Source organism: Pseudomonas sp. MF6396, assembly GCF_002018915.1.
Classification (GTDB): domain Bacteria; phylum Pseudomonadota; class Gammaproteobacteria; order Pseudomonadales; family Pseudomonadaceae; genus Aquipseudomonas; species Aquipseudomonas palmensis.
Map to the genome: position 1 here is coordinate 1 of NZ_MVOK01000030.1, position 57,671 is coordinate 57,671.

Consider the following 57,671-nt stretch of genomic DNA (forward strand, 5'->3'; position numbering starts at 1 on the left):
GGCAAGGGCTAGGTGAGGAGTTGGGGGATGTCTGGGTATGCGCGAACAGCGGGCGACGTGGGAGGCTAGTCGGGGGCAAGCGTTCGGTTGGTGGGGCCGGTCGGGGAGCAAGCGCTGAGACTGGCGCGCCACCGGCCCCCTTCGCCCGCCAAGGATTCCCATGCTGCAGATCCGCCCGATGACCGCCGCCGATTTCGACCGCTTCTGGCCCACCTTCCAGGCCGTGATCGCGGCGCGGGAGACCTACGCCTACGACCCGAACCTGAGCCTGGAGCAGGCCCGGCACCTGTGGCTGGAGGTGCCGCTGCACACGCTGGTGGTCGAGGACGAGGGCCAGTTGCTGGGCGCGTACTACCTCAAGGCCAATGCCGCAGGCCCCGGCAGCCATGTGAGCAACTGCGGCTACATGGTCGCCGAGGCCGCCCGCGGGCGCGGCGTGGCGCGGCTGATGTGCGAGCACTCCCAGCGCCTGGCACGCAACGAGGGCTTCCTGGCCATGCAGTTCAACTCGGTGGTGGCCAGCAACGAGGTAGCCGTGGCGCTGTGGCACGTGCTGGGCTTCGAGACCGTCGGGCGCCTGCCCAGGGCCTACCAGCATGCCCGCCTGGGCCTGGTCGACTGCCTGGTGATGTACAAGTGGCTGGGTGAAATGACTGCGCCCGAACAGCCAAGGCTGATCGGGCGCAAGAACATCGAGGCGGTGGTGTCGCGCAAGCGCGGGCGCTAGCCCTTAGAACGCAAGGCCGACCTTGATGCCGAACTCGTCACGCTTGAGCTTGATGTTGTCGGCCACTTCCGAGTCTTCGTCCAGCTTGTACTCGGTGCGGGTGTAGTACAGGCCGGCCATCACCGGCATCGAGCCCTTCTGGTTCATCAGCAGGCTGACTTCGGCATAGGGGTTGGTACGGTCCTTGAGGTCGACGGTGTCGTTGCCCACGTCTTCGACATGCAGCTTGGCCTTGCTGTCCAGCGAACGGCGTGCACCGGCTTCCAGGCGCAGGGTCATGTCGTCGAACTGGTGGTTGTAGCCCAGCGCGGCCTTGGCGAAGGGGGTGCGACCGGTCAGCTTCATGTCGTAGCCGTTGGATTCCAGCTCGTAGCGCGACCAGTTGTAGCCGCCGCCCACGATCAGGTCGACCGAGTTGCGCGCATCGATCGCGGCGCGCCAGCCCAGGTCCACGTCGGCCTGGCCTTCCTTGAGCTTGGTGTCGTTGTGGTCGCCGTACTTGAGGTCGACACCGGCCTGGTAGATGAAGCCGGATTCAGCGGTGAGCTTGTTGCCGAAGTTGAAGAACAGGCCGCCTTCACCCATGCGGTCGGTATCGGACTCGCTGCCGCCTTCGAGCTTGAACTTGTTGTAGGCGCCGAGAACACCAAAGGTTGCAATCGGGTCGGTGGGGGCTACGGCCAGCGCACTCAGGGGGGCGGCCAGTACCGCCAGGGCCGAGGTCTTGAGCAGCAGGTTGCCGAATCGCTTGGACATCACTTTCAGTCTCCATTTATGTGAAAGGCACTCGGGGTCGAATGCGACCTTTCGAACCCCGGGCGTTTCAAAAAGTTCAGACGAAGGCTCTGGGGTGCGGGTTGTGTCACAGAAACCGTGTCGGGCGTTCACAAAACCCTGTGGTAGCTGGCATTGCCAGCGAAGGCAACGCCGCAGATATACAGCCGATTGAATGTTTGCAGCAGCGCGCAGTCCGATTCTTCAAGCCCCAGCCATCAGGAGTACCGCATGACTGCACGCAAACTGTTCACCACCCTTGCCCTGCTCGGCAGTGTCGCACTGGTCCAGCTCCCGGCCCAGGCCGCCGAGCCCAGCGTGGTCGCCCCCGAGTCCCCGACTCGCGAGCTGAAGGTGCACGACAAGGCCCCCGACCTCTACAAGCGCGACGACATGGCCCTGCGCGGCTGGAAGGAAAAGGGCCTGAGCCAGCCCGACGAAGACAGCCAGTGGGTCAAGATCCAGGACAACTACGTGCTGATCGAAATCACCAACGGCACCATCAAGAAGATCGTGCCCGCCAAGGGCTAACCCAGCACCGGCAGGCTGTAGCGCTCGGCGAAGTACTGGCGCAGGAACTCGACCGCCACGCGTACTTTCGCCGAGCTGGCCAGGGGCGAGGTGTATACCGCCCAGATGTCCGCCGCCTGGTGATAGTCCTCCAGCACCGGCACCAGCCGGCCATCGGCCAGGCTGTCGTGCACATCCCAGTACGAACGCAGCAGTATCCCCCGCCCGTCCAGGCACCATTGGTGCGCCACCTCGCCGTGGTTGGTCGACAGCCCGCCGGTCACCCGCACGCTCTGCTCGCCCTGCGGCCCCTGTAGTTGCCAGACGCCGAACGGGTGGTCACGCTCCTTGATCACCAAACAGTCATGGCTGCTCAACTCGGCCAGTTGGCGCGGCGTGCCGCGCCGTTGCAGGTAGCCCGGTGCGGCGCACAGCACGCGCCGGTTGTGGGCCAGCGGCTTGGCGATCAGGTGCGGGGCAATCACGTTGCCCACGCGGATATCCAGGTCTACCCCCTCCTCGATCAGGTCCACCAGGCGGTCGTGCACGTCCAGGCGAATATCCAGCTGCGGGTAGCGCTCGGCCAGCTCCGACAGCGCCGGCGCCACGAAGCGCCGGCCCAGGCCCAGGCTGCTGGCGATACGCAACTGGCCCACCGGCACGCGGTGCTGGGTGCTGATGTCGTCGCCCATGCGCTGCACCGTCTCGAAAATCTGCAAGGCCCACTGGTAGACCCGCTCGCCCTCCTCGCTCAGCGACACCCGCCGCGTGGTGCGGTGCAGCAGGCGCACGCCCATCTGCTGCTCGAGCAGGCGCACACGCTTGCTGATGAACGCGGCCGACATGCCCAGTTGCTCGGCCACCGCGGCAAAGCTGGCGCGCTTGGCCACCTGGACAAAAATGTTGAGGTCTTCGAGGTTGGGCAGACTATTCACGATATGTGCACAAAGAATTCATGTTGGGCGAGATTATCTCTGACCCAATGGCTTATAGCATGCGCTCACCTGTTCCCAAACAACAACGAGTGAGCCGCCATGACCAAGACCTTCAAGATTGCCGCCATTCCCGGCGACGGTATCGGAAACGAAGTGCTGCCCGAGGGCATCCGCGTGGTCGAAGCCGCCGCGCGCAAGCATGGCCTGGACATCCAGTTCGAATTCTTCGAGTGGGCCAGCTGCGACTATTACCTGGCCCACGGCAAGATGATGCCCGATGACTGGTTCGAGCAGCTCAAGGGCTTCGATGCGCTGTACTTCGGTGCGGTCGGCTGGCCCGACAAGGTGCCGGACCACATCTCGCTGTGGGGCTCGCTGCTCAAGTTCCGCCGCGACTTCGACCAGTACGTGAACATCCGTCCGGTGCGCCTGTTCCCCGGCGTACCCTGCCCGCTGGCCGGTCGCGAGCCGGGCGACATCGACTTCGTGGTGATCCGCGAGAATACCGAGGGCGAATACTCCTCGCTGGGCGGTCGCATGTTCGAAGGCACCGAAAACGAGTTCGTGCTGCAGGAGTCGGTGTTCACCCGCCGCGGCGTCGACCGCATTCTCAAGTATGCCTTCGACGTGGCGCAGACCCGTGAGCGCAAGCACGTGACCTCGGCCACCAAGTCCAACGGCATGGCCGTGAGCATGCCGTACTGGGACGAGCGCACCGCCGCGATGGCCGCCAACTACCCCGAGATCAGCTGGGACAAGCAGCACATCGACATCCTCTGCGCACGCTTCGTGCTGCAGCCGGACCGCTTCGACGTGGTGGTGGCTTCCAACCTGTTCGGCGACATCCTCTCCGACCTGGGCCCGGCCTGCGCCGGCACCATCGGCATCGCACCGTCGGCCAACCTCAACCCCGAGCGCAGGTTCCCGTCGCTGTTCGAACCGGTCCACGGCTCGGCGCCGGATATCTTCGGCCAGAACATCGCCAACCCGATCGCGATGATCTGGTCCGGGGCGCTGATGCTGGAGTTCCTCGGCAATGACGGCGCCGACCCGCGCTACCGCGCCGCCCACGACGACATCCTTGGCGCCATCGAGCGCGTGATCGCCGCCGGCGACACCACCCGCGACATGGGCGGGCAGAAGTCCACCCAACAGGTCGGCCAGGCCATCACTGCGCTGATCGAAGGGTGAACCAACGGGCCGGTTGTCTGAATTGCCAGACAATCCGGCCCGTCACCTCTTGCGAGCCCACAAGATTCTAGGCAGAATCTGTTAACCAAAAGATAGACGTTAACTTATAGTTAACAGAAGGAGGACGCTTTACCGCACTACCCCCCGGATTGCCTGCCGGGTACAGATAAGAACGCCAACGTCCAGGAGACGATGATGTCGCACAAGAATAAAAAACAGATAGATGTGTTCCTGATTACCGTGAGCCTGATTGCCGTGCTGCTCACCGTGATCGGCCTCGCCGTGTTTCCCTCCCAGGCCGAACAGGCCGCCAACCAGTTGTTCGAGATTGCCACCCGTACCTTCGGCACCAGTGTCCAGGTGCTGGTATTCGGCAGTTCGCTGGCCGTGCTTTACCTGGCGTTCAGCAAGTACGGCAACATCCGCTTCGGCAGCGGCAAGCCCGAGTATTCCACCCCCACCTGGGTGTTCATGTTCATCTGTGCCGGCATGGGGTCCTCGACCCTGTACTGGGGCGTGATGGAATGGGCCTACTACTACCAGACCCCTGGTCTGAACATTGCCGCGCAATCGAGCCAGGCGCTGGAATACAGCGTCAGCTACTCGTTCTTCCACTGGGGCATCAGCGCCTGGTCGATCTATGCCCTGGCCTCGCTGGCCATGGCCTATCACTTCCACGTGCGCAAGAAGAGCGGCCTGAACCTGGCCTCGATCGTCGAGGCGGTGACCGGCTTCAAGGCCACCGGCCCGATCGGTCGCACCGTGGACCTGATCTTCCTGCTGACCATGATGGGCGCGCTGACCGTGTCGCTGGCGCTCACCGCCTCGACCCTGACCCGCGGCCTGCATGACCTGGCCGGCACCCCCGACACCTTCACCGTGCAACTGATGGTGATCGGTGCAGTGGCCATCCTGTTCTCGCTCAGTTCCTACATCGGCATCGATGGCGGCCTGCAGCGCCTGAGCAAGATGGTGTGCATCGGCGCGCTGGTGTTCGCCGGCGTGGTGCTGCTGGTGGGCCCGACCCAGTTCACCATCAACAACACCGCCAACTCCATCGGCCTGATGGTGCAGAACTATGTGCGCATGAGCCTGTTCACCGACCCGGCCGGCGACGGCGCGTTCACCCGCAACTGGACGGTGTTCTACTGGCTGTGGTGGGTGTCCTATGCCCCGGGCGTGGCCATGTTCGTGACCCGTGTGTCCCGTGGGCGCCAGCTCAAGGAAGTGGTGTTCGCCCTGCTCGCCGGTGGCAGCGTGGGCTGCTGGTTCTTCTTTGGCGCGCTGGAAAGCTACAGCATGCACCAGTTCATCAACGGCGCCATCGACGTACCGAAGATCCTCAGCGAGCAAGGCGGCGAATCGGCGGTCAGTGCCCTGCTGACAGCACTGCCGATGGGCAAGGTGTTCCTGGGCGTGTACCTGTTCATCATGGCGGTGTTCTGCGCCTCGCACATGGACGCTGCCGCCTATGCCGTGGCGGCCACCAGTACCCGCAACCTGCGCGAAGGCGACGACCCCACCCCCACCCACCGTCTGTTCTGGTGCGTGGTGCTGACCCTGGTACCGCTGGCCATGCTGTTCGCCAAGGCCTCGCTGTCGACCATGAAGACCGCCGTGGTGCTGACCGCGATCCCGTTCATGGTGATCCTGCTGATCAAGATCTACGGCTTCTTCAAGTGGATGCTGCAGGACTACGGCCACGTGCCGGCCCACCGCATCGAGGAAGAGGCCGCGCGCCTGGCCGGCGAGCAGCCCGAACAGCCTGAACCCGTTGAACAACCCGCAGCGGCCCCGGTAACCGCGACGGCCCGCTGAGTCGCTGACCCCGACCCACCTGCACGGATGCAGGCCTGACGGTCCTTTTTTTTGCCTGTTCTGTTAACCAATAGATACACGTAAACCAATAAGTAAAAGCCAATTGAACAACGGTGCGCCGGCCTGGCTGGACGCCCCCGTGAGGAGATAGCAATGAACGACTTCAAACGCCTGCCCGCCGATTTCTGCGCCAGCGCAGACGAGGCCTTCACCATTCCGGCCAAGTTCTACACCCAGCCTGCGGTGTTCGAGCACGAGAAAGAGAACATCTTCGCGCGCAGCTGGATCTGCGTGGGTCATCGCAGCGAAGTGGCCGAGAACAACGCCTACATCACCCGCGAGATCATCGGCGAGAGCATCATCGTGGTGCGTGGTCGCGACAGCGTGCTGCGCGCCTTCTACAACGTGTGCCCGCACCGTGGCCACCAGCTGCTCAGCGGCAGCGGCAAGGCCAAGAACGTGATCACCTGCCCGTACCACGCCTGGACCTTCAAGCTCGACGGCGAACTGGCCCACGCCCGCAACTGCGAGAACGTGGTCAACTTCGACAAGCAGAACTCCACCCTGGTGCAGCTGCGCGTGGAAGAGTACGCAGGCTTCATCTTCATCAACATGGACATGGACGCCGGCAGCGTCGAAGACCAGCTGCCCGGCCTGCAGGCACGCATGCGCCAGGCCTGCGCGGTGATCGACGACCTGCACCTGGCAGCACGTTTCGTCAGCGATACCCCGGCCAACTGGAAGTCCATCGTCGACAACTACCTGGAGTGCTACCACTGCGCCCCGGCGCACCCGGGCTTCTCCGACTCGGTGGACGTCGGCCAGTACAGCCACACCACCTACGGCAACTGGACCCTGCAATATGGCCTGGCCAAGCCGTCGGAGCAGTCGTTCAAGTTCGACGAAAGCGTCAAGGACCCCTCCTTCGCCGGCTTCTGGGCATGGCCGTGCACCATGTTCAACGTGCCGCCAGGCGCGAACTTCATGACCGTGATCTACGAGTTCCCGGTCGACGCCGAAACCACCCTGCAGCACTACGACGTGTACTTCCTGAACAAGGACATCACCGAAGAGCAGCAGAAACTCATCGACTGGTACCGCGAGGTGTTCCGCCCCGAGGACCTGCGCCTGGTCGAGAGCGTGCAGAAGGGCCTCAAGTCCCGCGGCTACCGTGGCCAGGGCCGGATCATGGCCGACCGTGAGCGCAGCGGCATGAGCGAGCACGGCATCGCCCACTTCCACAACCTGATCGCCGTCGCCCACCTCAACGACTGACAACGCCCGCCCCCGGTACGCCGGGGGCGGCATGGAGTGCCTTGCGTGAAACTCAACGATCCCACACTGCTGCGCCAACAGGCGTACATCAACGGCCACTGGTGCGATGCCGACGACGGTCGTCAGGTCGAGGTCTGCGACCCGGCCAACGGCGAGCGCCTGGGCAGCGTGCCGCTGATGGGCGGCGCCGAGACGGTACGCGCCATCGAAGCCGCCGAGGCCGCGCTGCAAGGCTGGCGCGAGCGCACTGCCAAGGACCGCGCGCAGGTGCTGCGCCGCTGGTTCGAACTGCTGCTGCAACACGAAGACGACCTGGCCCGGCTGATGACCTTCGAGCAGGGCAAGCCGCTGCACGAGGCACTGGGCGAGATCCGCTACGCGGCCTCGTTCATCGAATGGTTTGCCGAGGAAGGCAAGCGCGTCTACGGCGATGTCATCCCCAGCCCTTCCAACGACAAGCGCCTGCTGGTGATCAAGCAGGGCATCGGCGTGTGCACCGCCATCACCCCGTGGAACTTCCCGGCGGCGATGATCACGCGCAAGGTGGCCCCGGCCCTGGCCGCCGGCTGCACCATCGTGGTCAAGCCGGCCAACGAAACCCCCTTCTGCGCCCTGGCGCTGGTGGAGCTGGCCGAACGTGCAGGCATCCCGGCCGGGGTGTTCAGCGTGGTCACCGGTGATGCGGTGGCCATTGGCGCCCAGTTCACCGGGCACCCGGCCGTGCGCAAGCTGAGCTTTACCGGCTCCACCCCGATCGGCCGGCTGCTGATGGGCCAGTGTGCCCAGAGCATCAAGAAGGTCTCGCTGGAACTGGGCGGCAACGCGCCGTTCATCGTGTTCGACGATGCCGACATCGACGCCGCCGTCGAAGGCGCGCTGGCAGCCAAGTACCGCAACGCCGGCCAGACCTGCGTATGCGTCAACCGTTTCTACGTGCATGACAGCGTGTATGCGCAGTTCACCGAACGCTTCGTGGAGCGCGTGCGCGCCCTGGGCGTGGGCCACGGCACCAGCGCCGCGAGCCAGGTCGGCCCGCTGATCAGCGACAAGGCCGTGGCCAAGGTGCGCAGCCTGATCGACGACGCCGTGGCCAAGGGCGCCGACCTGCTGCTGGGCGGCGAAGCCCATGCGCTGGGCGGCAACTTCTTCGCACCCACGGTGCTGGCCAACATTGCGCCGGGCACCCAGCTGCTGCAGGACGAGATCTTCGGCCCGGTGGCGGCCATCGTGCGCTTTCGCAGCGACGAAGAGGTGATTGCCCAGGCCAACGACACCCTGTACGGCCTGGCGGCGTACTTCTACAGCCGCGACATCGCCCGGGTGTTCAAGGTGGCCGAGGCACTGGAGTACGGCATGGTCGGTATCAATACCGGGCTGATCTCCAATGAAGTGGCGCCGTTTGGCGGCGTCAAGCAGTCGGGCCTGGGCCGCGAAGGCTCGCGCTACGGCATCGAAGACTATCTGCAAATCAAGTACCTGTGCCTGGCCGTGTGAGCCAGTGGCAGTCGAGGTCAATCATGGCCAACAAATACGAGATGTTCAGTGTGCAGGTAACCGCCGTCGAGCAGGCGACGCCGCTGATCAAGCGCTTCACCCTGGCCCGTGAGGACGGCGCGCCGATGCCGGCATTTACCGGTGGCAGCCACGTGATCGTGCAGATGCAGGGCGCCGACGGGCGCCAGTTCAGCAACGCCTACTCGCTGATGAGCGACCCGCGCGACACCCGCAGCTACCAGATCGGCGTGCGCCTTGAAGAGCAGTCCAAGGGTGGCTCGGCGTTCATGCACCAGCAGGTCGAGGTGGGCAGCGTGCTGACCATCTCCAGCCCCAACAACCTGTTCGCGCTGGACCCGAGCGCGGGCCGGCACGTACTGATCGCCGGCGGCATCGGCATCACGCCATTTCTGGCGCAGTTGCATGAACTGGAGGCCGGCAGCACCGCCTACGAGCTGCACTATGCCTTTCGCAGCCCCGAGCATGGCGCGTTCCAGGCCGAACTGAGCAGCGGGCCGCATGCGGCCAACACGCAGTTCTACATCGACAGCCTGGAGCGCAAGCTGGACCTGGCCACGCTGTTTGCGGGCCTGGATGACGCGGCGCATGTGTATGTGTGCGGGCCCAAGCCGCTGATCGATGCGGTGATCGCCACCGCAGCATCGCTGGGCATTGCCGAGCAGCGCGTGCACTGGGAGCAGTTTGCCGCGGCGCCGGTGACCGGTGCGGCGTTTACCGTGGTGCTGGCGCGCTCGGGGCAGGAGTTGCAGGTGGAGGAAGGCATGACCATCTTGCAGGCCATCGAGAAATCCAAGGCGGCCAAGGTGGAATGCCTGTGCCGCGAGGGTGTGTGCGGCACCTGCGAGACCATGATTCTGGAGGGTGAGGCCGAGCATTTCGACCAGTACCTGAGCGATGAAGAGAAGGCTTCGCAGCAGAGCATGATGCTGTGCGTGTCGCGGGCGCGCACGGCCCGGCTGGTGCTGGACCTGTAGATCGAATCGCGGGTCAAGCCCGCTCCCACAGGTGCAGCGCAGTTCCTGAAAACACTGCAATCCCTGTGGGAGCGGGCTTGACCCGCGAATGGCCTGCGCAGCAGGCCCAAGGTCTCAAGCCGGGCGCAGCACCAGCACCGCCAGTGGCGGCAGGTTCACCGCCAGCGACAGCGGCTGCCCATGGCTGGGCAACGCCTCGCTGTTCACCGCCCCGAGGTTGCCGTAGTTGGACCCGGCATACACCTGGGCATCGCTGTTGAGCACCTCCACCCACTGTTCGCCAAACGGCACCCCGATGCGATAACCCTCCCTCGGCACCGGCGTGAAGTTGGCCACCACCAGCAACGGCTCGCCCTCGGCGCTCCAGCGCAGCCACGCATACACGCTGTTGCGCGCATCGTCGCCGATCAGCCACTGGAACCCTTGCGGCACGCAGTCCTGCTGATGCAGCGCCTTCTCGTCGCGGTACAGCCGGTTCAGGTCGGCCACCAGCGACTGCACACCCTTGTGCTCGGGGTACTGCAACAGGTACCAGTCCAGTTCCGCGTCATGGTTCCACTCGCGCCACTGGCCGAATTCGCAGCCCATGAACAGCAGCTTCTTGCCCGGATGGCACCACATGAAGGCCAGGTACGCGCGCAGGTTGGCGAACTTCTGCCAGCGGTCGCCCGGCATCTTGTCGATCAGCGAGTGCTTGCCGTGAACTACCTCGTCATGGGAAATCGGCAGGATGAAATGCTCGGAATACGCGTAGATCAGGCCGAAGCTCATCTCGTTGTGATGATGCGCACGGTGGATCGGGTCGTTCTGGATGTAATGCAGGGTGTCGTGCATCCAGCCCATGTTCCACTTGTAGTTGAAACCCAGGCCGCCCTGCTGGGTCGGCTGGCTGACACCCGGCCAGGCGGTGGATTCCTCGGCGATCACCAGCGCCCCCGGCGCCTCCTGGGCCACCACGTCGTTGAGGTGGCGCAGAAAATCGATGGCCTCCAGGTTCTCGCGCCCGCCGTGGCGGTTGGGCACCCATTCGCCGGCCTTGCGCGAGTAGTCGCGGTACAGCATCGAGGCCACCGCATCCACCCGCAGCCCGTCGATGTGAAAATGCTTGAGCCAGTGCAATGCCGAAGCCAGCATGAAGCCGTGCACCTCGTTGCGCCCCAGGTTGTAGATCAGCGTGTCCCAGTCCTGGTGGAAGCCCTCCAGCGGGTTGGCGTACTCATACAGTGCGGTGCCATCGAACTGCGCCAGCCCATGTTCGTCGGTGGGAAAATGCGCCGGCACCCAGTCGAGGATCACGCCGATGTGGGCCTGGTGGCAGGCGTCGATGAACGCGGCGAAATCCTCGGCCGTGCCATAGCGCGCGGTGGGCGCGAACATCGACAACGGCTGGTAGCCCCACGAGCCGCCAAACGGATGCTCCATGATCGGCATCAGCTCGATATGGGTGAAGCCCAGTTCCTGGATGTAGGGCACCAGCCGCTCGGCCAGTTCGCGCCAGTTGTAGTAGCGGGCCAATTCACCGCTTTCATCCAGCTCGCATTGCCAGGAACCGGCGTGCAGTTCGTAGATCGACAGCGGCGCGTTGGTGGCCTGGTGCGCTGCACGCACGCGCATCCAGCCCTGGTCCTGCCACACATGGCCCAGCGCGGCGGCCACCTTCGAGGCGGTGCTGGGCGGCAGCTCGGTGGCCAGTGCCAGCGGGTCGGCCTTGAGCGGCAGGATGCCGTCGGGCCCGAGCAGTTCGTACTTGTACGTCTCGCCGGCCTGCAGGCGCGGGATGAACAGCTCCCACACACCGCTGGGCACGCGCTTGCGCATCGGGTGGCGGCGCCCGTCCCAGTTGTTGAAGTGACCGACCACCGACACCCGCCGCGCATTCGGCGCCCACACCGCAAAGCGCACCCCGTCGATGCCGTCCACCTGTGCGGGCTGCGCGCCGAACACTTTGGCCAGGTCGCGATGATTGCCCTCGGCGAACAGGTACAGGTCCATCTCGCCCAGCAGCAGCTGGGTAAAGCTGTAGGGGTCTTCGGTGACCTGCTCGCCCCCTGCCCAGTTGATGTGCAGGTCGTACGCCTGCGGTTGCTGCAACCGCCCGCTGAACAGCCCGGGCACACTGCCCTGCTCCAGCTCCAGCAGCACCTGCCCGCTGTCGCGGGCCACCGCCCGGGCACTCAGGGCATCGGGCAGGTAGGCGCGTATCCACTGCCCGCCCGCGCCATCCGGGTGCGGCCCGAGCACCGCGAACGGGTCGCCGTGCCTGGCATTGACCAGGTCATCGATATCCCTTGTGCCCAACCCAGCCTGTTCCCGCTTGTGCGCGCTCATTCATTCTCCCCACGTACTGACAAGCCCATGGAGGCCATGCAAGGGCACGGCCAACCAGCTCGGGCGATTCTCGGCTTCATACATAATTTCGTAGGCAGCCTTTTCCAGGCTGAACAGGTCCAGCGCCGCGCGTGCCCCGCCGGGCTGTTCCCAGGCGTGCGGCAGGTCGGCGGTGGCCAGATCGTAGGCCTGAACAAAGGCATGCCGGGCCTGGTGCAGGTAGCGCCGCGCCACGCGCTGACGGGCCTGGCGGGCCGGCGGCGAGACGTCCACCCCCGACGCGCTGCGCAACACCATCGCAGCAGCATAGTCGAACGAACGCAGCACGCCGCTGACGTCCTTGTACGGGCTGTGCTTGCCGCGTCGCTCCTCCAGCGGGCGCGCCGGCTCGCCTTCGAAGTCGATCAGATAGGCATCGCCCTGCACCACCAGCACCTGGCCCAGGTGCAGGTCGCCGTGTACCCGTATCAGCACGCCACCGACCGCCTGCATGGCCAGTTCGCTGACCTGTTCGAGCAGGCCCTTGCGCTGCTTGCCCAGGTCGTCGACCAGCGCCTGGCTGTCGGCATCCAGCTCATCGCGGTGCTGCTCCAGCAGGTCGAACGCCTGGTTGAGCTGGGCGCTGACCTGCTTGCCCCAGGCCTTGCCATCGCGCGCGCTACTCACCCGCGGCTTGAACGCCGGGTCCTGGGTGGGCGCGGCCAGCACCTTGTGCATCTGGCCCAGGCGCTGGCCCAGCTGCGCGGCAAAGGCCTGCAGCTCCTGCAAGGCATCGGCATGGGCCTGCGGGGCCTGGGTGCCGGGTTCCATTTCGTCGCGAATCGCGCGTTCCAGGGTGTTCTGGGTCCAGTCCCAGGCGTCGCCCTGGTTGCTCAGGTAGCCCTGGGCGATCATCAGCAGGTGCGGCTGCCCGGTGGCGTCCACCCGGCTCAGCCAGCCCAGCAACGGTGATATGTTCGGGTAGCCGGCGGCAGTGAGGTAGGCGCTCATCTCGAGCTCGGGGTGGATGCCACCATTGACCCGGCGGATCAGCTTGAGCACCAGGCTGCCCCCTACCACCACCGAGCTGTTGGACTGCTCGGCCGACAGGTAGCGCACCGCCGGCTCGTCGCCCAGCTCCAGGGCGGCCAGCTGTTCGGTGGCCTGGAACTGCAACTCGCCGTCGCTGCAGCTCAGGCGCGTGCCATCGGCAAAGCCGGCCAGCACCGCGCGAATGAAGCTTTCGAGCACGAAACCATCGGTGATCAGACCCACCTGGCGCCCCCGGCGTACCCGTGACAGGGCCAGTTGCTGGGGCAATGCGCTGGTCAGCTGGTCTTCGCCGATCAGGCCGAACGGCAACTGATAGCGGCTGGTCTGCCCGCCGCTGTCGACCTCGATTTCACTGAGCAGCACGGGGCTGGTGGCCGCACCGAAGCGCACGCCATAGGCGATGCGCACCTTTTCCAGCGCGGCGCCCTTGCCCGCGAACCAGCGGCGCTTGGGCAGGTACTGCGGCAGGATGGCGTCTTGCAGGGTGTCGCGCGACGGCGATTCGAGCAGCTCTTCCATGCGTTTCTTGAGCACCACGGTGGTGAACTCCGGTAGCGGCTGCGCGGGCTGCACATGCCAGCTGGGCATCTGGTCCCTGGGCGCGAGCAGGAACCAGTAGAAGCCATAGGGCGGCAAGGTCAGCAGAAACGGCAGTTGGCCGATCGGCGGGAACGCGCTGCCGCCGAGCATCTCCACCGGCACCTGGTCGACATAGGCCGAGAGGTCCAGCTCTGCCGCCTGGGCGGCGCGGGACACGTTGGCCACGCACAGAATGGTTTCGCCCTTGCCGTCGCTGCCGGTGAATTCGCGGACATACGCCAGGATGCGGCGGTTGCTGGGCGAGAGCATGGTCAGGCTGCCGCGGCCAAAGGCCTTTTGCTGCTTGCGCACCGCCAGCAGGCGACGGTTGAAGTTGAGCAGCGAATGCGGGTCGCTGGCCTGGGCCTCGACGTTCACCGACTGGTAGCCGTACAGCGGGTCCATGATCGGCGGCAGCACCAGGCGTGCCGGGTCGGCGCGGGAGAAGCCGCCGTTGCGGTCGATGGACCATTGCATCGGCGTGCGCACGCCGTCGCGGTCGCCCAGGTAGATGTTGTCGCCCATGCCGATCTCGTCACCGTAATACAGGGTCGGGGTGCCCGGCATCGACAGCAGCAGGCTGGTCAGCAGCTCGACCCGGCGCCGGTCGCGTTGCAGCAACGGTGCCAGGCGCCGGCGGATGCCCAGGTTGATGCGCGCGCGACGATCCTGGGCGTAGTAGTTCCACAGGTAGTCGCGCTCGCGGTCGGTGACCATCTCCAGGGTCAGCTCGTCGTGGTTGCGCAGGAAGATCGCCCATTGGCAGTTGGCCGGGATCTCCGGGGTCTGGCGCAGGATGTCGGTGACCGGAAAGCGGTCTTCCTGGGCCAGCGCCATGTACATGCGCGGCATCAGCGGAAAGTGAAAGGCCATGTGGCACTCGTCGCCCTGCCCTTCGCCGAAGTACAGCTGGGTGTCCTCGGGCCACTGGTTGGCCTCGGCCAGCAGCATGCGGTCGGGGTAGTTGGCGTCGATTTCGGCGCGGATCTTCTTCAGCACCTGGTGGGTTTCGGGCAGGTTCTCGTTGTTGGTGCCATCGCGCTCGATCAGGTACGGGATGGCATCCAGGCGCAAGCCATCCACGCCCAGGTCGAGCCAGTAGCGCATCACCCCGATCACCGCCTTGAGCACCTGCGGGTTGTCGAAGTTGAGGTCGGGCTGGTGCGAATAGAAGCGGTGCCAGAAGTACTGGCCGGCAACCGGGTCCCAGGTCCAGTTGGAGTGCTCGGTGTCGAGGAAGATGATGCGCGTGCCGTCGTACCTGGTATCGGTGTCGGACCACACATAAAAGTCCCGCGCCCTGGAGCCGGGCTTGGCGCGCCGGGCCTTCTGGAACCACGGGTGCTGGTCGGAGGTGTGGTTGATGACAAGCTCGGTGATCACCCGCAGGTTGCGCTTGTGCGCCTCGGCGATGAAGCGGCGCACGTCTGCCAGGGTGCCGTAGTCGCTGTGCACGGCCTTGTAGGCGGCGATGTCGTAGCCGTCGTCGCGCCGTGGCGAGGGGTAGAACGGCAGAAGCCACAGAGTGTTGACCCCAAGCTCGGCGATGTAGTCGAGCTTGGCGATCAGGCCGGGAAAATCACCGATGCCGTCGCCGTTGGAGTCGAAGAACGACTTGACGTGCACCTGGTAGATGATCGCGTCCTTGTACCACAGCGGGTCGTTGATGAACGTGGCTGGGCGGGCTTTCTTCGCCATGTACGACTCCTTCTGGTTGGCGGGGGGCTAGCGGGCCGGGGTGATGCGCCAGATGCCGAACGGCTGGTGCCAGGGTTCGATGCGCATCCACTGGGTCTTGCCGTACCAGCTCCAGCGATGGCCGCTCATCAGGTCTTCGCCGAAGGTTTCGGCGTCGTCCTCCAGGCCCAGCTCCCACAGCGGCAACTCGAAGTGCGCCTCCTGGGCGTTGTGCGGGTCGAGGCTGACGGCCACCAGGATCAGGCTGCCGCTGGCCGGATCGCCCTTGGCGAAGTACAGGATGTTGTCGTTCCAGGCGTTGTAGAAGCGGATGCCCAGGTGGGTCTGCAGGGCCGGGTGCTGGCGGCGGATGCGGTTGAGCTGGGCGATCTCGGCAATGATGTTGCCGGGCTGGGTGTAGTCGCGCGGGCGGATCTCGTACTTCTCCGAGTCCAGGTATTCCTCCTTGCCCGGTATCGCCGCCGCCTCGCACAGCTCGAACCCCGAATACATGCCCCACAGGCCCGAGCCCATGGTGGCCAGCGCTGCGCGAATCAGAAAGCCCGGGCGGCCGGAGTCGTGCAGGAAGAACGGGTTGATGTCCGGCGTGTTGACGAAGAAGTTGGGGCGGTAGCAGTACGACCACGGCGGCTGGTTGAGTTCGCTGAAGTACTGTTGCAGCTCGGCCTTGGTGTTGCGCCAGGTGAAGTAGGTATAGCTCTGCGAATAGCCGACCTTGCCCAGGCGCGCCATCATCGCCGGCTTGGTGAAGGCCTCGGCGAGGAAGATCACCTGCGGGTGCTGGCTGCGCACGTTGGCGATCAGCCACTCCCAGAACGGCAGCGGCTTGGTGTGCGGGTTGTCCACGCGAAACTGGGTCACGCCCTCCTGCACCCAGCCCAGCACCACGTCGCGCAGGGCCAGCCACAGGGCGGGCACCGCGTCGGCGGCATAGAAGTCGACGTTGACGATGTCCTGGTATTTTTTCGGTGGGTTCTCGGCATAGCGGATGGTGCCGTCGGGGCGCCAACTGAACCAGCCCGGGTGCTCGGTGAGCCAGGGGTGGTCCTGAGAGCACTGGATGGCGAAGTCCAGGGCGATTTCCAAACCATGCTCGGCGGCGGCGGCCACCAGCCGGCGGAAGTCTTCGCGGCTGCCCAGCTGCGGGTGAATGGCCTCGTGCCCGCCGTCGGCGCTGCCGATGGCGTAGGGGCTGCCGGGGTCGTCGAGGCCGGCCTGCAAGGCATTGTTGCGGCCCTTGCGGTGCTGGGTGCCGATGGGGTGGATGGGCGGGAAGTAGAGCACGTCAAAGCCCATGTCGCGGATCATCGGCAGGCGCTGATGCACGTCGTTGAAGGTGCCGTGGCGGGCCGGGTCGTCGGTGACCGAACGCGGGAACAGCTCGTACCAGCTGGCAAAGCGTGCGCGCTCGCGCTCCACCTCAAGGGGGAACTCGGCGCTGCGGCTGAGGTAGGCACGGTGGTCGGCGCGGCCCATCAGGGCGCGGGTGTCGCCGTGCAGCAGCAGCTCGACGCCGGCCTGGGCAGGCAGGCTGGCCAGTTGCAGGGCCACCGCCTCCAGTTGCGCACGCAGCGGCTCGCTGCTGCGCTCGGCGCTCTGCATCAGGTGGCGGCGGCCCTCCTCCAGCTCCAGGCCTACGTCGACGCCGGCGGCGAATTTCTTCTCCAGCTCGTAGCAGTAGCTGGCGTACTGGTCGATCCAGGCCTCGATCATGAACAGGTGGCGGCCCACCTCGCTGACCGTGAAGCGCCCCTCCCAGCTGTCGTTGCCCAGCAGCGTCATGGGCACTTCGTGCCAGTTGGGGTGCTGCAGGCGGCGCCAACTCAGGCGCACGGCCAGCACGTCGTGGCCGTCGGCGAAGACCTTGCTGGTAACGGTGACCTGTTCGCCCACGGTGCCCTTGACCGCATGCTGGCCGGCGTCGAGCACAGGCTCGGTGTTCTCGATCACTATGCGCGGCAGCAGCAGCGCCCTGGCCAGGGTCAGGGTGTGCTCGCTGGTTTCATCGGTGCTGAAAGGCTCATCGCGGGTCATCGAACATCGCTCCGTTACGCTGTGACGGTAAGGTTCAGAGCAATGGCAGGCGTGGGGGTTCAATAAAAAATGAGCGATGCGGCGCGGCCACGGTCGAAGTATGGGTCAGCCTTTGAACAGCCCTTTATGTGAGGTTCGGCCCATGAATATTCCTATTCCTGCTGAAACGCCCGATCCGAATATCGATGACCCCAATCTGCCACCACCGGTGCCCGAGAAGGAGCCCGAGCCGCCCAAGGAGCAGGAGCCCGTGGGCGACCCGCCCAGTGAAGAGCCGCCGGTGAAGGTGCAAGCGTAGACCGGGATCTGGCAGTTGCACTGCGGTGTGCCCATCGCGGGTCGAGCCCGCTCCCACAGGAGTGCGGTGGTTTACAGAAATGCGCGATACCTGTGGGAGCGGGCTTGACCCGCGATGGCTGAAACGCCGAGCTCAACGGCTGCACAACTCCTCGATGCTGATCTCGCGCATGCGAAACTTCTGGATCTTGCCGGTCACCGTCATCGGAAACTCCTCGACGAAACGAAAATGTCGCGGCGTCTTGAAGTGCGCGATGCGGCTCTTGCACCAGGCCTGCAGCTCCCCATCGGTGGCGCTGTGCCCAGGGTGCAGCTTGATCCACGCCACGATCTCCTCGCCGTAACGCTCATCCGGAATGCCGATCACCTGCACGTCCGCCACCGACGGGTGGGTGAAGAAGAACTCCTCCAGCTCGCGCGGGTAGATGTTCTCGCCACCGCGAATGATCATGTCCTTGTTGCGCCCGGCAATGCACACGTAGCCCTGCTCGTCCATGCTCGCCAGGTCGCCGGTGTGCATCCAGCCCGCCGGGTCGATCGCCTCGCTGGTGGCCGCCGGGTTGCCCCAGTAGCCCAGCATCACGCTGTAGCCACGCGTACACAGCTCGCCGATGGTGCCACGCGGCACGATGCAGCCGTGTTCGTCGACGATCTTGCTCTCCAGCTGCGGCTGGGTGCGCCCTACCGTGGTCACGCGCAGCTCCAGCTCGTCGTCCGGGCCGGTCTGCAGCGACACCGGGCTGGTCTCGGTCATGCCGTAGGCGATCTGCACCTCGCCCATGTGCAACTGGTCGATCACCCGACGCATCACTTCGATCGGGCAGGTAGCACCGGCCATGATGCCGGTGCGCAGGCTGCTCAGGTCGTAGTCGCCGCGCCGCGGCTGGTCGAGCAGCGCGATGAACATGGTCGGCACCCCGTACAGCACGGTGGCGCGCTCGCGGGCCACGCCTTCGAGGGTCAGCAGCGGGTCGAAGGCGTCGTTGGGGTAGATCATGGTGGTGCCGTGGGTGATGCAGCCCAGGTTGCCCATGACCATGCCGAAGCAGTGGTACAGCGGCACCGGGATCACCATGCGGTCATGCTCGGTCAGGCCCAGGCTCTCGCCGACCATGTAGCCGTTGTTGAGGATGTTGTAGTGGCTCAGGGTCGCGCCCTTGGGGAAGCCCGTGGTGCCGGAGGTGTACTGGATGTTCACCGGCTGGTCGAACTGCAGGCTCTGCTGGCGCTGCTGGTACTCGGCCGGGGCGACCTGCTCGGCCATGCCGGCCAGCGCCGCCCACGGCAGGAAGCCGCCCGGCGGCGCGTCGTCGAGGCTGATCAGCCCGCGCAGGTCGGGCAGGCGCTCGCCATTGAGCTGGCCTGGCGCCTGGTGCGCCAGCTCCGGCAGCAGTTCGCCAAGCATGGCATGGTAGTCGGAGGTCTTGAAGGTGCCGGCGCAGATCAGCCACTGGCAGGCAGACTGGCGCAGCACGTATTCCAGTTCGCTGGTGCGGTAGGCCGGGTTGATGTTGACCAGGATCACGCCGATTTTGGCGGTGGCGAACTGGGCGATGCACCACTGCGCGCAGTTGGGCGCCCAGATACCCAGGCGGTCGCCGGTCTTCAGGCCCAGCGCCATCAGGGCGCGGGCATGCAGGTCGATGCTGTCGGCCAGTTCGCGCCAGCTGTAGCGCAGTTGCTGGTGGCGTACCACCAATGCCTCGCGCTCGGCAAAGCGCGCCACGGTGTTATCCAGGGCCTGGCCAATGGTCATGGCCAGCAGCGGTTTGTCCTGGCGACCCTGGGTGTAGCTCGGTTGATTCATGACGACCCCGTATTGTGATTGTTGTGGGTGCTGATTCACGCGAGACCTAATGTGGCGCAAATTAACGTTAACGTAAAGGTCATGGGGAGATTGACAGTGTTCGGTGCGGGGTTTACGTTAACGTAAAGGTGACAGATCGCAGCGCCTTGATCGCGGGTCAACCACCACGCCACTCAAAGAACAATCGACAAGAAAGGTGCCAGCATGCGTTATCCGACCCTGAACTTCGCCCTGGGCGAAACCATCGACATGCTCCGCGACCAGGTGCAGGCGTTCGTCGCAGCCGAGCTGGCCCCGCGTGCGGCGCAGATCGACCAGGACAACCTGTTCCCCGCCGACATGTGGCGCAAGTTCGGCGACATGGGCCTGCTGGGCATCACCGTCAGCGAAGAATACGGCGGCGCGGGCCTGGGCTACCTGGCCCACGTGGTGGCCATGGAAGAAATCAGCCGCGGCTCGGCCTCGGTCGCGCTCTCCTACGGCGCCCACTCCAACCTCTGCGTCAACCAGATCAACCGCAACGGCACCGCCGAACAGAAAGCCAAATACCTGCCCAAGCTGATCAGCGGCGAGCACATCGGCGCCCTGGCCATGAGCGAGCCCAACGCCGGCTCCGACGTGGTGTCGATGAAACTGCGTGCCGAACAGCGCGGCGACCGCTTCGTGCTCAACGGCAGCAAGACCTGGATCACCAACGGCCCCGACGCCAACACCTACGTGATCTATGCCAAGACCGACCTGGAAAAGGGCCCCCACGGCATCACCGCGTTCATCGTCGAGCGCGACTGGGCCGGCTTCAGCCGCAGCAACAAGTTCGACAAGCTGGGCATGCGCGGTTCCAACACCTGCGAGCTGTTCTTCGACAACGTCGAGGTGCCCCAGGAGAACATCCTCGGCCAGCTCAACGGTGGCGTGAAGGTGCTGATGAGCGGCCTGGACTACGAGCGTGTGGTGCTCTCCGGCGGCCCTACCGGGATCATGCAGGCGTGCATGGACCTGGTGGTGCCCTACATCCACGACCGCAAGCAGTTCGGCCAGAGCATCGGCGAGTTCCAGCTGATCCAGGGCAAGATCGCCGACATGTACACCCAGCTCAATGCCAGCCGCGCCTACCTGTATGCCGTGGCCCAGGCCTGTGATCGCGCCGAGACCACCCGCAAGGACGCCGCCGGGGTGATCCTCTATACCGCCGAGCGCGCCACCCAGATGGCCCTCGAGGCAATCCAGATTCTGGGCGGCAACGGCTACATCAACGAATTCCCCGCAGGCCGCCTGCTGCGCGACGCCAAGCTGTACGAGATCGGCGCCGGCACCAGCGAGATCCGGCGCATGCTGATCGGTCGCGAGCTGTTCAACGAGACGCGCTGAGGCGCTCAGCGGCAACGCCGCCATAACGCAGACCCACTCTTGCAGCTTGGAGCTTGCCGCTTGAAGCTGCGCCAGGAGCCACGATGATTCTGAAGTCTCAGTTGAACCCCCGCGCGCCCGAATTCGCGCTCAACAGCGCGGCCATGCTCGAGCAGGTGCAAGGCCTGCGTGACCTGCTCGCCAGCGTGCACCAGGGCGGCGGGCCCAAAGCCCAGGAGCGCCACACCTCACGCGGCAAGTTGCTGCCGCGCGACCGCATCGACCGCCTGCTCGACCCGGGTTCGCCGTTTCTGGAGATCGGCCAGCTGGCCGCCCACGAGGTGTACGGCGAAGACGTGCCTGCCGCCGGCGTGATCGCCGGCATCGGCCGCATCGAGGGCGTGGAGTGCATGATCGTGGCCAACGACGCCACGGTCAAAGGCGGCTCGTACTACCCGCTGACCGTCAAGAAGCACCTGCGCGCCCAGACCATCGCCCAGCAGAACCGCCTGCCCTGCGTGTACCTGGTGGACTCCGGCGGCGCCAACCTGCCGCGCCAGGACGAGGTGTTCCCCGACCGCGAGCACTTCGGCCGCATTTTCTTCAACCAGGCCACCATGAGCGCCCAGGGCATCCCGCAGATCGCCGTGGTGATGGGCTCGTGCACCGCCGGCGGTGCCTACGTGCCGGCCATGGCCGACGAGGCGATCATGGTGCGCCAGCAGGCCACCATCTTCCTGGCCGGCCCGCCGCTGGTCAAAGCCGCCACCGGCGAGGTGGTCAGCGCCGAAGACCTGGGCGGTGCCGACGTGCACTGCAAGGTCAGCGGCGTGGCCGACCACTATGCCGACAACGACGAACACGCCCTGGCCATCGCCCGGCGCTGCGTGGCCAACCTCAACTGGCGCAAGCTGGGCCAGCTGCAGGTGCGCACCCCGATCGCCCCGCTGTACGCAGCCGACGAGCTGTACGGCGTGGTGCCGGCCGATGCCAAGCAGCCGTTCGATGTGCGCGAGGTGATCGCGCGCCTGGTGGACGGCTCGCTGTTCGACGAGTTCAAGGCGCTGTTCGGTACCACGCTGGTGTGCGGCTTTGCCCACCTGCACGGCTACCCGGTGGCGATTCTGGCCAACAACGGCATCCTGTTCGCCGAGGCCGCGCAGAAAGGCGCGCACTTCATCGAGCTGGCCTGCCAGCGCGGCATCCCGCTGCTGTTCCTGCAGAACATCACCGGCTTCATGGTGGGCCAGAAGTACGAGGCCGGCGGCATCGCCAAGCATGGCGCCAAGCTGGTGACCGCAGTGGCCTGCGCCCAGGTGCCCAAGTTCACCGTGATCATCGGCGGCAGCTTCGGTGCCGGCAACTATGGCATGTGCGGGCGTGCCTACGACCCGCGCTTTCTGTGGATGTGGCCCAACGCGCGCATCGGCGTGATGGGCGCCGAACAGGCCGCAGGCGTGCTGGCCCAGGTCAAGCGCGAACAGAGCGAGCGCAGCGGCCAGGTTTTCAGCCCGCAGGACGAGGCGCAGCTCAAGCAGCCGATCCTGGACCAGTACGAACACCAGGGCCACCCCTACTATTCCAGCGCAAGGCTGTGGGACGACGGCGTCATCGACCCTGCGCAAACCCGCGAGATTCTCGGCCTGGCCCTCTCGGCAGCCCTCAATGCCCCGATCGAACCGAGCCGTTTCGGCATTTTCCGGATGTGACCGATGAGCGACTTCTCTACCCTTGAACTGATTCGCGACCCGCGCGGCTTCGCCACCCTGTGGCTGAGCCGCGAGGCCAAGAACAACGCCTTCAACGCGCAGATGATCCGCGAACTGATCATCGCCATCGACCAGATCGGCAACGACGCCAGCCTGCGCTTCATGGTGCTGCGCGGGCGCGGCCGGCACTTCAGTGCCGGCGCCGACCTTGCCTGGATGCAGCAGTCGGCGCAGCTGGACTACAACACCAACCTGGACGACGCCCGCGAGCTGGCCGAGCTGATGTACAACCTGGCGCGGCTCAAGGTGCCGACCCTGGCGGTGGTCCAGGGCGCAGCCTTCGGCGGTGCCGTGGGGCTGATCAGTTGCTGCGACATGGCCATCGGTGCCGACGACGCGCAGCTGTGCCTGTCGGAAGTGCGCATCGGCCTGGCGCCGGCGGTGATCAGCCCGTTCGTGGTACAGGCCATGGGCGAGCGCGCCACCCGCCGCTATGCCCTGACCGCCGAACGCTTCAGCGGCGAGCGGGCCCGCGAACTGGGCCTGCTGGCCGAAACCTGCCCCGCCGCGCAGCTGGATGCCGAGGTCGAGCGCTGGGTCGACAACCTGCTGCTCAACAGCCCGCAGGCCATGTGCGCCAGCAAGGAGCTGCTGCGTGAAGTGGGCAATGGTGAGCTCACCCCTGCCCTGCGCCGCTACTGTGAAGGCGCCATTGCGCGTATCCGCGTGAGCGCCGAAGGCCAGGAGGGCCTGCGCGCCTTCCTCGAAAAACGCACGCCAGCCTGGCAAACCCCCGCTTCGGACAAGGAGCCACGCCCATGAGCCGCCCTCTGCTGACCACCCTGCTGGTCGCCAACCGTGGCGAGATCGCCTGCCGCGTGATGCGCACCGCCAAGGCCATGGGCCTGACCACCGTGGCCGTGCACAGCGCCATCGACCGCGATGCGCGGCACAGCCGCGAAGCGGATATCCGGGTTGACCTGGGTGGCGCCAAGGCGGCCGAGAGCTACCTGGACATCCCCAGGCTGATTGCCGCGGCCAAGGCCAGCGGCGCCCAGGCGATACACCCGGGCTACGGCTTTCTGTCGGAGAACGCAGGCTTTGCCCGGGCCATCGAAGAGGCTGGGCTGATCTTCCTCGGCCCGCCGGCCAGTGCCATCGACGCAATGGGCAGCAAGTCGGCGGCCAAGGCGCTGATGGAAGTGGCCGGGGTACCGCTGGTGCCTGGCTACCACGGCGAAGCCCAGGACCTGGAGACCTTCCGCGCGGCCGCCCAGCGCATCGGCTACCCCGTACTGCTCAAGGCCACCGCCGGTGGCGGTGGCAAGGGCATGAAGGTGGTCGAGCAGGAAAGCCAGCTGGGTGAAGCCCTGGCCTCGGCCCAGCGTGAAGCGCTGTCGTCGTTCGGCGACGCACGCATGCTGGTCGAAAAGTACGTGCTCAAGCCGCGTCACGTCGAGATCCAGGTGTTCGCCGACCAGCATGGCAACTGCCTGTACCTGAACGAGCGCGACTGCTCGATCCAGCGTCGTCACCAGAAGGTGGTCGAGGAAGCCCCGGCCCCCGGCCTGAGCCCGGCGCAGCGCCAGGCCATGGGCGAGGCGGCGGTACGTGCGGCCAAGGCCATCGGCTATGTGGGCGCAGGCACGGTCGAGTTCCTGCTCGATGCCCGCGGCGAATTCTTCTTCATGGAAATGAACACCCGCCTGCAGGTGGAGCACCCGGTGACCGAGGCGATCACCGGCCTGGACCTGGTGGCCTGGCAGATCCGCGTGGCGTGCGGCGAGGCGCTGCCGCTGACGCAGGACCAGGTGCCGCTGCACGGGCATGCCATCGAAGTACGCCTGTACGCCGAGGACCCGGCCAACGACTTTCTGCCGGCCACCGGGCACCTGGCGCTGTACCGCGAGTCGGCGCCGGGCGAAGGGCGCCGGGTCGACAGCGGCGTGTGCGAAGGTGACAGCATCTCGCCGTTCTACGACCCGATGCTGGGCAAGCTGATTGCCTGGGGCGAGAACCGGGAGCAGGCACGCCTGCGCCTGCTGGCGATGCTCGACAGCTTCGCCATTGGCGGCCTGAAGACCAACATCGCCTTCCTGCGCCGCATCCTGGCCCACCGCGCCTTCGCCGAGGCCGAACTGGATACCGGGTTCATCCCGCGCTATCAGGATCAACTGCTGCCCGCGCCCGTCGCGTTGCCGACAGCGTTCTGGCAGGCTGCCGGGCAGGCCTTCCAGCAATCGCGCCCCGCCTGCGTGCGCGCTGATGACCGGCACTCGCCGTGGGCAGCCGCCACCGGTTTCAGGCCGGGCGTACCGGCGCAGACCGCCCTGCACCTGCGCTGCAATGGCGAAGATCGGGCACTGAGCCTGAACCCCGGGTCGTTGTCCGCGCGCATGGACGGCGAGCACCTGGTGATCGAGCACGAAGGCGTGCGGCGCAGGCACCTGGCCGTGCGCCGTGGGCAAACGCTGTATCTGGAGTGGGATGGCGAGCTGCACGGGGTAAGCGCTTTCGACCCGATTGCCGAGGCGGACGCCGGCCATGCGCACCAGGGCGGCATGAGTGCGCCCATGAACGGCAGCATCGTGCGGGTATTGGTGGAGGTCGGTCAGGTGGTCGAAGCCGGCACGCAACTGGTGGTGCTGGAGGCCATGAAGATGGAGCACAGCATCCGCGCACCCCAGGCCGGGACGGTCAAGGCGCTGTATTGCCAGGAAGGCGAGATGGTCAGCGAAGGGGCCGCGCTGGTGGAGCTGGAGGTTCAGGAAGGCTGACGGCACTGCACTTGCACAGGGTTTTGTGGGCGCCACGAAACCCTGTGTGGGCCGGCTTGCCAGCGACGCTTTTCAGCCCAGCCGGATAGACGCCTGCACCACCACACCGAGCACCTCGGTGCCCTCCTCCCACGTCAGTTTGGGCCAGGTGGGATTGAGCGGCTGCAAGTACCGCTGACCACCCTCCTCGACCAGCTGGCGAAACACCGCGACAGGATTGCCGGGCAGGCGCGCGATCACCAGCGCGCCGATCTCGGCAGTTCGACCGCTGTCCACCAGCACCATCATGCCCGCCGGCACACTCAGGCCCATGGGCGAATTCATCGCGTCACCTTCCACCGTCAGCCAGTAGCACGGGCCATCGGCCAGGTGGTCGCTGAGCACGGTCGGCGCGCCTTCGACAGGCTCGGCTAGGTGCTCCCAGTCCGACAGCGGGTAGCGGAATGCACCCAGCGCCGGTGTGGCATAGACCCCGGACGGCTCCGCGACGGCGTCGTCGCAGACCACGCCCATGCGCCCCATGCCCAGTATCCGCAGGATTTCGTCGATGGTGGCCAGCGGTGGGTTGTTCCTTCCCCGAATCCAATGGCCAACGCCACCTTGGGTCACCCCGAGGCGTTCGGCCAGTTTCTCCTGCGTGAGGCCCAGCTCGCGCATTCTGGCTTTCGCCAGTTCATTCCATTTTTTCATCGCTGGCACGATACGGACTGACAGCAGCGACTCAATACATACTCTGTAGTATTTAAGCGATGGAATACAATACAACATGTACTTAGGATTGAAGGGTAATCTTTTCCTACTCACTACAAGGAAGGCAGCCCCATGACCCCACCCCCTTTCAACGACCTGGACAGCGAAGCGGCACGCCGCGCACTGGACTATTACCTCAACCCTACCCCATCTACGGTCAGCCACACGGACGACCAGCTGTTCATCGCCCGCCAGGACCTCTCGGCCGAAGCGGCCACCGAACACGCCTCGAGCATGCTGCGCTGCGCCGCAGCCAGCGCCTACGAGTCGGCCGACAACCTCAAGGGCAACTCACGGGACATGGCCTTCTCGGTGATGCACATGATCAACATGGCCAGGGCGCTGCTGGACCGCAGCCTCGCGGAACAGGCCAGGCGGCAGGAGCTTCAATCAAGGGAGGGATGATGGGCAACGGGAACGGCGGTGGGGCAGGCCGTGGTTCAACGACCAGGCACAGCGATGCGGAATTTTTTGCTGGATAACAGAAAATTCATTTGACTTGAAAATGAGAACGATTATTATTGCAAACAACTGGTCGCGAGACTGGTTGGATAACTGAAAGCCCTTAGGTCGGACTCTCAGATTATCTCCTCATCAGGCTAATCACGGTTTTTGACCCGGCTTTTTGCCGGGTCTTTTTTTTGGCTCTTCAGGCTAATGAAGGCGGGTGGTGCTTGAATGGAAGCGATGATAGCAAATGTATGTCTCGATATGTAACCCCGAGACAAGCCTTTGCCGATTCAGCACTTGAGAATCAATCTCATGTAGATTAAGCTGTCGCAGCGTCAGGGAAGACGCCCCCTTCTCTCCAGTCGTTTCTTTCTGCAAGGAGCTCGTACATGACCCGTCTGTTGCTGCCCCTTGAACACCATCACGATAGCGCCGACCTCGGCGAAGATGCCCTGCTCGTGCGCCTGAAAAAGCTGCCACGCCGGGTACAGCAGGTGTTCCTGCTCAATCGCCTCGATCAACTGTCGTTCGCCGCCATCGCCCAGCGCCTGGATATCGGCGCACCGACCGTGGAACGGCACATGGGCCAGGTACTGCAGGCCGCCCTGCCGGTGCGCAGCGCCTCCAGCACTGCGGCGGCGCAATGGTATGTGCGCCTGCAGAGCCCGGACATCACCGCCAGCGAGCGCATCGACTTTCGCCGCTGGCTGGATGCCGCCCCCGAACACCTGCATGCGTTCCATGCCACCGAACTGCGCTGGCGCAACCTGCTGGCACCGGCCCGGCAACTGGGCGATGGGCACTGGTATCGCCAGGCCTGGGCCGGTGTTTCGCTGGGAGGCTGCTCGGTGGCGCTCGGCCTGGGGTTGGCAGCGGCGCTGGCGATCGGTTTCTGGTCGTGATCCAGGGGTGTAGAGTGGTTGGCACAACAACTCTACCGGAGCCTGGCCATGACCGTGACGCTGTCCCCCGTTAGCATCGATTGCGCATTCGATGCCGGCAACATCCTGCTCGTCGATGCCGGCAACCCGTCCCGGATTCACCTGAACATCCGCCCCGACACCCACAGCGGGCATTTCCAGTGGTTTCACTTCAAGGCCAGCGGGCTGACGCCCGGGCATACCCACGCCTTCAGCCTGGACAACGCCAGCCAGTCGTCCTATAGCGCCGCATGGGAGGGCTACCAGGCGGTAGCGTCCTACGACCAGCAGAACTGGTTTCGCGTGCCGACCCGCTACGACGGCAAGGCCCTGCACTTCAGCCTTGAGCCCCGCGAAACACAGGCCTGGTTCGCCTATTTCGAGCCCTACCCGCGCGCGCGGCACAATCAGCTGATCGAACGCGCCAGCGCCTTGCCGGGCGTCGAACTGCTGGCCACCGGGCGCAGCGTCGAAGGGCGCGATATCCCGTTGCTGCGGGCGGGCGACGGGGGCGCGGGCAAGCGCAAGCTGTGGATCATCGCCCAGCAGCACCCCGGCGAGCACATGGCCGAGTGGTTCATGGAGGGCGTGATCGACCGCATACAGGGTAACGATGCCACCGTGCAGGCCCTGCTGGCGGTCGCCGACCTGTACCTGATCCCCAACATGAACCCGGACGGTGCCGCTGCCGGGCACCTGCGCACCAATGCCAGGGGCAAGGACCTCAACCGCGCCTGGCAGGATGCGAACATCGAACACACCCCTGAGGTGCTGTTCGCCCAGCAGCAGATGAAGCTATATGGCGTGGACCTGTTCCTGGATGCCCATGGCGATGAGGAAATACCCCATGTGTTCACGGCCGGATGCGAAGGCAACCCGGGCTACACGGATCGGATCGCGGCACTGGAGGAGCGTTTTCGCAGCACCCTGTGCAGCGTGACCCGGGACTTCCAGACCACCCACGGCTACCCGCGCAGCAAGCCTGGGCAGGCCAACATGACCCTGGCATGCAATGCGGTGGGCCAGGCGCATGACTGCCTGTCGCTGACCCTGGAGATGCCGTTCAAGGACCACGACGACGCGCCCGATGCGGTGACCGGCTGGTCGGGTGAACGCTCCAAGGCGCTGGGCAGCGCGGTGATCGACACCTTGGCGAAGCTGGTCGCAGCGCTGCGCTAGGGGCTGGCGCACCGTCGCCCCGCAGCGCTCCCCATCGCGGGTCAAGCCCGCTCCCACAAGGCTTGCAGTGCCCTGTGGGAGCGGCCTGACCCGCGATGAGGCAGGTCAGGCCGGCGGCGGCCCCGCCACCCGCACGCAATCATCCGGCCCCAGCACCCGCCCATCCGCCGCTCGCAGCTGCAGCGGGCCCACCGGCGCCCCGCTCTGGCGGTCCACCAGCACCGAATGCGCCTCGCCAGGCTGGTAGAAAAACGCCTCGCCCCACTGGCGCAGCCCCACGATCAAGGGAAACAACCCGCGCCCCTTCTCGGTCAGCACGTACTCCTGGTACGCGCTGCCATCCGACGCCGGCACCAGCTCCAGAATCCGGTGCTCCACCAACTGGCGCAAGCGCGAGGCCAAAATGTTCTTGGCCATGCCCAGGTTGCGCTGGAACTCGCCAAAGCGGCGCAAGCCATCAAACGCATCACGCACGATCAACAGCGACCACCAGTCACCGATCGCGTCCAGTGACCGGGCCACCGGGCATTCGGCATCTTGCAGGCGGGTACGCTGAACCATGGTCGCTCTCGGCAGGCTGAAAAAAGTAGTTGCAATATAAAACCGGTCCTCTCAGCATACAACCAGTTTCATTATGCAACCACATAGGATATCGCCATGCCCGCCTCCCCTGCGCCCCGGCTTTCGCCGTGGCTCGCCCTGCTGTTCTCCGTCGCCTGCGCACTGGCGGTGGCCAACGTGTATTACGCCCAGCCACTGCTGGACGCGATGGCCCGCGACTTCGCCATCGACCCGGCGCTGGTGGGGCTGGTGGTGACCCTGACCCAGGTGGGCTACGGCCTGGGCCTGATACTGCTGGTGCCTCTGGGCGACCTGTTCGAGCGGCGCCGGCTGATCGTGCTGCAGTCGCTGCTGTCGGTGCTGGCCCTGCTGATGATCGCGCTGGCCACCAGCAGCGCCTGGCTGTTTGTCGGCATGGCCCTGACCGGCCTGTTGGCGGTGGTGGCGCAACTGCTGGTGGCGCATGCCGCCAGCGTATCGGCCGACACCGAACGCGGGCATGTGGTGGGCATGGTCACCAGCGGTATCGTGATCGGCATCCTGCTGGCCCGCACCCTGTCCGGGGCGATGGCCGATCTGGCCGGCTGGCGCTCGATCTACGCCCTGTCGGCCGCGCTGACCCTGCTGATGACCCTGCTGCTGTGGCGCGTGCTGCCCGCACACACGGCTGCGCGCCCCAACACTGGCTACGGCGCGCTGCTGGTGTCGTTGTGGCAACTGGTGCGCGAGCAGCCGGTGCTGCGCCAGCGGGCCCTGCTGGCGATGCTCAGCTTCGCTTCGGCCATGGTGCTGTGGACCCCGCTGGTACTGCCCCTGAGCGCCCCGCCGCTGTCGTTGTCGGCAACCGAGGTGGGCCTGTTCGGCCTGGCCGGCGCAGCCGGGGCGCTGGCCGCCGCGCGTGCCGGCGGGCTGGCCGACCGTGGCCTGGGGCAACGGGTCAGCGGCCTCTCGCTGCTGCTGATGATCGGTTCATGGGGCGCCATCGCCCTCACCCAGCAATCGCTGTGGGCACTGCTGCTGGGGGTGGTGGTGTTCGACCTGGGCCTGCAGGCGCTGCACGTGGCCAGCCAGAGCCTGATCTACCGCCTGCCGGCCGATACCCACAGCCGGCTCACCGCCGCCTACATGCTGTTCTACTCCATCGGCAGTGCACTGGGCTCGCTGGCCTCGACGCTGGCCTACGCCTGGGGCGGCTGGCTGCTGGTATGCGTGCTGGGAGCGGGGTTGAATGTGCTGGCACTGGGGTATTGGTGGCGCACCGTGCGCCAGCCGGCTCAGAACTGCACGTCGAGTATCACGCTGTCCAGGTAGTCGCCGGCCGGCGGCGTGGCCTGGTCGGTGTAGACCCTGGCGTTGTAGTTGAACACCTGGCTGCCGGCCGCGCTGCCACTGCCATTGCCGTTGCCCGGGTTGATGTCGGCGTCGCTGCTGGCGCGCCGCGCACTGCTCAGGCTGCCCCAGCGCACGCCCCCGCCACTCTTGAAGATGTCATAGGCCAGGTAGTTGCCGGCGCTGGATTTCATGCGCCGACGCCCGCCTGCCACGTTCTGCCCGTCATCCAGCCCCACCGTGTAGGCACTGCCCTTGGTACAGGCCAGGTTGACGTTCTGGCTCACCGTGGCGAACCCGCTGACCACCGGCGCGCTGCCGAACACGATGTTGGGTGAGCTGATCTGGCAGTCGTTGGTGACGGTCAGGTTGATGGTCAGGGTGGTAGTGGCGTTGAACACCTGCCGCCCCAGGCAGCCGCTGCCCAGACCCAGCCCCCAGCAATAGTCGATGCTCCAGGCCACGGTGAACGTCTCCTGGTACAGGCCGGCCGCCACGTTGCTGGTCATTTGCGTGCGCAGGTAGATGGGCACGGTCTTGGGCGAGGTGCCGCCGAGCAGGCCCAGGGCATCGATGATGCCGTTGCGCGCAAAATCGTAGGGCTGGCCCCGGGTGATCGGGTAGCTGGTGCTGTTGTTGGCGTACAGCGTGTAGAGGATGACGTCGCCGGTGGGGCCCACCAGCCCGGTGGTGCCGTTGTTGGCGGTGAAGGTGGCCTTGAAGGAGTCATCCGAACGCAGCAGGGTCAGCAGCGAACCGGTGCAGCTCAAGCCGGCACTGGGCGCCGTGGTGGTCTGCACCGTGGTGCGTATCAGGGTGGAGTTGACCAGGCCGAAAGTGGCTGGCGTGGTTGCCAGCACCTGGCACAGCGCCTGGGCGCGCATGCCGGCCAGCAGTGCCAGCAGCGCAAGCAGCCCCGTCAGCCGGCGCTTCACTGGCACACCAGCGGGCCGATCAGCGGCACCTGGTCGGCCTGCGCCTTGAGCTCGAACTGCACCCGGCAACTGCCGCCTCCGGCCAGTTGCACCACCAGGCTGTTGTGTTCGCTCAGGTCCTCCAGGTACACCAGGCCATCCCAACCCACCACCGCCAGCGCGCCGCTCTGCTCGTGGCGTACCTGGCTGCCCACGGCCAGTTCGTTGTTGCCGGCATCCACCAGCACCACGCTGGCGGCCAGTACCCGGCGCAACGGAAATTCCAGCAGGTAGCCGGCGCCGCGCCTTACCGCCACACGCTGCTCCACATTTGGCGAGCGCACATCGGGGGGCAGTTCCAGCGGGTCGATCTCGTACTTGCCGCGGTAGTAGCCGCTGCCGTAGGGCACCAGCAGGTGCCCCTGGCTGTCGGTGTGCCCCACCACCTGGTTCTCGTAGCGCACCGGCACATCGGCAAAGCCTTCGGTGCTGACCAGCACGAAGGCGTCGTCGATGCGATTGGCCGCGAACACCCCGGCGTCCATCAGCACCACCGAGCCGCTGGCGTCGGCCCAGCGGGTCATGTTGTCGCTACTGCCGTACACCCCGGCCTGCAACTGCACCGATTGCAGGCGCCAGGTCAGGTCGGCCTGACGGTAGGTTTCACGGTCGCCACCGGCATAGCCCAGGTTGAACCCCACGCCGCCCTGGGCGGGTACGGCGCGGCTGTAGTTGACCCGCTGCAGGTTCTCGCCCTGCTGGTTGCGCTCCAGGCTCAGGGCCAGCGTGCCGTGCAGGTCGAAGGGCACCACCACCTGCGCCTGCACCGCCCACTGGCTGTCGTCCAGGTCGCGGTTGGCCGACAGGTACAGGCTGCTGTTGCCCCACAGCGGCTTGCTCCAGCTGAGGTTGAGCAGGCGCGTGCGCGAGTTGTCGGCGGCGCGCACGTCGAAGTAGCCCGCCCCCAGGCTGCCATAGCGTTGCAGGTTGAGGCTCAGGGTGACCTGCTCGCTGCGCTGGCTGAGGCGGATATACGGGCTGTCGACCAGCGACAGGTCGGCGTAGTCGCCATGACGCTCCAGGCGCTGGTAGTTGAAGCCCAGCCAGCGGTTGTTGTACTGGTAGCCCAGGCTCAACTGCTGGCCACTGCGGCCTTCGAAGCGGCTCTGGCTCAGCGCCGTGTTGAGCACGCCGAAGTTGCCCACCCGCAGGTTGCCGCCCAGCCCGCCCAGGCCCAGGGACCCGGCCGCCTCGGCATGGCTTTCCAGCGTGAAGTAGTCGGTCAGGCCATAGCGCAGGCTGCCCGCCGCAACGCCGGGGCCGTAGGCAAAGTCGCGCACGGCATAGTCGCGGCGCAGGGCGCCGGCCGCCACCGAGAAGTCCGCCAGCCCCTGTTGCAGCAGGCTGCTGGTGACGTAGAACGGCAACGTGGTCGAGACCTGCCGGCCAAGGGCGTCGGTGGTCACCACCACCGCCTCGCCGGCACCGTTGATGAACGGCACGTTGGTCAGGGTGTAGGGGCCTGGCTGCAGGTCGGCACTGGCGCTCTTGTAGCCATTGATGAACAGGTCCACCGACGAGGGCACCGCGGCTTCACCGGCGAAGGCCGGCAAGGGGTAGGTCACCAGGTCCGGGCGCACGGCAAAGTCCCGCGACAGCTGCACCCCGCCCACCCGCACCGAGCTGGTCCAGGGCAAGGCGCCGGTCAGCACGTCGCCGGCCTCGAAGGTCAGCAGGCGCGCTTCGTCGGTGTAGCGCCAGGTGGTGTCGTACCGCCGAAAACCTTCCTGGGCGCCTTCGTAGCCTGCCCCGCCGAGGCGCTGGCGCCACTGCCCGGTGGTGGAGAAGGTGCCCCAGCTGTCGAACACCCGCAGTTCGTTCCAGGCCGCCAGGTAGGTGCCCCCCTCATCGGTGTCGTTGAAGTAGGCGTCGTAGTTGAGCAAGGCGCCGAAACTGCTCAACGCCTCGCCGGCCGGCCCCAGCGAGCGCTCGCCGATGCGCTGGTTGGGCAGCCACGCCGCCGGCACCTGCACCAGCAGCCGCTGGTTCTGGCTGTCGTACTCGCTGTGCAAGCCATCGATGGCGTCCAGCGCCAGTTCCGGGCCGGGCTGCCCGGGCAGTTGCACGCCCGCCGCCTGCAGGTCGTCGGTGGCCATGTACAGGCGCCCGGCCCGCTGGTGCACCAGCACCACGCTAGCGCTGCTCATCTGGTTGACCACCAGTTCCAGGTACAACGGCGCATCGGCGACAGCCTCCATACTCGCAGGGGGTGGCGGCAGTTCGCCTGCGGCCGCGCTGCCCGCCAGCAGCACCGCCAGCGTCACGCTGCGGGTGCAGGCCAGAGAAGTACTCACGCACGCCGTCCCACCATGTCCGGGTCCTCCCTGGCCCCTGCTCCATCTTCATGCGCCCTTGAGGCGCCGGGCTCAGTGGCCCTGGTTGATGGTCTGGGGCGGCTCGGCCCCGTTGACGCGCCCTTTGAGCACACTGGCCGCCGAGGCTGCTGCAGGTGCCGGCCAGCGCATGCTCGCGCCGGGCAGTACATAACCCAGCAAGCCGTCGACCAGCGGCTTGCTCTGGGCGCCCTGCTGCATCACCACATCGGTGAGGCGCGCATGCACCGGCCCCACGTTGCGGATCTCGACGAAGGGCTTGCCCTGCTGCGATACCTGTCGCCAGCTCAGCAACGGCGTGCCCACGCCCGCTGCATCACGCTTGCCCTCGGCGTCCGGCTTGCTCCACAGCCCCTGGCCGTAGACGAACAATGGCACCGAGTAGCGCATCTGGAAGCGGATCTGCGCCTGGGAAGTCTGCGCATCGCTGGCCGGCAGGGCGGGTGGGATTTCGTCGATGATGATGCGGTAGGCCTGTTCCTGGCCGGCCGGCGACTGGCCGGTGCGGGTCAGGCGAATCAGCTGTTTCTCACCCGGCTTGATGGTCGCTACCGGCGGGCTGCCGATGATCTCGCGCTGGGGCTGGAACTGGTCGTCATACCCGTCCTGGCGCCAGGCGAACACCCTGACCTGCAGGTTCGCCGGGGTGGTGCCACGGTTTTCCAACCACAACGCCCCGGCCTTCTGGTCGGCCTCCAGCACCGGGTCGATCGGCCAGATCAACACCGATGTGGCCGCCTGGGCGCCCCCTGCGCCGAGCAAGGCGCCCACCAGCAGCCACTTGCCCATCCCTTGCCATCCACGTGCGTACAGCGCCATGCACCCTCTCCTTTGGCTTGTTCCGATACAACCCCGGGAGCGCACTCACCAGGACAACACCACTTGCACCACGTCGGTGTAGGTGCCCGCCGGCAACACGCCGGGTAACTGGGCTTGCGCATACACCGGCAGCTTGATCGCCGTCGGATCGCTGTAACTGACCGCCACGAGCTGACCGATGCCCAGCACCTGGGACAAGGCCGCGTCGCGGTACAACTGATAGGCCACCAGCGAGGTACCGCTGGTGCGCTTGAGGTTGCGTACCCCGTTGTTGTTCAGGCCACCGTCGACGCTCATCTTCAGGGCCACCCCGGGCGTGCATTGCAGGGTCACCGTGGTGCCTGCCAGCTGGGTGTTCACGCTGGCGGCGCCGAGCGCCGGACGGGTGCCGAAGTCCAGGGTGCCGTAGTTGCTGGCGCCGCCCACCACCAGGCAACCTGCCGCAATCGTTGCGCTGACCTGAAGCGTGCTGGTGAGCGCGGCATCCAGCGGCATGGGCACTGCCCAGGCCAGCACCGCAAGGCCACCGAGCAACCGGCGCATGACCTAGAAGCTCAGCTCGACCGCCACCGTGTCGGTGTACACCCCTGGCGGCAGCGACGGCTTGCCCACGGCGCGGCCGTACAGGTTGACGGTCTGCGCCACCCCGGTGCTGGTGGCGAGGGTGATGGTGCCGTTGATTGCCAGCAGATTGGTGTGCCCGGCATCGGTATAGAAGTCATAGGGCACGTAGTTGGTGCCCATGGCCAGCGCGCGGCTGCCACCGGTGGTGGCCGCGTCATGCGCGCCTGCGCCCACCTTCACCACCGGCGTGGCACCGGGCGAACACAGCACGCTGATGGCGCCGCCACCACCGGTGCCGATCACCTGGGCGCTGGCCTCGGTGAACAGGGCAATCTGCGAGCCGAAATCCAGGTTACCGAAGTTGACCCCGGTGGTGGCGGTCGAACCGTTCACCTGACAGGCCGCGGTCAGGGTCAGGGTGGCGTTGATATTGCCCGTGACCGTGGCCGCCTGGGCCTGGCTGGCAAGGGCCAGGCCAAGCCCGGCGAAGAGTATGCGTGAGACGTTGGGATGCATGAGTCACTCCTTGTTGTTACCAGTCCAGGGTCACCATCAGGGTGTCACGGTAGATGCCGGCCGGCAGCGCCCTGGGGTGTGCCACCACGGCGCCGTAGATCGGTATGGGGATTTGCGCAGCGCTGCTGATCGAGAAGTTGCGCTGTTGGCCGATGCCGTAGCGCACTGCACCGCTTGGATCGGCCGCCAGCTGGTAGGGGATGAGCTCGCTGCCGTTGCGCAGGCGGCGCACGCCATTGGCATCGTTGCTGCCGCCATTGATGCTCACCGTGAAGGCCCGCACCGAGGGGTTGCAGCTGACCTGCAGGGTGCCGCTGCCGCCGGTCTGGTCGAGGTTGGCGCTCAGCGGGCGGGCCCAGCTTGGCCCCTGGGTGCCGAAGTCCAGCAGGCCCAGGCCGCCACCGGCCGGGCTGTCGTCCGGCACATTGCTGATCTGGCAGGCTGCGCTGATCACCAGGCGTGCCTGGATATGCCCGCTGAGGGCGGCATTGGCCATCGGACACAACAGCAAGGGCCCGAGGCTGATCAACAGAATCTGCGATGTCTTCATGCTGCCAGTTCCTTTAGCACGCACAGGGTCACCAGGTGACGGTCACCTTGAGCAAGTCCGAGTAATGGCCGACACGGGGCACCTGGGCCAGGGTGTCGATGCGGGCGTACAGCGGCAGTTCCACCGACCCCGAGTCGGGTACGCGTGCGTGCTGGGCGATGTTCACCGCCAGCGGAGTGCGCCAGGCCGGGTCCTGGTAGAGGCGGTACGGGATGGGGCGGGCCTGTGGCGTGTCACTGGCCAGGTAGCGCACCTCGCCGACGCCGCCATGCTGGCCGCCATCGACCTTCACCTGGTACAGCGTGTCGGGGTTGCATTCCAGACGTGGGGGGCGTTGTTGCAGCAAGGCGCCGGTCAGCGGGCCTTGCGGATCGTCCAGGCGCGCGGTACGGCCGAAGTCGAGCAGGCCCTGAGCCTGGGCGCCGGCATCGCGGGTCTGGTGCACCAGCTGGCAACCGCGCTGTACATCCACGCGAACTTCCACCAGAAAATCTGCGGCGGCGGCAGCGTCTGCGACAACCAGCCCGAGCAGCGCAGCCAGAGAGCGTCCCTTCACCGTTACCCTCCTTGCAATACAGGATCCATCTGTTCCAGAGGGTAGCAGCCGAAGAAAAACCTGCCAGCAAGCTCGGAAATGTATAGGCCGCGTACAAGAACCTTCCTACATGACCTGCCAGGCACGACATGACTGGCAGCCCAACCCCCTATTCGGTACATTAGCGCCGCCCACTCAGCCGGCCCCTGTGCCCGGTACCCCCAAGGAGCCTGAGATTGACCGCCTTACCGCCGTCCTGGATCCGTTCGCCGCTGCGCGCCCTGCGCCAGCGCCTGGCTGCCCGTGCACACCCGCCGGCCAAGCGCCTGGCGGCTGTTGAAGTCGATGAATTCTTCCGACGAAAGGCCAATGAGCAGGGCTATACCTTGAGCCACGGCCAGCAGCGGGTGATCGCCTGCATGGCCGAGCAGGCCGCGCACCTGGCTGACGGCACGGCGCGCAGCCTGTACCTGTACGGGGCGGTGGGACGGGGCAAGAGCTGGCTGCTGGACGGCTTCTTCCAGTCACTGGAGCATCCGCACAAGCGCCGCCTGCACTTTCACGATTTCTTCGCCCAGTTGCACGAGGGCATGTTCCGCCATCGCCAGCAGGACGATGCGCTGGGCGCGACCCTGGACGAGCTGCTGCAAGGCTGCCAGGTGCTGTGCTTCGACGAGTTCCACGTGCACGACATCGGCGACGCGATGCTCATCACCGGCCTGTTCAAGGCGCTGTTCGAGCGCCGCGTGTTCGTGCTGCTGACCTCCAACTACCCGCCTGCCGGGCTGCTGCCCAACCCGCTCTACCACCAGCGCTTCGAACCGGTGATCCGCCTGATCGAGGCGCACATGCAGGTGCTTGAAGTGGGCGGCGAGCAGGACTACCGCAGCCACCCGGCCTCCGGCAGCCAGCAGCGCTTCACCCAGGGTCACTACCTCTGGCCCGGCAGCCCGGCGCAGCGCCATGCCGCCGGCCTGGATCAGGCCGGCGCGCCGGTGAGGCTGCAGGTGGGCAAGCGCTCGCTGCACGCCCTGTTCAGCCAGGAGCGCGCGGTAGGCTTCAGCTTCGAGGCGATCTGCGAGCAACCCACGGCGGTGATGGACTACCTGGAGCTGGCGCGCCGCTACGACCACTGGGTGATCGAGCACCTGCCGGACCTGGCGCAGTGCTCGATGGCGGCGCAGCAGCGCTTCATCAACCTGGTGGACGTGCTGTATGACCAGGACAAGCACCTGGTGCTGGTCGGCCAGGCCTCGCTGTGCGAAAGCCTGGGCGGCAGCGCCATCGACCTGGCCCGCACCCGCAGCCGGCTGGGCCAGCTCAATGTGCTGGGCCCGGTAGCCTGCCCGGGTTGACCCTCAGCTGGCCCGCGCCAGGCTGGCCAGCACCCCTTCGATCTCGGCCAGCACGGCCGGGTCGTCCAGGGTCGAGGGCGGGGTGTATGGCTGGTGGTCGGCGATCTTGCGCAGCACCGCCCGCAAAATCTTGCCCGAGCGGGTCTTGGGCAGGCGCTTGACCACCCGCACCTGGTTGAAGCAGGCCAGCGCGCCGATCTGCTCGCGCACGCTGGCCACCAGTTCGGCCTGCAACTGCTGCTCGCTCAGGCTGACCCCGTCCTTGAGCACCACCAGGCCCAACGGCACCTGGCCCTTGATTTCGTCGCGCACCCCCACCACCGCGCACTCGGCAATCGCCGGGTGGCGCGCCACCAGGTCTTCCATCTCTCCGGTGGACAGCCGGTGCCCGGACACGTTGATCACGTCATCGGTGCGCCCCATGATGTAGACGAAACCGTCCTCGTCGAGGTAGCCGCCATCGCCGGTGTGGTAATAGCCGGGGTGGCTGTGCAGGTAGGCCTGCAGGTAGCGCGCATGGTCGCCCCACAGCGTCTGGCTGCAGCCGGGCGGCAGCGGCAGTGCGATCACGATGGCACCCTGCTCGTTGGGGCCCAGAAGGTGCCCGTCGTCGTCCAGCACGCGCACGTGGTAACCCGGCACGGCGCGGTTGCTCGAACCCGGACGCACCCCGCAACCTTCCAGCCCGACGCAGGGCGCGGTCACCGGCCAGCCGGTTTCGGTCTGCCACCAGTGGTCGTGCACGGCCTTGCCGCTGGCCGCCTCCAGCCATTGATGGGTGCTGGAGTCGAGTTTTTCCCCGGCCAGGAAGATCTGGCGCAGCGAGCTCAGGTCATGGCGCTTGAACAGCTCGCCCTGCGGGTCTTCCTTGCGGATTGCGCGCATGGCCGTGGGTGCGCAGAACAGCCCGTTGACCCGGTACTGCTCCACCACGCGCCAGTAGGCGGCAGCGTCCGGGGTGCGGATCGGCTTGCCCTCGTAGAACACCGTGGTGCAGCCGTTCATCAGCGGCCCGTAGACGATCAGCGAGTGCCCCACCACCCAGCCCACGTCGGAGATGCCCCACCACACATCCCCCGGCTGCATGCCGTAGATATGGCGCAGGGCAAAGCGCAGCGCCACGGCGTTGCCGCCGTTCTCACGCACGATGCCCTTGGGTTTGCCGGTGGTGCCGGAGGTGTACATGATGTACAGCGGGTCGCCTGCGGCCAAGGCCACCGGTGGCACCGGGCTGGCCGCAGCCACTGCCGCCTGCCAGTCCAGGTCGCGGCCTTCGCGCAGCTCCGCGCGGGCCTGCGGGCGCTGCAGCACCAGCACCTGGCGCGGCTGGTGGGTGGCCAGTTGCAGGGCCTTGTCTACCAGCGGCTTGTATTCGATCACGCGGTCGAACTCCAGCCCGCAGGAGGCGGTGAGCAGCAGCGCAGGCCGCGCATCGTCGATGCGCAGGGCCAGCTCGTTGGCGGCAAAGCCACCGAACACCACCGAATGCACCGCGCCGATACGGGCGCAGGCCAGCATTGCCATGGCCGCCTGCGGCACCATCGGCATGTAGATGATCACCCCATCGCCCTGCTTCACCCCCAGCTCGCGCAGCAGGCCGGCCAGGCGCGCCACCTCGTCGCGCAGTTGCACGAAGGTGAAGGTCTGTCGGGTATCGGTGACGGGCGAGTCGTAGATCAGTGCGGTCTGTTCGCCACGGCCCTGCTCGATCTGGTGGTCGAGGGCCAGGTAGCAGCTGTTGAGTTGCCCGTCGGCAAACCACTGGTGGGTGCCGTCGGGGTTGGCCACAAGGGTCTGCGCAGGCTTGCGGTACCAGGCCAGGTGGTCAGCCTGTTCGGCCCAGAACGCGGCGGGGTCGGCAATGGAGCGGTCGTAGCTGTGCTGGTAAGTCATCGATCGGTAACCCTGAACTTTGTTGTTATTAAAAGGGCGAATATCGAGTATGGACGCCAATTGCGCGCCTGCCATGGTACTTAAGTCGGGTATCATCGCCGCCGTCTTCATTGCCCTTGCAGCCCCTTCATGCACACCCTCGACGACCTCAGGCGCGGCCGCCTGGCAGGTGCCACCCGCCTCGACCTGAACTGCGGGCTCACGCAGTTCCCGGATGAGATCTTCGAACTGGCCGACAGCCTCGAAGTGCTCAACCTGAGCGGCAATGCGTTGAGCAGCCTGCCCCATGACCTGGGCCGGCTGCACCGGCTCAAGGTGCTGTTCTGCTCCTACAACCGGTTCACCGAGGTGCCGGCCAGCGTAGGCCAGTGCCTGCGCCTGGAAATGGTCGGGTTGCGCAACAACCGCATCACGCACCTGCCGGCCGCCGCATTGGGCCCCAACCTGCGGGCACTGGTGCTGACCGAGAATTGCCTTGAACAGTTGCCCGACGCACTGGGCGACTGCCAGCAGCTGCAAAAGCTGATGCTGGCGGGCAACCGCCTGCGCGCCCTGCCGGCCAGCCTTGCGCGGTGCCAGCGGCTCGAACTGCTGCGGGTGTCGGCCAACCGGTTGAGCGAACTGCCCCAGTGGCTGCTGACGATGCCCCGCCTGGCGTGGCTGGCGTATGCCGGCAACCCCTTGCCCCAGGGCCTTGCGGCCCCGCAGGCGCCGGGCCGGTGCGACGCCATCGACTGGCACGCCCTCGAGCTGGGCGAGGTGCTGGGCCAGGGCGCCTCCGGGGTGATTCACCGCGTGCAGGTGGCGGGCCGAAAGGCGGCGCTCAAGCTGTACAAGGGCCAGATGACCAGCGATGGCTCGCCGCTCAACGAAATGCAGGCGTGCGTGGCAGCTGGCGCCCACCCGAACCTGATCCCGCTACTGGGGCAGGTAGCCAACCACCCGCACCAGGTGCCGGGGCTGCTGATGGCGCTGGTGGGCACCCACCTGTCTGCCCTGGCCGGGCCGCCCAGCCTGCAAACCTGCACCCGAGACGTCTACCCGCCTGACCTGTGCCTTGGCCTGCAAGCCGCAACCCGGCTGGCGACGGCCATCGCGTCGGTCGCGGCGCACCTGCACCAGCGCGGCATCACCCACGGCGACCTGTATGCGCACAATATCCTGTGCGATGCACAGGGCAACGCGGTGCTCGGGGACTTTGGCGCGGCATCGTTCTTTGCGCAGGATGGCAGTGCTGCTGCAGACGCATTGCAGCGTATCGAGGTGCGGGCGTTCGGGGTGTTGCTGGGGGAACTGCTGGCGTGTTGCGGGGAGGCGTCAGAGGAACTGGCGGACCTGCAGGCGAGCTGTGTTCAGCCGCAGGTGCTGGCAAGGCCGGATTTTGCGCAGGTTGAACGGGTGCTTCGCCGGCAAGGCCGGCTCCTGCAAGAGGCGTAGGAGCAGGCCTTGCCGGCGAAGTGGGTTATCAGCCCGCCAGGCCGACGTACACGTTCTGCACGTCGTCGTTGTCGTCGATGGCTTCCAGGAATGCCTCGACTTCAGCCATGTGCTCGTCGCTGAGCCCGCTGACCGGGTTCTTGGGGGTGTAGCCGATCTTGGCCGAGATCACCTTGAAGCCCTGTTGCGGCAAGGCCTTCTGTACCGCGTCCAGGTCGGTGGTGTCGGTGATGAACAGGGTCGAGCCCTCTTCTTCACCTTCCGCGAAGTCCTGTGCACCGGCTTCGATGGCGGCCATTTCCGGGTCGGCATCAGGGGTTTCAGGGCTGGCTTCGATCAGGCCGACGTGGTTGAAGTCCCAGGCCACCGAACCCGAAGCGCCCAGCTGGCCCTTGCGGAACAGCACGCGAATCTGCGCCACGGTGCGGTTGACGTTGTCGGTCAGGCATTCGACGATCAGCGGCACCTGATGCGGGGCGAAGCCTTCGTAGGTAACGTGGTGGTACTGCACCGCGTCGCCATCCAGGCCCGCGCCCTTGCGGATGGCGCGTTCCAGGGTCTCTTTGGTCATCGAGGCCTTCTTGGCCTGTTCCACGGCCAGGCGCAGGCGCGGGTTCATGTCCGGGTCGGCACCGGCCTTTGCCGCGATCTGGATCTCCTTGGACAGCTTGCCCATGATCTTGCCCTTGGCGTTGGCTGCTACTTCTCTATGCTTGGCTTTCCACTGTGCGCCCATCTCGACTCTCTTGTTTCAGCTGCCGGTTCAGGTAGCGACCAGCAAGGTGGCGTGCAGTTTATACAGGCTGCGCCGGGCAATCGACAAAAAAACGCTGGGCTGTTGCCGGGCCTGGTGAACCCTTCGCCGGCAGGGCCGGCTCCTACTGGCGTTGCAGGAGCCGGCCATGCCGGCGAAGAGGCCAGCATCCACAACCTAGAAATCACTTTAAGTTGTGATTTTTATTTCATATATATCAATCAGATAAGCCAAAAACCTCATGTAATTAAGCAGCTTCACGCTGCGCCACTGCCTGCGCCGCCGCCAGCATCGCCCTGAGCAGCACTGCGCACCCGGCCGCCAGGTCCTTGGGGTCGGCATTCTCGATTTCGTTATGGCTGATGCCGCCCTCGCACGGCACGAAGATCATCCCGGCCGGGCCCAGTTCGGCCAGGAAGATCGCGTCGTGCCCGGCCCCGCTGACGATGTCCATGTGCGACATGCCCAGCCCCTGCGCCGCGCTGCGCACCGCCTCCACGCAGCCCTTGTCGAAGTACAGCGGCGGGAAGTCCGCGGTGGGCGTCAGCGTGTAGGTCAGCCCATGCTGCTGCGCGGTCGCGGCGATCACCTCCTGCACCTGGGCGATCATCGAGTCCAGCCGCGCCGGCTCCAGGTGACGAAAATCCAGGGTCATGCGCACCTCGCCGGGGATCACGTTGCGCGAGCCCGGGTACGCCTGCAGGCAGCCCACCGTGCCGCACGCATGGGGCTGATGCTCCAGAGCCACGCGGTTGACCGCCGCCACCACCGCACTGGCGCCTACCAGGGCGTCCTTGCGCAGGTGCATCGGGGTCGGCCCGGCGTGGGCCTCGACACCGCGCAGGGTGAGGTCGAACCATTTCTGCCCCAGCGCGCCGAGCACCACGCCGATGGTCTTGCGCTGGTCCTCCAGGATCGGCCCCTGCTCGATATGCGCCTCGAAATAGGCGCCCACCGGGTGCCCACTGACCGCGCGGGTGCCGGCGTAGCCGATCGCATTCAGCGCCTCGCCCACGCTCACGCCCTGGGCATCGCGCTTGGCCAGCGTCTCCTGAAGGGTGAACTTCTCGGCGAACACGCCCGAGCCCATCATGCACGGCGCGAACCGCGAGCCCTCCTCGTTGGTCCACACCACAACCTCAAGTGGCGCCTCAGTTTCTATCTGCAAGTCATTGAGTGTACGAAGAACTTCCAGCCCGGCCAGCACTCCGAAGCAGCCATCGAACTTGCCGCCGGTGGGCTGGGTGTCGATGTGGCTGCCGGTCATTACCGGCGGCAGTTGCGGGTTGCGCCCGGGCCGGCGGGCAAAGATGTTGCCCACCCCGTCCACGCTGACGGTGCAGCCGGCAGCCTCGGTCCATTGCACGAACAGGTCGCGGGCCTGGCGGTCCAGGTCGGTCAGGGCCAGGCGGCATACGCCGCCTTTGGCGGTGGCACCCAGTTGCGCCAGCTCCATCAGCGACTGCCACAGGCGCTCGCCATCGATGTGGGCCTGGGTACTTTGCAGAACGTCCTTAGCGGTTTGCATGAGCATCTCCTGCTTGGCCGGCCTCTGCGGGCCGTGGGGTTACACGGTGGGTTTGAGGCTGGTGGCACGCGCGCCCTTCAGGCTGCCCAGGGCGTAGTAGATCACCCCGCCCAGCGCCGAGCCGGTGAACCAGCCGAAGTCGTAGAACCAGCTGAACGCCGGGCTGTGCAGCGACAACAGGGTCAGCACCACCGGCACGCCGAAGGCGATGAAGCCGGTCGCGTTCCAGGCCGGGTACACGTCGTCGCGGTACAGCCCGGCAAGGTCGAGGGTCTGCTTGCGCAGCAGGAAGTAGTCCACCACCATGATCCCCGCAATCGGCCCCAGCAGGCTGGAATAGCCCAGCAGCCAGTTGGAATACACCGACTCCAGGCTCACGTCCGAGACGATCAGGCCGAGTTTCTTGAGCAGCTCATGGGCCATCAGCAGCAGGCCCACCAGCCCGGTCAGCAGCACGGCGGTGGTACGCCCGATCCACTTGGGCGCCAGGTTCTGGAAGTCGTTGGTGGGCGAAACGATGTTGGCCGCGGTGTTGGTCGACAGTGTGGCGATGATGATCAGCGCCATGGCCAGCGCCACCCACAGCGGGCTCTGGATATGCCCGATCAGGCTCACCGGGTCGGACACCGTCTCGCCCACCAGCGAGGCCGAGGCAGCGGTCAGCACCACCCCCAGCGCGGCAAACAGGAACATGGTCAGCGGCAGGCCGAAGATCTGCCCCAGGATCTGGTCCTTCTGGCTTCGGGCGTAGCGGCTGAAGTCCGGGATGTTCAGCGACAGCGTGGCCCAGAAACCCACCATGGCGGTCAGCCCGGCGAAGAAGTAGCCGGTCACGCTGGCGCCTTCGGGGCGTTTGGGCGGCTGCGCCAGCAGTTCGCTGAACGACACGTTGGGCAGCGCCCACACCAGCAGCCCGGCACCCACCAGCACCAGCAGCGGTGCCGACAGGGTTTCGAGCCACTTGATCGACTCGGCGCCGCGCAGCACCACCCACAGGTTAAGGCACCAGAACAGCATGAAGCCGATGACCTCGCCGGTGCCGCCCAGCGCCTTCCATTCCGGCCAGAACGAGCCCAGGAAGAGGTGGATGGCCAGCCCGCCGAACATCGTCTGGATACCGAACCAGCCGCACGCCACCAGCGCGCGGATCAGGCACGGCACGTTGGAGCCGATGATGCCGAACGAGGAGCGCAGCAGCACCGGGAACGGGATGCCGTACTTGGTGCCGGGGAAGGCATTGAGCGTCAGCGGGATGAGCACGATGGTGTTGGCCAGCAGGATCGCCAGCAGCGCCTCGCCCACCGTCAGGCCGAAATACGCCGTGAGCACCCCGCCCAGGGTGTAGGTGGGCACGCAGATCGACATGCCGACCCACAGTGCGGTGATGTGCCATTTGTTCCAGGTGCGCTGCCCCACCTTGGTCGGGGCTATGTCATGGTTGTAGCGAGGGCTGTCGAGGACGTCGGTGCCGGCGTCGAGCTCGAACAAGCCGTCACGCTCGCTCACTTGCGATCGGGTCTGGTGCATTGGCCGCTCCACTTTTCTGGTTATGTGCACCTCGCGATGAGGCGCCGGAGTCTTGCGCGTGCAGGTAAGGCAATCACGGTCAGGTGATCTGAGAAATCTTGACCATTTACGCATCCTGTCAAGCAAGACAGGACTCGCCAGAAACCTTTCCTAACCCGTAAAAAGAGTTTTTACCCTTATTTTTCAATAAGTTGAAAACAGAATAAGCATATAAAAAATAATCTTGCCCAATCCCGGATCGCCAACTAGATTCAATTCTTGACGGCGATGACAGGATTACTCCGGCGCCGATCACGACAAAAATCTAGAGCCGGTAGCAACCGGTCAAGCCTGCGAGGAGCTTCGTGATGACGCTTTTGATTCGTGGCGCCACCCTGATTACCCATGACGAGAGTTACCCGGCCGACGTGTACTGCGCAGACGGCCTGATCCAGGCCATCGGCCACAACCTCGACGTCCCCGCCGGCTGTACCGTGCTCGATGGCAGCGGGCAGTACCTGATGCCCGGCGGCATCGACCCCCACACCCACATGCAACTGCCCTTCATGGGCACGGTGGCCAGCGAGGATTTCTACACCGGCACCGCCGCCGGCCTGGCCGGCGGCACCACCTCGATCATCGACTTCGTGATCCCCAACCCGCAGCAATCGCTGCTCGAAGCCTTTCACCAGTGGCGCGGCTGGGCCGAGAAATCGGCGGCCGACTACGGCTTTCACGTGGCCATCACCTGGTGGAGCGAGCAAGTGCGCGAGGAAATGGCCGAGCTGGTCAACCACCACGGGGTGAACAGCTTCAAGCACTTCATGGCCTACAAGAACGCGATCATGGCCGCCGACGACACCCTGGTCGGCAGCTTCGAGCGCTGCCTGGAGCTGGGCGCGGTGCCTACGGTGCATGCCGAGAACGGCGAGCTGGTGTACCACCTGCAGCGCAAGCTGCTGGCCCAGGGCATCACCGGCCCCGAAGCGCACCCGCTGTCGCGCCCTTCGCAGGTGGAAGGCGAAGCGGCCAGCCGTGCCATCCGCATTGCCGAAACCCTCGGCACCCCGCTGTACCTGGTGCACGTGTCCACCCGCGAGGCGCTGGACGAGATCACCTATGCCCGCGCCAAGGGCCAGCCGGTGTACGGCGAAGTGCTGGCCGGGCACCTGTTGCTGGACGACAGCGTGTACCAGCACCCCGACTGGCAGACGGCGGCCGGCTATGTGATGAGCCCGCCGTTTCGCCCGCACGGGCACCAGGAGGCCCTGTGGCACGGGCTGCAATCGGGCAACCTGCATACCACCGCCACCGACCATTGCTGCTTCTGCGCCGAGCAGAAGGCCGCGGGGCGTGACGATTTCAGCCGTATCCCCAACGGCACGGCGGGCATCGAGGACCGCATGGCGGTGCTGTGGGACGAAGGCGTGAACACCGGCCGGCTGTCGATGCAGGACTTCGTCGCCCTCACCTCCACCAACACCGCCAAGATCTTCAACCTGTACCCACGCAAGGGTGCGCTGCGGGTCGGCGCCGATGCCGACCTGGTGCTGTGGGACCCGCATGGCACGCGCACCATCTCGGCCAAGACCCACCACCAGAACGTCGACTTCAACATCTTCGAAGGCAAGACGGTGCGCGGGGTGCCCAGCCATACCATCAGCCAGGGCAAGCTGGTGTGGGCCGACGGCGACCTGCGCGCCGAGCGCGGCGCCGGGCGCTATGTCGAACGGCCGGCATACCCGGCGGTGTTCGACCTGCTGAGCAAGCGTGCGCAGCAGTGCAGGCCCGGCGCGGTCAAGCGCTGAGCCTTTAAAGCATCGCGGGTCAAGCCCGCTCCCACAGGTGTCGTGCGATCCCGGAGGGAGCGGGCTTGACCCGCGATGGGCGCGCCAGCGCCCCGGTTTCTATAAAAAAACAAAGAGGCCACTACCGTGATCAACGCCTTGAACCATCTCCCGCACCCGCAAGACGACAACGCCACCCTCGCCACGCATTTCAGCGACCTGGCTCCGCCCCTCACCCCGCGCCAGGCCGCCGTGGAAAGCGCGCGCTGCCTGTACTGCTACGACGCCCCCTGCGTCGACGCCTGCCCCAGCGACATCGACATCCCCTCCTTCATCCGCAACATCCAGCAGGACAACGTGCAGGGCGCGGCCATCAAGATTCTCTCGGCCAACATCCTCGGTGGCAGCTGCGCCCGGGTGTGCCCCACCGAGATCCTCTGCCAGCAGGCCTGCGTGCGCAACAACGCCCAGGAATGCGCCCCGGTGCTGATCGGCCTGCTGCAACGCTACGCGGTCGATCATGCCGAGTTCGCCGAGCACCCGTTCCAGCGTGCGCCCAGCACCGGCAAGCGCATCGCCGTGGTCGGCGCCGGCCCCGCAGGCCTGGCCTGCGCCCACCGGCTGGCCTGGCACGGGCATGAGGTGGTGATTTTCGAAGCACGGGAAAAGGCCGGCGGCCTCAACGAATACGGCATCGCCAAGTACAAGCTGGTGGACGACTTCGCCCAGCGCGAGCTGGACTTCGTGCTGCAGGTGGGCGGTATCGAGATCCGCCACGGCCAGGTGCTGGGCGACAACCTCAGCCTGGGCGAGCTGCAACAGCAGTTCGACGCGGTGTTCCTCGGCCTGGGCCTGGCCGCCAGCCGCCAGTTGGGCCTGCCCGACGAAGGCGCCCCCGGCCTGCTCAGCGCCACCGAGTACATCCGCGAGCTGCGCCAGGCCGACGACCTGAGCACCCTGCCCCTGGCCGAACGCTGCATCGTGCTCGGCGCCGGCAACACCGCCATCGACATGGCAGTACAGATGGCCCGCCTGGGCGCCCATGACGTCAACCTGGTGTACCGCCGTGGCCTGCAGGACATGGGCGCCACCCAGCATGAACAGGACATCGCCAAGGCCAACCAGGTACGGCTGCTGACCTGGGCCCAGCCCGAGCAGGTGCTGCTCGACGACCAGGGCCGGGTGCGCGGCATGCGCTTTGCCCGCACGCACCTGGTGGACGGGCGTCTGCAAACCACTGGGCAAACCTTCGAACTGGCGGCGGATGCGATCTTCAAGGCCATCGGCCAGGCCTTCGACGGCCAGGCCCTGAGCGACCCGCAGGCCCTGCAACTGGAGCGTGATGGCGAGCGTATCCGCGTGGACGACAACCTGCGCACCAGCCTGCCGGGCGTGTACGCCGGCGGCGACTGCACGCACCTGGGCCAGGACCTCACCGTACAGGCCGTGCAGCACGGCAAGCGGGCCGCCGAGGCCATCCATGCCCAACTGACCCTCAACGTGGAGGCCGCATAAATGGCAGACCTGTCGATCGAATTCGCTGGCATCAAGGCGCCCAACCCGTTCTGGCTGGCCTCCGCACCGCCCACCGACAAGGCCTACAACGTGATACGTGCGTTCGAGGCCGGCTGGGGTGGCGTGGTCTGGAAAACCCTGGGCGAAGACCCCGCCGCCGTCAACGTGTCGTCACGCTACTCGGCGCACTTCGGGCCCAACCGCGAGGTGCTGGGCATCAACAACATCGAGCTGATTACCGACCGCTCGCTGGAGATCAACCTGCGCGAGATCACCCAGGTGAAAAAGGCCTGGCCCGACCGCGCGCTGATCGTGTCGCTGATGGTGCCGTGCGTGGAGGACGCGTGGAAAACCATCCTGCCGCTGGTGGAGGCCACCGGGGCGGACGGCATCGAGCTGAACTTCGGCTGCCCTCACGGCATGCCCGAGCGCGGCATGGGCGCGGCGGTGGGCCAGGTACCGGAGTACGTCGAGCAGGTGACACGCTGGTGCAAGACCTACTGCTCGCTGCCGGTGATCGTCAAGCTCACCCCCAACATCACCGACATCCGCCAGTCGGCCCGCGCCGCGCACCGGGGCGGCGCCGACGCGGTGTCGCTGATCAACACCATCAACTCGATCACCAGCGTCGACCTTGAGCGCAAGATCGCCCTGCCGATCGTCGGCGAGGCCAGTACCCACGGTGGCTACTGCGGTTCGGCAGTGAAGCCGATCGCGCTGAACATGGTGGCCGAGATCGCCCGCGACCCGGCCACCCACGGGCTGCCCATCAGTGGCATCGGCGGCATTGGCAGCTGGCGGGACGCCGCCGAGTTCATTGCATTGGGTTGCGGCTCGGTGCAAGTGTGCACCGCGGCGATGCTGCATGGTTTTCGCATCGTCGATGAAATGAAGGACGGCCTCTCGCGCTGGATGGACAGTCAGGGCTACCACAGCCTGCAGGACTTTCGCGGGCGCGCGGTGGGCCACACCACCGACTGGAAGTACCTGGACATTAACTACCAGGTGATCGCCAGGAGCGACCAGCAGGCCTGCATCGGCTGCGGGCGCTGCCACATTGCCTGCGAAGACACCTCGCACCAGGCCATCGCCAGCCTGGTCAAGGCCGAGGGCGGGCACCGCTACGAGGTGATCGACGCCGAGTGCGTGGGGTGCAACCTGTGCCAGATCACCTGCCCGGTGGAGGGCTGCATCGAGATGGTGCCCCAGGACACCGGCAAGCCGTTCCTGGACTGGCTGCACGACCCACGCAACCCCTACCGCGAGGCGTCCTGAGGCTGCGCCCCACGCAGGTCTTCGAAGCAGGCCTTGTTCCCGTCCACCTGAACAGACGCCCGGGGCAGGTTCGCCGCCTCCCCGGTCGGCGTCTCCACATGCCAGTAGCAGTGCTTGATCGCGCGGGTGATGGCCACGTAGGCCAGGCGCAGGATCTCGTCCTTCTGGGCGTTGTCGTAGCCTTCGGGGTCGCCCGCGCGGCCCAGCCCGGCCTGGCGGTACACCTGGTTCTTGTACGGCGAGCGCGTCAGGTGCTGGCAGTCACCGAGCATGAACACCGCATCGGCCTGCAGGCCCTTGGCGCTGTGGTAGGTGAGCTGGCGGAACCGCCGCTGCGCCGCCGGCAGGCTGGCCTCGTGGTTGAGCAAGGGCTGCAGGTGCTCGGCAATCACCGACTTGTCGACGCTCTTGCGGTACAGCAGCATCACCGACTCGCCATCGCGGTAGTGGTCCATCAACTGCCGGGCCAGTGTGGCTTCGTCGCGCTCCATCACCATCACCGGCACCGGCTGCTCGGCCGCCGGGCCGCAGGCACGGGCCTTCTTGCCGGCAATTGCCGGGGCCGACTTAACGATATGCTCGGCTGCATCGATGATGTGCTGGTGGCTGCGGTAGTTGTCGGCCAGCATCACGCGGGTGGTGCTGGGGGCGACGAACTGCTTGGCGAACTCCATGAAGTACTTGGGCGAGCTGCCGCGCCAGCCATAGATCGACTGCCAGTCGTCCCCCACGCACAGCAGCGAGGAGTGCTGCGCCACCTGCCCCACGTGCATGGCCGGGCCGCGCCGGCGGATCTCGCGCAGGCAGGCGCGAAGCCACGAGACGATCTGCGGCGACACGTCCTGGAACTCGTCGATCATCAGGTGCGACAACGGGCGCAGCATCGGGTCGGGCAGCAGGCGCAGGTTTTCCGGGTTGTTCTCGCCGAACAGGGCGAACATGCGGTTGTAGCTCATGATTGGCGGCGACTGTGCCAGCAGGTGCGCCTCCAGCGCCTTCCAGTACAGGCTCAGGGCCTCGAAGAACAGCGCGTCGGTGTCGCCCTGCGGGAAGCTCATGCCGCCCACCGCCACGCTCACATCCAGCCCCAGGTTCTCGATGAACCCGGCAGCGCCGACGAAGGCATCCAGCAAGGGCGCCGCGCCCAGCTCGCCCTTTACCTTGTAGTCAAAGCCGGGCCCGGCCACCGCATCGCCGGCCAGCGAGGCGGTAAGGCGTTTGGCCGCCGCGTAGTTTTCCAGCCAGATCACCGGCTTGTCGCAGAACGCCTGGAACAGCGTGCGCTTGATCACCCATTCGGCCCACACCGGCAGCTTGGCGCCGGGGCGCTTGTACTGCTGATTCTCCTTGGGGTCGAAACCCAGCACCACCCAGGCGTCAAGCTCGGCGATATGGCCGTGGAAATGAAAGCGGCTGCCGTTGATTTCGACGGTTTCGCGGCTGGGCTCGATACCCTTGATCGGCCAGGCACCTGCCTGGAACCACAGGTCTTCGATCACGTCGCACAGCTCTTCGTCGCGCCCGGACGACAGCTGGGTCACCGCCACGCGCTTCTGCACGTCGGGGTGGTCGCGGTCCAGGGCCTTGAGCTGCAGGGCTTCGCGGCGCAGCCCGGCAATCAGCTCGGCGAACCGCGGGCTGGTGTGCAGCAGGTCGCGGTAGCACAGGTTGAGTTGCTGGCGCTGGGCATCGTTGATGCGCAGGTCGAACGGGTTGCTGTCCACGCCCGCCTCGCTGCCCCCGGGCTGCTCGCTGCCCAGGGTCTCGAATGCCCGCACCTGGCTGAAGCCCGGCAGGCTGCGCACCAGGGGCAGGATGCGCGAATGGAAGGTGCGCACCAGCTCACGCGCCTGCACCGGGCTCAGGGCCAGTTGCCACAGGCCGAACACCTGCACCAGGCGGGCAATGAAGTCCTTGCGCGACTCGCGGGTGAAGGTGACCACGGTCATGGCCTCCAGCTCGAAGCCCAGGTAATGGCGCAGCAACAGGATACGCAGCACCAGCGAGGTGGACTTGCCAGCGCCGGCGCCGGCGATCACGCAGGTGGACGGCGTGTCGCTGAAGATCATCTTCCACTGCGCTGCGCTGGGCTGGGCGTGGGCCGGCAGGCGCGCAGCGACGTCGGCCTTGAAGCGCTTCTTCAGCTCGGGGGTCAGCGGCAGGCGCCAGTCGTCGAACAGGGCATCGTCCAGCCCCGGCACGCCGTGGGCATCCGGGCGCGTATCGCGGATCACCAGCACCTGGCGCCCGGCCTCGAAACCGTCCACGCGCCCTTCTTCATAGCCTTCACGCAGCCCGTCGGCATGCCCGGTGCGCTGGCCGTTGGCATGGCCCTGGAACCACGAATCGCGGTGCTGTGCCTGCAACCGGCTCAGGCCAAGGCCCAGCAGGCGTGCGGCCAGACGTCTGACCCAGGGCAGTTGCGCGGGTGGGGTTAGATCCGTGGGTAGCTTGGGACGCTCGTGTGACACACCGACTCCGGCAATCAATTCAATCAGCGGCCATGTTCGCCTTATCACGACCAAATCACCAGCCGAATGCTTTCAGATCAGTGGATTAGGCGACGAAGCGGCGAAACTACCGCAGGTTATATATCGAATATAACGATCATATTTAGCCGATATTTACGCTTTTTTTCGATGTTTATCGAGAGGATCATCAGCGCCATCCACCTGATTACCGAGGACACGAGCATGCTGCAACTGCGCCCCTTCGACACCCTTGGCCACGCCAACCATGGCTGGCTGGATGCCCACCATCACTTCTCCTTTGCCGAATACCACGATCCGCGCCGCATGAACTGGGGCACGCTGCGGGTATGGAACGACGACCTGATCGCCGCCGGCAGCGGGTTCCCGCCGCACCCGCACCGCGACATGGAGATCATCACCTATGTGCGTGAAGGCGCGATCACCCACCAGGACAGCCTGGGCAACAAGGGCCGTACCGAAGCCGGTGACGTGCAGGTGATGAGCGCCGGTACCGGCATCACCCACAGCGAGTACAACGTGGAGGCCGTGGACACGCGGATCTTCCAGATCTGGATTGTGCCCCAGCGTGTGGGCCAGGCGCCGTCGTGGGGCGTGCGGCCGTTTCCCAAGGGCGAGCGCGGCGAAGGGTTCGTGACCCTGGCCAGCGGGCGCGAGGGGGATGAAGGCAGCCTGGGGATCCGCGCCGATGCGCGGCTGGTGGCGGCAACGCTGAAGGCCGGGGAAAGCGCCGAGTACCGCATCGATGCGGGTCGACGGGCCTACCTGGTGCCGGCCAAGGGCGTGATCGAGGTCAATGGCCTGCGCGCCGAGGCCCGCGACGGGGTGGCGGTGGAGGATGAGCAGGTGCTCAGGGTGGTGGCGCTGCAAGACAGCGAGATTGTGCTGGTGGATGTGGCGTAGGTACCGACGTCATCGCGGGTCAAGCCCGCTCCCACAGGGTTTGCGAACGCCGCAAAACCTTGTGGGAGCGGGCTTGACCCGCGAAGCTTTTAGGCGATGGCCGCGTCCACCAGCTCCTGCGCCTCACCCACCAGGCGCTGCAGGTGCGCATCGTCGACGAAGCTCTCCGCATAGATCTTGTAGATGTCTTCGGTGCCCGACGGCCGCGCCGCGAACCAGCCGTTGGCCGTCATCACCTTCAAGCCGCCAATCGCCTGGTCGTTGCCCGGCGCATGGCTGAGAATCTGCTCGATCGGCTCGCCCGCCAGCGTGGTCGACTTGACCTGCTGCGGCGACAGCTTGCCCAACTGGGCCTTCTGCTGCGGCGTGGCCTTGGCATCCACCCGGGTGGAGAACGGCCTGCCCAGCGCCTCGGTCAGCGCCTCGTATGCCTGGCTTGGGTCGCGCCCGGTACGGGCGGTCATCTCTGCCGCCAGCAGCGACGGGATCAGGCCGTCCTTGTCGGTGCTCCACACCGTGCCGTCCTTGCGCAGGAACGAGGCGCCGGCGCTCTCCTCCCCGCCAAAGCCCAGCGAACCGTCGAACAGGCCATCGGCGAAATACTTGAAGCCCACCGGCACTTCGTACAGGCGACGCCCCAGGCGTGCCGCCACGCGGTCGATCATGCCGCTGCTGACCACGGTCTTGCCCACGGCCGCATCGGCGCGCCATTGCGGGCGGTTCTGGAACAGGTAGTCGATGGACACCGCCAGGTAGTTGTTCGGCGCCAGCAGGCCGCCTGACGGGGTGACGATGCCGTGGCGGTCATGGTCGGGGTCGCAGCCGAACGCCACGTCGAACCGATCGCGCAGGCCGATCAGGCCCTGCATGGCGTAAGGCGAGGACGGGTCCATGCGGATCTGGCCGTCCCAGTCCACGCACATGAAGCGGAACGTGGGGTCGACCTCGGTGTTGACCACGTCCAGGTCGAGCTTGTAGTGCTCGGCAATCGCCGACCAGTAACGCACCCCGGCGCCGCCCAGCGGGTCGACACCCAGGCGCAGGCCCGCACCACGAATCACATCGAAATCAATCACATTGACCAGTCGCTGACGTAACTGCCCAGGTAGTCGTGACGGTGCGTGGTGCTGGCCTTGAGGGCCTGTGCATGGCCCATGCGCTGCACGCCCTTGAGGCCGTCGGCCAGCAGTTGGTTGGCCTTGGCCTCGATCCACTTGGTCACGTCGCTGTCGGCCGGGCCGCCATTGGGCGGGTTGTACTTGAAGCCGCCACTTTGCGGCGGGTTGTGCGACGGGGTGATCACGATGCCGTCGGCCAGGCCACGGCTGCGGCCACGGTTGTAGCAGATGATGGCGTGGGAGATGGCCGGGGTCGGGGTGTACTCGTCATCCTTGGCCAGCATCACCTCGACGCCGTTGGCTGCCAGCACCTCCAGTGCGGTAGCCGCCGCCGGGGTCGACAGCGCATGGGTGTCGATGCCGATGAACAGCGGCCCGTCGATGCCCTGCGCCTTGCGGTACAGGCAGATGGCCTGGCTGATGGCGAGCACGTGCGCTTCGTTGAAGCCCAGGTCCACGGAGCTGCCGCGGTGCCCCGACGTGCCAAAGGCAACGCGCTGGGTGGCGACGCCTGCATCGGGCTGGCCGGTGTAGTACGCGGTCAGCAGCTGGGGGATATCGACCAGCACGGAGGCTGGCGCCGGTTTACCCGCCAAGGGACTGAGCTTCATGCAAAACCTCAAGTAAAGATGTACAGGGTGATGAAAATACGCAGTTTACTGGCACTTCGACCACAACGCGACGGCGGCGATCCCGCCCGCCGCGACTATTTGTACTGCGGTGCCCACCAGCCGGGAAACATCCGCTGCACCCGGGGCTCGGCAAAACGGTCGTCGATCAGCATGACCACACCGCGATCTTCAGTGCCACGTATCACCCGCCCGGCCGCCTGGATCACCTTCTGCACGCCGGGGTACAGGTAGGTGTAGTCGAAGCCCGCGTCGAACAGAGCGCCCATGCGCAGCTTGAGCTGTTCGTTCACCGGGTTGACCTGGGGCAGCCCCAGGGTGGCAACGAAGGCGCCGATCAGCCGGGTGCCCGGCAGGTCGACCCCTTCGCCGAACGCCCCGCCCAGCACGGCGAAGCCCACGCCCTGCCCGTCTTCGACAAAGCGTTCGAGAAAGCCCTTGCGCTGCGCCTCGTCCATGCCGGGCGACTGCGACCATTGCACGATGTGCGGGTAGCGCTCGGCCAGCAGCCGCGCCACCTGCTGCTGGTAGTCGAAGCTGCTGAAGAACGCCAGGTAGTTGCCCGGCTGGAGGCGGTACTGCTCGGCGATCAGTTCCACGATCGGCGCCAGTGACGCCTGCCGGTGCTGGAAACGCGTCGACACGCTGCTGATCACGCGCACCTGCAACTGCTCGGCGGCAAACGGCGAGGCCACATCCAGCCACGCGGTGTCGGCCGGCAGACCGAGCAGGTCGGCGTAGTAATGGCGTGGGCTGAGGGTGGCGGAAAACAGCGTGACGCTGCGCGCAGCGGCCATGCGCGGGCCGATCAGCGGCGCCGGCACCACGTTGCGCAGGCACAGGGTGGACAGGCTGCGCCGGCCCGGGCCGTCGCGCTTGCTGATGTCGAACACGAAATGCTCGTCGAACACCTCGCACAGGCGCAGGAACTGCGAAGCCTGAAAGAAGAGCTGCAACAGCGGCCCTTCGACGCCGGCAGGCTGCTGGTTCATGCTGTCCTGCACATGGCTGACAAAACGCTGCAGCGCCTTGAGAAAGGCCTCGGGCAACTGGCCGGTGGCGCGGTAGGGAACGTCCTGGTCCTTGTGCACGGCGTTCCAGGCCCGGTCAAGGCGCTGCAAGGCATTGGCCATGCCTGCCGGGGGATCACGCCGCAGGGCCTTCAATTGCCATTGATCGAGGCTCACGCTGTACATCTGGCGTGCACGCTCCACCAGGTTGTGCGCCTCGTCCACCAGCACCGCCACCCGCCACTGGTCGAGCTGGGCCAGGCCGAACAGCAAGGCGCTCTGGTCGAAGTAGTAGTTGTAGTCGCCCACCAGCACATCCACCCAGCGCGCCATCTCCTGCCCCAGGTAGTACGGGCACACCTGGTGCGCCAGGGCTACCTCGCGCAGGCGGGCCTGGTCCAGCACCGGCTGCTGCGCGGCGGCCTGGCGGGCGGCGGGCAAGCGGTCGTAGAAACCCTTGGCCAACGGGCAGGCTTCGCCGTGGCAGGCGGTGCCGGGAAACTCGCAGGCCTTTTCCCGTGCCACCAGTTCCAGGCTACGCAAGGCCAGCTCGGGGCTGCTGTGCATGACCCGCTGCACGGCCTCCAGCGCCAGCGCCCGCCCCGGCGTCTTGGCGGTCAGGAACAGCACCTTGTCCAGTTGCTGCGGCACCATCGCCTTGAGCAACGGGAACAGCGTGCCCAGCGTCTTGCCGATGCCGGTGGTGGCCTGGGCCATCAGGCAGCGGCCGGTGCTTACCGCCTTGTACACGGTTTCGGCCAGCTCGCGCTGCCCGATACGAAAGCTGGCGTGGGGGAACGCGAGCGCCTGCAGGCCGCTGTTGCGCAAGGCCTGGCGTTGCATCTGCTGCTGGGCCCAGCGCAGGAACAGCGTGCACTGGGCGATGAAGAACTGCTCGAGTTCGGCGGCGGTATGGCGGGCCTCCACCAGGGTTTCTCGGTCGCTGTCCACGTCCAGGTACACCAGCGCCAGGTTCACCTCGGCCAGTTCTCGCTGCTGGCACAGCAGCCAGCCATACACCCTGGCCTGTGCCCAGTGCAGTTGGCGGTGGTTGTCGGGCTGGCTGGCCAGGTCGCCGCGGTAGGTCTTGATCTCTTCCAGGCGGTTGAGCGCCGGGTTGTAGCCGTCGGCGCGCCCGCGTACCTGCAACTGCTCGAACTGCCCCTCCAGCGCCACCTCCGACTCATAGCCCCGACCCCGGCGCGTGACCACCGTGCGGTGGCCGGTGATGCCCTCCTGGGCCGAGGGCGACGGGGTGAAGCGCAGGTCCAGGTCACCGACCTTGGCGGTGAACTCGCACAGCGCACGCACCGCTACCTTGTAGCTCATGCTGCCGGCTGTGCCCACTGCACGTGGCACACCTCGACGGGCAGGCCGTGCTCGGTGCAGAAGGCGATCCAGCGCAGCTGGTTGTCCTGCAGGCGATCGCCCGGGCCCTTCACTTCGATCATGCGGTAGCGCCGTTGCCCGGGCCAGAACTGGATCAGGTCCGGCATGCCGGCGCGGTTGGCCTGGATATCCTCCAGCAGGCGCTCGAAGCAGCGCTTGAGGTGCGCCGCCGGCAGGCAGTCCAGGGCCTGCTGCAACAGCGTGGCATCCAGCAGTTCCCAGTACACGAAGGGTGATTGCAGGCCGTGCTTGGCCTGGTAGTTGGCCAGGATGGTG

The 57,671-nt window shown here is 66.2% G+C and carries 44 protein-coding genes and 1 pseudogene (1 of these 45 running past the window's edge); 22 read left to right on the forward strand and 23 right to left on the reverse strand.

Annotation, left to right across the window (positions count from 1 at the left end):
• Positions 1-160: 160 nt before the first annotated feature.
• On the forward strand, positions 161-727 hold the full coding sequence (locus MF6396_RS23775; protein WP_078481699.1) for a GNAT family N-acetyltransferase: 567 nt from the start codon (positions 161-163) through the stop codon (positions 725-727).
• A gap of 3 nt (positions 728-730) precedes the next feature.
• On the opposite strand, the gene MF6396_RS23780 is transcribed toward MF6396_RS23775, so the two are convergent.
• Complete coding sequence (locus MF6396_RS23780) at positions 731-1,483, reverse strand: outer membrane beta-barrel protein (RefSeq protein WP_078481700.1); 753 nt, start codon at positions 1,481-1,483, stop codon at positions 731-733.
• Between the two features lie 249 nt (positions 1,484-1,732).
• Here MF6396_RS23780 and MF6396_RS23785 point away from each other — a divergent pair, with 249 nt between their 5' ends.
• Positions 1,733-2,032: an RcnB family protein gene (locus MF6396_RS23785; protein ID WP_043863948.1), complete on the forward strand. Its 300-nt coding sequence runs from the start codon at positions 1,733-1,735 to the stop codon at positions 2,030-2,032.
• On the opposite strand, the gene MF6396_RS23790 is transcribed toward MF6396_RS23785, so the two are convergent.
• Positions 2,029-2,946, reverse strand: a complete 918-nt coding sequence (locus MF6396_RS23790; RefSeq protein ID WP_054914402.1) for a LysR substrate-binding domain-containing protein — start codon at positions 2,944-2,946, stop codon at positions 2,029-2,031. The two genes, MF6396_RS23785 and MF6396_RS23790, sit on opposite strands and share 4 nt — an antisense overlap.
• Before the next feature lie 99 nt (positions 2,947-3,045).
• Here MF6396_RS23790 and MF6396_RS23795 point away from each other — a divergent pair, with 99 nt between their 5' ends.
• From MF6396_RS23795 to MF6396_RS23815, 5 genes are all read left to right on the forward strand, one after another.
• On the forward strand, positions 3,046-4,137 hold the full coding sequence (locus tag MF6396_RS23795; RefSeq protein WP_043863950.1) for a tartrate dehydrogenase: 1,092 nt from the start codon (positions 3,046-3,048) through the stop codon (positions 4,135-4,137).
• A 195-nt stretch (positions 4,138-4,332) separates the two neighbouring features.
• Positions 4,333-5,955, forward strand: a complete 1,623-nt coding sequence (locus tag MF6396_RS23800; RefSeq protein WP_043863951.1) for a BCCT family transporter — start codon at positions 4,333-4,335, stop codon at positions 5,953-5,955.
• Positions 5,956-6,108: 153 nt separating this feature from the next.
• Positions 6,109-7,230 carry an aromatic ring-hydroxylating oxygenase subunit alpha gene (locus MF6396_RS23805; protein WP_043863952.1) on the forward strand — a complete coding sequence of 374 codons (1,122 nt, stop codon included), beginning with the start codon at positions 6,109-6,111 and terminating at the stop codon, positions 7,228-7,230.
• A 45-nt stretch (positions 7,231-7,275) separates the two neighbouring features.
• Positions 7,276-8,724, forward strand: coding sequence for an NAD-dependent succinate-semialdehyde dehydrogenase (locus MF6396_RS23810; protein ID WP_043863953.1), 1,449 nt, complete (start codon positions 7,276-7,278; stop codon positions 8,722-8,724).
• Between the two features lie 23 nt (positions 8,725-8,747).
• The gene (locus MF6396_RS23815; protein ID WP_043863954.1) at positions 8,748-9,719 is read left to right on the forward strand and encodes a PDR/VanB family oxidoreductase; all 972 of its coding nucleotides are present in this window, start codon (positions 8,748-8,750) and stop codon (positions 9,717-9,719) included.
• Positions 9,720-9,833: 114 nt separating this feature from the next.
• Here MF6396_RS23815 and glgB read toward each other — a convergent pair whose 3' ends face one another.
• Genes glgB through MF6396_RS23830 form a run of 3 tightly spaced genes read right to left on the reverse strand, consistent with a single transcriptional unit; the run spans position 9,834 to position 17,390 of the window.
• Positions 9,834-12,047 (reverse strand): 1,4-alpha-glucan branching protein GlgB, encoded by a 2,214-nt coding sequence (gene glgB / locus MF6396_RS23820; protein ID WP_078481702.1) that lies wholly within the window; start codon positions 12,045-12,047, stop codon positions 9,834-9,836.
• Complete coding sequence (gene treS, locus MF6396_RS23825) at positions 12,048-15,356, reverse strand: maltose alpha-D-glucosyltransferase (RefSeq protein WP_078481703.1); 3,309 nt, start codon at positions 15,354-15,356, stop codon at positions 12,048-12,050.
• 27 nt (positions 15,357-15,383) lie between these two features.
• The gene (locus tag MF6396_RS23830; protein WP_078481704.1) at positions 15,384-17,390 is read right to left on the reverse strand and encodes an alpha-1,4-glucan--maltose-1-phosphate maltosyltransferase; all 2,007 of its coding nucleotides are present in this window, start codon (positions 17,388-17,390) and stop codon (positions 15,384-15,386) included.
• A gap of 142 nt (positions 17,391-17,532) precedes the next feature.
• Between MF6396_RS23830 and MF6396_RS28840 the strand changes: the two genes are divergently transcribed.
• Positions 17,533-17,688: a hypothetical protein gene (locus MF6396_RS28840; protein ID WP_167400188.1), complete on the forward strand. Its 156-nt coding sequence runs from the start codon at positions 17,533-17,535 to the stop codon at positions 17,686-17,688.
• A 132-nt stretch (positions 17,689-17,820) separates the two neighbouring features.
• Here the strand turns inward: MF6396_RS28840 and MF6396_RS23840 are convergent, their stop codons facing one another.
• The gene (locus MF6396_RS23840; RefSeq protein WP_078481706.1) at positions 17,821-19,494 is read right to left on the reverse strand and encodes an AMP-binding protein; all 1,674 of its coding nucleotides are present in this window, start codon (positions 19,492-19,494) and stop codon (positions 17,821-17,823) included.
• Positions 19,495-19,698: 204 nt separating this feature from the next.
• On the opposite strand from MF6396_RS23840, the gene MF6396_RS23845 reads away from it, so the two are divergent.
• The 4 genes from MF6396_RS23845 to MF6396_RS23860 all read left to right on the forward strand — a co-directional run bounded on the left by MF6396_RS23845 (position 19,699) and on the right by MF6396_RS23860 (position 25,327).
• A complete protein-coding gene (locus MF6396_RS23845) occupies positions 19,699-20,862 on the forward strand; it encodes an isovaleryl-CoA dehydrogenase (protein ID WP_043863959.1) in 1,164 nt (387 codons plus the stop codon).
• An 83-nt stretch (positions 20,863-20,945) separates the two neighbouring features.
• The gene (locus tag MF6396_RS23850; RefSeq protein WP_043863960.1) at positions 20,946-22,550 is read left to right on the forward strand and encodes a carboxyl transferase domain-containing protein; all 1,605 of its coding nucleotides are present in this window, start codon (positions 20,946-20,948) and stop codon (positions 22,548-22,550) included.
• 3 nt (positions 22,551-22,553) lie between these two features.
• Positions 22,554-23,372, forward strand: coding sequence for a gamma-carboxygeranoyl-CoA hydratase (locus MF6396_RS23855; RefSeq protein WP_043863961.1), 819 nt, complete (start codon positions 22,554-22,556; stop codon positions 23,370-23,372).
• Entirely contained in the window at positions 23,369-25,327 is a 1,959-nt protein-coding gene (locus MF6396_RS23860) for an acetyl/propionyl/methylcrotonyl-CoA carboxylase subunit alpha (protein WP_078481707.1), read from the forward strand. The genes MF6396_RS23855 and MF6396_RS23860 overlap by 4 nt, the downstream gene beginning before the upstream one ends.
• Positions 25,328-25,399: 72 nt before the next feature.
• Here MF6396_RS23860 and MF6396_RS23865 read toward each other — a convergent pair whose 3' ends face one another.
• Positions 25,400-26,017: a LexA family protein gene (locus MF6396_RS23865; protein ID WP_078481708.1), complete on the reverse strand. Its 618-nt coding sequence runs from the start codon at positions 26,015-26,017 to the stop codon at positions 25,400-25,402.
• A gap of 132 nt (positions 26,018-26,149) precedes the next feature.
• Here MF6396_RS23865 and MF6396_RS23870 point away from each other — a divergent pair, with 132 nt between their 5' ends.
• From MF6396_RS23870 to MF6396_RS23880, 3 genes are all read left to right on the forward strand, one after another.
• Positions 26,150-26,482: a DUF6124 family protein gene (locus MF6396_RS23870; protein ID WP_054914395.1), complete on the forward strand. Its 333-nt coding sequence runs from the start codon at positions 26,150-26,152 to the stop codon at positions 26,480-26,482.
• A 434-nt stretch (positions 26,483-26,916) separates the two neighbouring features.
• Positions 26,917-27,429, forward strand: a complete 513-nt coding sequence (locus MF6396_RS23875) for a DUF4880 domain-containing protein (protein WP_043863965.1) — start codon at positions 26,917-26,919, stop codon at positions 27,427-27,429.
• Between the two features lie 48 nt (positions 27,430-27,477).
• Positions 27,478-28,626 carry a M14 family metallopeptidase gene (locus MF6396_RS23880; protein WP_043863966.1) on the forward strand — a complete coding sequence of 383 codons (1,149 nt, stop codon included), beginning with the start codon at positions 27,478-27,480 and terminating at the stop codon, positions 28,624-28,626.
• A gap of 105 nt (positions 28,627-28,731) precedes the next feature.
• Here MF6396_RS23880 and MF6396_RS23885 read toward each other — a convergent pair whose 3' ends face one another.
• On the reverse strand, positions 28,732-29,187 hold the full coding sequence (locus tag MF6396_RS23885) for a winged helix-turn-helix transcriptional regulator (protein ID WP_043863967.1): 456 nt from the start codon (positions 29,185-29,187) through the stop codon (positions 28,732-28,734).
• 96 nt (positions 29,188-29,283) lie between these two features.
• Here MF6396_RS23885 and MF6396_RS23890 point away from each other — a divergent pair, with 96 nt between their 5' ends.
• Complete coding sequence (locus MF6396_RS23890) at positions 29,284-30,498, forward strand: MFS transporter (protein ID WP_078481709.1); 1,215 nt, start codon at positions 29,284-29,286, stop codon at positions 30,496-30,498.
• On the opposite strand, the gene MF6396_RS23895 is transcribed toward MF6396_RS23890, so the two are convergent.
• The 7 genes from MF6396_RS23895 to MF6396_RS23925 all read right to left on the reverse strand — a co-directional run bounded on the left by MF6396_RS23895 (position 30,462) and on the right by MF6396_RS23925 (position 36,828).
• Positions 30,462-31,400 carry a Csu type fimbrial protein gene (locus MF6396_RS23895; RefSeq protein ID WP_078481722.1) on the reverse strand — a complete coding sequence of 313 codons (939 nt, stop codon included), beginning with the start codon at positions 31,398-31,400 and terminating at the stop codon, positions 30,462-30,464. The genes MF6396_RS23890 and MF6396_RS23895 overlap by 37 nt on opposite strands.
• 47 nt (positions 31,401-31,447) lie before the next feature.
• Positions 31,448-33,688 carry a fimbria/pilus outer membrane usher protein gene (locus tag MF6396_RS23900; RefSeq protein WP_102063831.1) on the reverse strand — a complete coding sequence of 747 codons (2,241 nt, stop codon included), beginning with the start codon at positions 33,686-33,688 and terminating at the stop codon, positions 31,448-31,450.
• Positions 33,689-33,856: 168 nt separating this feature from the next.
• The gene (locus MF6396_RS23905; protein ID WP_078481711.1) at positions 33,857-34,642 is read right to left on the reverse strand and encodes a fimbrial biogenesis chaperone; all 786 of its coding nucleotides are present in this window, start codon (positions 34,640-34,642) and stop codon (positions 33,857-33,859) included.
• Positions 34,643-34,687: 45 nt separating this feature from the next.
• Positions 34,688-35,185: a Csu type fimbrial protein gene (locus MF6396_RS23910; protein WP_043863969.1), complete on the reverse strand. Its 498-nt coding sequence runs from the start codon at positions 35,183-35,185 to the stop codon at positions 34,688-34,690.
• Between the two features lie 3 nt (positions 35,186-35,188).
• Positions 35,189-35,722 carry a Csu type fimbrial protein gene (locus tag MF6396_RS23915; RefSeq protein WP_043863970.1) on the reverse strand — a complete coding sequence of 178 codons (534 nt, stop codon included), beginning with the start codon at positions 35,720-35,722 and terminating at the stop codon, positions 35,189-35,191.
• A 16-nt stretch (positions 35,723-35,738) separates the two neighbouring features.
• The gene (locus MF6396_RS23920; protein WP_043863971.1) at positions 35,739-36,272 is read right to left on the reverse strand and encodes a Csu type fimbrial protein; all 534 of its coding nucleotides are present in this window, start codon (positions 36,270-36,272) and stop codon (positions 35,739-35,741) included.
• A 28-nt stretch (positions 36,273-36,300) separates the two neighbouring features.
• Complete coding sequence (locus MF6396_RS23925; protein WP_078481712.1) at positions 36,301-36,828, reverse strand: Csu type fimbrial protein; 528 nt, start codon at positions 36,826-36,828, stop codon at positions 36,301-36,303.
• Positions 36,829-37,043: 215 nt separating this feature from the next.
• On the opposite strand from MF6396_RS23925, the gene zapE reads away from it, so the two are divergent.
• A complete protein-coding gene (gene zapE, locus MF6396_RS23930; RefSeq protein WP_078481713.1) occupies positions 37,044-38,162 on the forward strand; it encodes a cell division protein ZapE in 1,119 nt (372 codons plus the stop codon).
• Between the two features lie 3 nt (positions 38,163-38,165).
• Here zapE and MF6396_RS23935 read toward each other — a convergent pair whose 3' ends face one another.
• Complete coding sequence (locus MF6396_RS23935; protein ID WP_078481714.1) at positions 38,166-40,055, reverse strand: propionyl-CoA synthetase; 1,890 nt, start codon at positions 40,053-40,055, stop codon at positions 38,166-38,168.
• Between the two features lie 129 nt (positions 40,056-40,184).
• On the opposite strand from MF6396_RS23935, the gene MF6396_RS23940 reads away from it, so the two are divergent.
• Positions 40,185-41,492 (forward strand): leucine-rich repeat-containing protein kinase family protein, encoded by a 1,308-nt coding sequence (locus MF6396_RS23940; protein ID WP_078481715.1) that lies wholly within the window; start codon positions 40,185-40,187, stop codon positions 41,490-41,492.
• Positions 41,493-41,520: 28 nt separating this feature from the next.
• Here the strand turns inward: MF6396_RS23940 and MF6396_RS23945 are convergent, their stop codons facing one another.
• The 3 genes from MF6396_RS23945 to MF6396_RS23955 all read right to left on the reverse strand — a co-directional run bounded on the left by MF6396_RS23945 (position 41,521) and on the right by MF6396_RS23955 (position 45,301).
• Positions 41,521-42,228 carry a YebC/PmpR family DNA-binding transcriptional regulator gene (locus MF6396_RS23945; RefSeq protein ID WP_043863975.1) on the reverse strand — a complete coding sequence of 236 codons (708 nt, stop codon included), beginning with the start codon at positions 42,226-42,228 and terminating at the stop codon, positions 41,521-41,523.
• 265 nt (positions 42,229-42,493) lie between these two features.
• Positions 42,494-43,774: a Zn-dependent hydrolase gene (locus tag MF6396_RS23950; RefSeq protein WP_054914391.1), complete on the reverse strand. Its 1,281-nt coding sequence runs from the start codon at positions 43,772-43,774 to the stop codon at positions 42,494-42,496.
• A gap of 39 nt (positions 43,775-43,813) precedes the next feature.
• A complete protein-coding gene (locus MF6396_RS23955; RefSeq protein WP_043863977.1) occupies positions 43,814-45,301 on the reverse strand; it encodes an NCS1 family nucleobase:cation symporter-1 in 1,488 nt (495 codons plus the stop codon).
• Between the two features lie 347 nt (positions 45,302-45,648).
• Between MF6396_RS23955 and hydA the strand changes: the two genes are divergently transcribed.
• The 3 genes from hydA to preA all read left to right on the forward strand — a co-directional run bounded on the left by hydA (position 45,649) and on the right by preA (position 49,857).
• On the forward strand, positions 45,649-47,088 hold the full coding sequence (hydA, locus tag MF6396_RS23960) for a dihydropyrimidinase (RefSeq protein WP_078481716.1): 1,440 nt from the start codon (positions 45,649-45,651) through the stop codon (positions 47,086-47,088).
• 126 nt (positions 47,089-47,214) lie between these two features.
• A complete protein-coding gene (locus tag MF6396_RS23965) occupies positions 47,215-48,582 on the forward strand; it encodes an NAD(P)-dependent oxidoreductase (RefSeq protein ID WP_043863979.1) in 1,368 nt (455 codons plus the stop codon).
• Positions 48,583-49,857 carry an NAD-dependent dihydropyrimidine dehydrogenase subunit PreA gene (gene preA / locus MF6396_RS23970; RefSeq protein WP_078481717.1) on the forward strand — a complete coding sequence of 425 codons (1,275 nt, stop codon included), beginning with the start codon at positions 48,583-48,585 and terminating at the stop codon, positions 49,855-49,857.
• Here preA and MF6396_RS23975 read toward each other — a convergent pair.
• Complete coding sequence (locus tag MF6396_RS23975) at positions 49,839-52,328, reverse strand: UvrD-helicase domain-containing protein (protein WP_078481718.1); 2,490 nt, start codon at positions 52,326-52,328, stop codon at positions 49,839-49,841. The two genes, preA and MF6396_RS23975, sit on opposite strands and share 19 nt — an antisense overlap.
• 222 nt (positions 52,329-52,550) lie before the next feature.
• Between MF6396_RS23975 and MF6396_RS23980 the strand changes: the two genes are divergently transcribed.
• Complete coding sequence (locus MF6396_RS23980) at positions 52,551-53,249, forward strand: pirin family protein (protein ID WP_043864092.1); 699 nt, start codon at positions 52,551-52,553, stop codon at positions 53,247-53,249.
• A gap of 89 nt (positions 53,250-53,338) precedes the next feature.
• On the opposite strand, the pseudogene pgm reads toward MF6396_RS23980, so the two are convergent.
• From pgm to MF6396_RS23995, 3 genes and pseudogenes are all read right to left on the reverse strand, one after another.
• Positions 53,339-54,978 (reverse strand): annotated as a pseudogene (gene pgm, locus MF6396_RS23985) (phosphoglucomutase (alpha-D-glucose-1,6-bisphosphate-dependent)).
• A gap of 95 nt (positions 54,979-55,073) precedes the next feature.
• Positions 55,074-57,335: an ATP-dependent DNA helicase gene (locus tag MF6396_RS23990; RefSeq protein ID WP_054914388.1), complete on the reverse strand. Its 2,262-nt coding sequence runs from the start codon at positions 57,333-57,335 to the stop codon at positions 55,074-55,076.
• Positions 57,332-57,671 carry the end of a VRR-NUC domain-containing protein gene (locus tag MF6396_RS23995; protein WP_078481719.1) on the reverse strand. 1,313 nt of this gene lie beyond the right edge of the window, so the window shows 340 of its 1,653 coding nt (coding positions 1,314-1,653); the start codon falls outside the window, past its right edge; the stop codon is at positions 57,332-57,334. Before MF6396_RS23995 ends, MF6396_RS23990 begins: the two co-directional genes overlap by 4 nt.

Coding starts and splice junctions, on each gene's coding strand:
- MF6396_RS23805 (WP_043863952.1), top strand. CDS start 6,109: ATGAACGACTTCAAACGCCTGCCCGCCGATTTCTGCGCCAGCGCAGAC.
- MF6396_RS23955 (WP_043863977.1), bottom strand. CDS start 45,301: ATGCACCAGACCCGATCGCAAGTGAGCGAGCGTGACGGCTTGTTCGAG.
- MF6396_RS23890 (WP_078481709.1), top strand. CDS start 29,284: ATGCCCGCCTCCCCTGCGCCCCGGCTTTCGCCGTGGCTCGCCCTGCTG.
- MF6396_RS28840 (WP_167400188.1), top strand. CDS start 17,533: ATGAATATTCCTATTCCTGCTGAAACGCCCGATCCGAATATCGATGAC.
- MF6396_RS23880 (WP_043863966.1), top strand. CDS start 27,478: ATGACCGTGACGCTGTCCCCCGTTAGCATCGATTGCGCATTCGATGCC.
- MF6396_RS23860 (WP_078481707.1), top strand. CDS start 23,369: ATGAGCCGCCCTCTGCTGACCACCCTGCTGGTCGCCAACCGTGGCGAG.
- MF6396_RS23910 (WP_043863969.1), bottom strand. CDS start 35,185: ATGCGCCGGTTGCTCGGTGGCCTTGCGGTGCTGGCCTGGGCAGTGCCC.
- MF6396_RS23780 (WP_078481700.1), bottom strand. CDS start 1,483: ATGTCCAAGCGATTCGGCAACCTGCTGCTCAAGACCTCGGCCCTGGCG.
- MF6396_RS23990 (WP_054914388.1), bottom strand. CDS start 57,335: ATGAGCTACAAGGTAGCGGTGCGTGCGCTGTGCGAGTTCACCGCCAAG.
- MF6396_RS23920 (WP_043863971.1), bottom strand. CDS start 36,272: ATGAAGACATCGCAGATTCTGTTGATCAGCCTCGGGCCCTTGCTGTTG.
- MF6396_RS23795 (WP_043863950.1), top strand. CDS start 3,046: ATGACCAAGACCTTCAAGATTGCCGCCATTCCCGGCGACGGTATCGGA.
- MF6396_RS23980 (WP_043864092.1), top strand. CDS start 52,551: ATGCTGCAACTGCGCCCCTTCGACACCCTTGGCCACGCCAACCATGGC.
- MF6396_RS23815 (WP_043863954.1), top strand. CDS start 8,748: ATGGCCAACAAATACGAGATGTTCAGTGTGCAGGTAACCGCCGTCGAG.
- MF6396_RS23775 (WP_078481699.1), top strand. CDS start 161: ATGCTGCAGATCCGCCCGATGACCGCCGCCGATTTCGACCGCTTCTGG.
- treS (WP_078481703.1), bottom strand. CDS start 15,356: ATGGCGAAGAAAGCCCGCCCAGCCACGTTCATCAACGACCCGCTGTGG.
- MF6396_RS23895 (WP_078481722.1), bottom strand. CDS start 31,400: ATGCGCGCCCAGGCGCTGTGCCAGGTGCTGGCAACCACGCCAGCCACT.
- hydA (WP_078481716.1), top strand. CDS start 45,649: ATGACGCTTTTGATTCGTGGCGCCACCCTGATTACCCATGACGAGAGT.
- preA (WP_078481717.1), top strand. CDS start 48,583: ATGGCAGACCTGTCGATCGAATTCGCTGGCATCAAGGCGCCCAACCCG.
- MF6396_RS23865 (WP_078481708.1), bottom strand. CDS start 26,017: ATGAAAAAATGGAATGAACTGGCGAAAGCCAGAATGCGCGAGCTGGGC.
- MF6396_RS23935 (WP_078481714.1), bottom strand. CDS start 40,055: ATGACTTACCAGCACAGCTACGACCGCTCCATTGCCGACCCCGCCGCG.
- MF6396_RS23830 (WP_078481704.1), bottom strand. CDS start 17,390: ATGACCCGCGATGAGCCTTTCAGCACCGATGAAACCAGCGAGCACACC.
- glgB (WP_078481702.1), bottom strand. CDS start 12,047: ATGAGCGCGCACAAGCGGGAACAGGCTGGGTTGGGCACAAGGGATATC.
- MF6396_RS23840 (WP_078481706.1), bottom strand. CDS start 19,494: ATGAATCAACCGAGCTACACCCAGGGTCGCCAGGACAAACCGCTGCTG.
- MF6396_RS23945 (WP_043863975.1), bottom strand. CDS start 42,228: ATGGGCGCACAGTGGAAAGCCAAGCATAGAGAAGTAGCAGCCAACGCC.
- MF6396_RS23900 (WP_102063831.1), bottom strand. CDS start 33,688: ATGGAGGCTGTCGCCGATGCGCCGTTGTACCTGGAACTGGTGGTCAAC.
- MF6396_RS23845 (WP_043863959.1), top strand. CDS start 19,699: ATGCGTTATCCGACCCTGAACTTCGCCCTGGGCGAAACCATCGACATG.
- MF6396_RS23905 (WP_078481711.1), bottom strand. CDS start 34,642: ATGGCGCTGTACGCACGTGGATGGCAAGGGATGGGCAAGTGGCTGCTG.
- MF6396_RS23855 (WP_043863961.1), top strand. CDS start 22,554: ATGAGCGACTTCTCTACCCTTGAACTGATTCGCGACCCGCGCGGCTTC.
- MF6396_RS23950 (WP_054914391.1), bottom strand. CDS start 43,774: ATGCAAACCGCTAAGGACGTTCTGCAAAGTACCCAGGCCCACATCGAT.
- MF6396_RS23885 (WP_043863967.1), bottom strand. CDS start 29,187: ATGGTTCAGCGTACCCGCCTGCAAGATGCCGAATGCCCGGTGGCCCGG.
- MF6396_RS23870 (WP_054914395.1), top strand. CDS start 26,150: ATGACCCCACCCCCTTTCAACGACCTGGACAGCGAAGCGGCACGCCGC.
- MF6396_RS23785 (WP_043863948.1), top strand. CDS start 1,733: ATGACTGCACGCAAACTGTTCACCACCCTTGCCCTGCTCGGCAGTGTC.
- MF6396_RS23850 (WP_043863960.1), top strand. CDS start 20,946: ATGATTCTGAAGTCTCAGTTGAACCCCCGCGCGCCCGAATTCGCGCTC.
- MF6396_RS23915 (WP_043863970.1), bottom strand. CDS start 35,722: ATGCATCCCAACGTCTCACGCATACTCTTCGCCGGGCTTGGCCTGGCC.
- MF6396_RS23875 (WP_043863965.1), top strand. CDS start 26,917: ATGACCCGTCTGTTGCTGCCCCTTGAACACCATCACGATAGCGCCGAC.
- MF6396_RS23800 (WP_043863951.1), top strand. CDS start 4,333: ATGTCGCACAAGAATAAAAAACAGATAGATGTGTTCCTGATTACCGTG.
- MF6396_RS23940 (WP_078481715.1), top strand. CDS start 40,185: ATGCACACCCTCGACGACCTCAGGCGCGGCCGCCTGGCAGGTGCCACC.